This window comes from Craterilacuibacter sp. RT1T, assembly GCF_023502145.1.
Taxonomy (GTDB): domain Bacteria; phylum Pseudomonadota; class Gammaproteobacteria; order Burkholderiales; family Chromobacteriaceae; genus Craterilacuibacter.
This window is the reverse complement of the sequence record NZ_JAMFLI010000001.1, coordinates 508,382-566,052: the sequence shown is the minus strand read 5'-3', so window position 1 is coordinate 566,052 and position 57,671 is coordinate 508,382. Positions and strand designations below refer to the sequence as shown.

Below are 57,671 nucleotides of genomic sequence, written 5' to 3'. Positions count from 1 at the left end.
ACAGAGGAGCACATAATGAATAAATTACTATGTAATCATATTCACTTTAGAAAAATGCAATGTATCGCCCGTGAGCAAGGCGATAGAAGATCAAGCCGCGGCAAGCAGAACGCTCACCGCGGGTCTGGGTTCATTTACAGCGGACAATCCAGAGCGCGCGCCTGATACGCGGCCGCCAGTTTTTGCTTCAGGCAGTCCGGGCACAGGCAGTCGGCCACGCCCGGGGTGGGCGGCAGTACATTGGGCAAATCATTGCACCAGCAAGACCCATCCTTGCCGCCGTTGCCACAGCCAAAGCCTGCACCGCACGCCTCGCAGACCTTTTGCCGCACGGCCGGTTTGAGCGACAGCAGGCGCGCCCACACTGCCTTTTTGCCGGCATCACTCATGCCGCTCCAGGCACCGATTTCATCGCGCGTGCGCTGGCAGCCGGTGCAGTAATGCCCGCCCTCATCCAGCTGGCACTGGCCGATACAGGGCGACACCACGCTCATGCTTCACCCTTCCACGCCGCCAGAACGGCATCGCATTCAGCCAGCCAGCCGGCTTTTTGCTCAGCAGGTAGCCAGCTGGCTTCAAAACCGTTCTTGACCAGCTGCACCACATCAAGTGCCGACAAGTCCAGCGCCTGACGGCAAGCCAGCAAATTCTCCCCCAGATAACCACCGAAATAAGCCGGGTCATCCGAATTCACCAGAGCACACAAACCGGCATCGAGCATTTTTTTCAGCGGATGCTCGGCAAGCTTGTCTACCACCTTGAGCTTGAGATTGGACAAGGGGCAGACGGTCAAAGGCATGCGCGCCTTAACCAGACGCGCGACCAGTGCCGCGTCTTCCAGCGAACGCACGCCGTGATCGATGCGGCACACCTGCAAACCGTCCAGCGCCTGCCATACATAGTCCGGCGGCCCCTCCTCCCCGGCATGCGCCACCACCGGCTTGCCCAGTGCGCGGCAACGGGCAAACAGGCGCGCGAATTTTTCCGGCGGATGTCCAAGCTCGCTCGAGTCCAGACCGAAGCCGTCTATCTCGTCCAGAAACGGCAAAGCCTCATCCAGCGCAGCAAAACCCTCGTCTTCGCTCAGATGGCGCAAAAAAGACAGGATCAGACGCGAGCTCATACCCCACTGCTGCTGCGCTTGGGCGAGCGCACGACGCAGGCCGCGATGCACGGTGGCGTAGGCAATGCCGCGTGCGGTATGGGTTTGCGGGTCGAAGAAAATCTCGGTGTGCACGATATGGTCGGCATGCGCGCGCTCAAGATAGGCCCAGGCCAGATCGAAAAAATCATCCTCGGTCAGCAACACGCCGGCACCGGCGTAATACAGATCGAGAAAGGACTGCAGATTGGAAAAATCATAGGCGGCACGGACGGCTTCCACGCTGGCATACGGCAGGGCGACGGCGTTTTTCTGTGCCAAGGCAAACATCAGCTCCGGCTCCAGCGTGCCTTCAATATGCAGGTGCAACTCGGTTTTGGGCAGGCGGGCAATCAATTCATCAACAGAATGGGGCATGGCATCACAAAGACAGATGGGCGAGCGGCGATGATACCGTAAAGCCTGCCGCCTGCGCGCCATGCAAAAAAGTCTAAAAATGCGTCTATGCTGGCACGGTACATCATCATTCACCGGGTACTGACAGGAGGAGAACATCATGGGATGGATTATCACCCTGATTGTGGGTGGTCTGATCGGCTGGCTGGCCAGCAAAGTCATGGGCACCGATGCCCAGCAAGGCATTATCGCCAATGTCTTGGTCGGTATTGTCGGCTCGGCGCTTGGGCGTTGGATATTCGGCAGCGTACTGGGCATAGGCGCGGCAGACAATGCCGGCGCATTTTCGCTGACCGGCCTGGGCTTTGGCATACTTGGCGCCGTGATCTTGCTGTTTGTGCTAAAGCTGTTAGGTGTATTCAAGTAAGCGCCGTATCCACGAAAAGGATAGTCTATGAAATACACGACGCTTGCCGCTGGCATGCTGCTTTTGGCCTCATTTTCCAGTCATGCAGAAACGGGCAGCAATGACATTTGCTGGCCAGCCAAAGCCGGTAGTCAATGCTTTGCCCTTAAAAGCCCGGCGCTTACCGAAGGCAAACCGCTGGATACGCGTTTTGCTTTCAACGGTTGGGGCTGCACCGGCAAAAATATCTCGCCACCGCTAGTCTGGAGCAATGCACCGGCCGGCACCAAAAGCTTCGCCATTACCCTGCATGACCCGGACGCGCCGACAGGCGGTGGCTGGTGGCACTGGTTGATGACGGATATTCCGGCATCAACGACTGCTCTGGCTGAAGGTGCAGGCAACCCCAAAGGCGCCCTGCCCAAAGGCGCACAAATGCCAGGCAACGACTTTGGTACCCGTCAGTACGGCGGCCCCTGCCCGCCACAGGCGGATGGCATGCACCGCTACCAGTACACCGTATGGGCACTGGATATCGACAAGCTCCCGGTCAAGGGCGAGGTCACGCCGAATATGATAGGTTTCCTGCTGCATGCGCATAAGCTGGGAAGCGCCATGATGACGATTCCGTACACCCGCGACTGAAACCCAAAAAGATAGCGCCCGGTATGTGCCGGGCGCTATCTTTCGCATCGGGCACGCTATTAAACTTGGGCTTCAAGGCGTGGAGCCAGATCCTGTCCCGATACCATTTCCAGTTTTCTCAACTGATTCTGCAATGCCGCATGCTGCTCTTGCAACTCTTCGATACCGGCATCCACTTGCGCTTGCAAACCCAATACCCGCCATTCGCACAAACGCGCAGCTTGCGCATGGACTTGCTCGTGCAAGACCGTCGCATGGGTCAAGGCCGGCGATGCACCGTAACGCAGCAAGCCTTCGCGACCAAGCCACAAGCCCAGACGACAACGCTGTGGATCCAGTGCAGGCTGAGCCATTTGCCCGCCGCGAAGATAGCGGACCATATGATCCATCCACGCCTGATGTTCCACCTGGGCAAACAGCAGCGGTAAATGATGGCGCGCAATCACCGCCACATCTTGCCAGGCCGGGTCGGGTTGCCAGTGAGCGGCCCAGTCCGGCAAGGCAGGCCCCGGCATAGGCCGCGCAATACCATAGCCCTGCGCCAGCTCGCACCCTAATTGCAACAAAAGTTCGCCATGCGCGACGGTTTCCACGCCTTCGGCAATAAGCTGGCGCCGGAAAGTCGCAGCCAAACTGATCACGCCTTCCAGAATGGCCAAATCATCAGCATCTTCCAGCATGCCACGCACAAAACTCTGATCCACTTTAAGCAGGACAACCGGCAAGCGTTTCAGATACGTCAGCGAGGAATAACCGGTACCAAAATCATCCAGCGCAAACACCACGCCGATCTCGCCGCATGCCGCAATCAGCTGCGACACGCCGTTCAGATCCTCCATGGCACTGGTTTCCAACACCTCCAGCTCCAGATCGCCTGGCCTGACTGCCGGCTGCGCCGCCAACAATGCCTGCAAGCGCGTGGCGAAATCGGGCTGTTGCAACTGGTAGGCCCCGATATTGACGCTCACCGGTATCTCCAGCCCGGCCTCCCGCCACGCCAACATCTGGGCCAATGCTGTCGCAATCACCCACTCCCCCAGCTCAATGGCCAAGGGGTCATTCTCGATGGCAGGTAAAAATTCGCCCGGCAGCAACAAGCCTTGCTCTGGATGCTGCCAGCGTATCAGTGCCTCGGCACCCACCACCGCGCCGCTACGCATATTGACCTTGGGCTGGTAATACAGCACAAACTCGCCATCACTCAATGCCTGACGCAAACGCTTCAGGCTGGCATGGTGATGGCGGATATTGCGGTCTTCCTCTGCATCAAACAGGTGAAAGCGGTTGCGTCCGGCCAGCTTGGCCTGATACATGGCCTGATCGGCCTGACGCAAAAGCTGGTCGGCATCCACGCTCTCCTGCTGCTGCGGATAAAACGTCACTCCCACACTGGCCGAAACCTGCAAGGGCTCTCCATTCACCATCACACGCTGGGCTGCGGCAGCCAGCAAACGGGCCAGAATGGGCTTACAGATGGCAATTTCTGGCAACGCCGGCAGCACCGCGACAAACTCATCGCCGCCCAGGCGGGCCAGCGTATCGCCATCCCGCAGGGCGTTGCGCATGCCTTCGGCGAGTGCCAGCAGCAACTGATCGCCCGCAGCATGTCCATAACGGTCGTTCACTTCCTTGAAGCCATCCAGATCCAGATAGACCACAGCCAGCGCATACCCGCTTCTGGCACTCTGCCTCATGGCCTGCTGCAACCTGTCCGCCAGCAAGATGCGGTTGGGCAAATGAGTCAACGCATCATAATGCGCCATGTATTCAAGCTGGTTTTGATGCGCCTTCAACGCGGAAATATCGGAAAACAGCGCCACATACTGCCGGGTGTCGCCTGCGCTATCGCGTATGGCGCTAATGGTCGCCATCTCGGCACAAATCTCGCCACTCTTGTGCCGATTCCATAGCTCACCCGACCAATGGCCGCATGTGATCAATTTTTGCCACATCTCGCTATAAAATGCATCCGGATGCCGGCCCGACTTGAACAGACGGGGCTTTTGCCCCAACACTTCCGCGCGGGAATAGCCGCTAATCTGGCTGAATGCGGCATTGGTATCGATGATCGTGCCATCCAGACTGGTAATCATGATGCCTTCACGCGCATGGGTGAACACGCTCGCCGCCAAATGCAGCTTGTCCTCCGCCTGCTTGCGCTCAAGCGCGATGCTGACCAGATGGGCAGACTGTTCAATAATCGCGATATCGTTGACGCTAGGCTGGCGCACTTCGCGCGCATAGATGGCAAAAGTCCCCAGCACCTTGCCGGCAGGCGACACGATGGGCTGCGACCAGCAGGCCGCCAGCCCTGCACGTGCGGCCAAGGCCTTATAGGGCGCCCAATAAGCATGCTGCTGTATATCCTCGACGATCACCCGCTGCCCGGTGATCGCCGCCGTTCCGCAAGAACCTACACCGACGCCGATCTCAATGCCGTCAACAGCCGCCACATAAAACTCAGGCAGGCTCGGCGCTACGCTTTGGCCAAGATGGCGACCGTCCTCATCCAGCAACAGGACGCTGCACAACATGGCCGGGTCAACCTGCTCCACCCCCTGCACAATGGCCTGCAGCAGCACCGGCAAGGAAGCGCCCTTGACCAGCAACTCCAGCGTATGACTGCGGAACTGTTCATATTTCTCAATACGCTTACTTTCGGTCACATCGGTAGAGATGCCGCACAGGGCATAAATCTCACCGGCGGCATTGCGTAGCGGCAACTTGACGCTCCAATAGGTTGCCAGGCGCCCCTGTACCTGCAAATTGCTCTCTTCCGTGCGCAGCACCTGCCCCTGCTCCAACACCTTACGGTCATTCAGGCATAAGCGGGCGGCCGTATCCGGGTCGAAAAAGTGCTCATCCCGCTGTCCGACAACCTCCTCCAGCGAGGCACCAAACAAGGTCAGCACCGGACGGTTGGCAAAGAGATAACGTCCCTCTGTATCCTTCAGATAAATACTCGCATCCACATTGGCCAGAATTTCCGACAACATGCTCTGGCTTTCCTGCAGGGCACGTTCACGCTGGGCCAACTTGGCGAGCAGGCTGTTAAAACCGGCAATCAAACTGCCGATTTCATCATGGCGCCGGATAGGCAAAGCACACGCGGTGGGTGGCTGCTCCGCCAATTGCGTCAACATAACGGCAGCCTGTTGCAAAGGCGAGAGCTGACGCCGCAATAGCCACCAGATAAGAATGCCGGCCAGCAAAGACAACAGGCCGGCGGCCAGCAGCATGCGCTGCTGCATGGCATGGATAGGGGAAAAGGCTTCGTCTATCGGGAGCGAAGCCGTCAACACCCAGCCCGCCAGCGGGATATCTTTGCTGGAAACCAGCTCCTCACGTCCTTGCTGACTCGTGCCAATTACCGAACCTGCATTCTGGCGCAATAAACGATCGGTCAAGACATGCGTGCCAGGCACGGGGAGCGGCTGCATGATGCGCAACTTGTCGGAGGAGGTGACCACCAGGCGGTGGCGGCGATCGACAATGGCGTAATGGCCGCTTTTGCCGTAATTGCTGCCGGTAATTTGATCAAGAAAATTGGGCTTACCCAGATGGGTCACGCCGGATAAAGCCCCTACTACCCGGCCTTGTGCATCACGGATGGGCACACTCATGCCGAAGACTGGAGCACGCAGGGCTTTGCCCATGATGGGCCGGCTAAAAGTAGCACGCCCCTCGCGCAAGGCGGCGGCAATCGTGTCGATATACAAGTGGTTGGTGCCGACACGCCCGACTGAGCGCGGCGTCTCGGCGATGGAGACACCGTCGGTGCGGTAGGCAAGTACGCCGCCGTTAAACATCGCCAGCAGCAATGTTTGTTTATCAAGCAGTGCCTGCATTGCACGGTCATCGGCCAATTGTGCCGGCTGTACACTCGCCGCTAGCGCATGCAGCACCTGCATGCGCTCATCCAGCTCATGATTGACATGATTGGCCATAAAACTGACCGCAGCGAGCTGCTGCTGGCTCAACTGCTGCTGCATATCCTCACGCAGCATCCGGCTGACGTAAAACGTCAGCAAACAGATCCCGGCCATCACGACAAATAGTGCCGTAAAAGTGACCCGTGTCTTGAGCGAGCGCCACTGAAGGCGACCTAAATTCATATCGGCTTTCTACCGGCCAGCGCAAGGACGGCAACATCAAAAACATGACGATCAGGCCATGCATCAGCAAGAGCATGGCCAATTTATACATATGTTTTTTATTAAACAAGCAAATAATACCATACGCATCATCGATAGGTGCGCGACAACACAAATCCCTTGCCGGGCTTCAGATCATGGCTGACATGCCTGCATAAAATCATCCGCCCGCGATAAACCGCGCTGACTTGCTGCGCGAGAATAGCCTCAGCAACATCTTGCGCGCCTCCTCCAATAGCAGCGTACTGGAGGCCACCGCCACCGCCAGCGCCCACTGGCTGGTACTCAGATCGACCGTGTCGAACACCGCCTGTGCCGGCGCCCAGTGCACCACCAGCACCTGCAGTGCGACCACGCCGCTTAGGGCCAGCCACAGCTTGCCATTGCTGAAAAACTGGCGGTTGAATGCCGAACCGTACTCGGCGCGCGCATTGAAAATATTGAAAAACTGGAACAGCACAAAGGTGGTGAACGCCATCGTCGTTGCCGAGGCAGCAGCAGCATGCGAGTCCAGCGTCCACAGATAAACCGCCAGCGTGCCGCTCGCCATCGTCGCGCCATAGAGCACGATGCGCCATAGCCGCTGCCATGACAGGATCGCCGCGTCGGCGCGGCGCGGCGCATCCTGCATCACCCTCTCGCGTGCCGGCTCAACCCCCAGCGTCATCGCCGGCGGCCCATCCATGATGATATTGACCCACAACAACTGGATCGCGGTAAACGGCGTCGCCAGCCCCAGCAAGGGTGCGGCAAGTACCGTGAAGATGGCGCCGACATTGGTCGACAACTGGAAGCGGACAAACTTGATAATGTTGTCGTAGATGGTTCGCCCCTCTTCCACCGCACGCACGATGGTGGCGAAATTGTCATCGGTCAGCACCAGCGTCGCCGCCTCCTTGCTCACCTCGGTGCCGGTGATGCCCATCGCCACGCCGATGTCGGCGCGCTTAAGCGCCGGCGCATCGTTTACCCCGTCGCCGGTCATCGCCACCACATGGCCGCGCGCTTGCAGCGCCTTGACGATGCGCAACTTGTGCTCGGGAGCGACGCGCGCAAACACGGCACTGTTTTCAACCAGTACGCCCAAGGCCTGAGCATCCAGCCCTTCCAGCGCACGCCCCTCATGCACATCGCCCTTCAGCCCCAGCTCGCGGGCAATCGCCGCCGCCGTAACCCGGTGGTCGCCGGTAATCATTTTCACCGCTATGCCTGCTTGCTGGCAGCGCGCAATCGCCGCTTTCGCCTCAGCGCGCGGCGGGTCGATAATGCCGACCAGTGCCAGCAAGGTCAGCTCATTCACCCACTCCAGCAACGCGCCGTCAGGGTCGAATGCATCGGCCGGAATCATACGCTCGGCCAACGCCAGCACGCGCAGCGCCTGATTCGCCAGCGCATCATTTTCGCCGGCAAAACGCGTACGCTCCATCGCATCCAGCGGCAATATTCCGTCTTCGCCACGCCATGCGCGCGCACGCTCAAGCAGCACGTCCGGCGCCCCCTTGACACACAGGCGCACATGGCTGCCCTCATGGTGAAAGGTCGCCATAAACTTGACCGCAGAGTCGAACGGAATCTCGGCGATGCGCGGCCGATGTTCCCGAAGCTCGCGCCCATCCAATCCCGCCTTGGCGGCCAGCGCCAGCAGTGCACCTTCGGTCGGGTCGCCTATCAGTACGCCATCGCGGATATGCGCATCGATGCACAACACCGCCGGTAGCAACACCTCGCGCAAGGCTGCAGCAGGCAAAGGCCCGTCTATGCTGCCGCCCCCGGCATAACCCTCGCCGCTAACCGCGTGGCGTGCGCCCGCAGTGTAAAGCGCACGCGCGGTCATCTGGTTAAGCGTTAACGTACCGGTCTTATCCGAACAGATCACCGTCGTGCAGCCCAGCGTCTCGACCGCGGCAAGCCGCTTAACGATAGCCTGATGCCTGGCCATGCGGTGCATGCCCAGCGCCAGTGTCACCGTCACCACCGCCGGCAGCCCTTCGGGGATCGCCGCCACCGCCAGCGCAATCGCGACCATGGCCGTCTCGGCCAGCGGCTCGCCGCGTGCGATACCCGCGATAAACATCAGCGCGACCACCACGCAGGCGATCAGGCCCAGACGTTTGCCCAGCGCATCGAGCTGGCGTTGCAAGGGCGTTGCGCCCTCCGCCGTTTGCGCGAGCAGGCCGGCGAGCTGACCCATTTCGGTCTGCATGCCGGTCGCGGTGACCAGCGCCTCAATGCGGCCACGGGTGAGCACCGTATTCATAAACACCATATTCGTGCGCTCGGCCAAAGGCGCGGCCGCATCGACGACGCCTGCCAGTTTGGCAACCGCGTGCGACTCGCCCGTCAGCGCAGCCTCGGCCAGTTCGGCGCCATGCGCCGACAGCACGCGCGCATCAGCCCCGACCCGGTCACCCGCCTCCAATAGCAGCAAATCGCCCGGCACCAGTTCTGCCGCATCAATCTGATGAACCTCGCCGCCACGGCGCACGCGCGCGACCGGCGCGAGCATGCCTTTAAGCGCGGCAAGCGCAGCCTCGGCGCGGTGCTCCTGCATAAAGCCTAGCGTCGCATTTAAAATCACGACCAGCACGATCACCACCGCATCCTTCAGCTCTCCCACCACCCCGGCCAGCAGTGCTGCGGCAAGCAGGATCAGCACCAGCAAGCCGCGAAACTGGTCGGCAAACTTGCGCCATGGGGCACGCGCCGGCGCTTCGGCAAGGCGGTTGACACCGAATTCGCGTACGCGGTGCGCAGCCTCGTCCGGCGTCAGGCCGGCAACGGAATCACTTTTCAGCGCTGCGGCCACCGCGGCATCAGGCTCGGCATGCCATAGCGTTGGGGATTCTCGGGTTGTAGCCTCTGTTGTTTCACTCATTGCAAACTTCCCCAGACAAAACCGGCATACAAAATCAGCAACAGCACGCCGCGGCCGCGGCCGATCACGCCATCTGACCTCGGCGGCAACAACAGCAAGGCTGCTACACCACAGGCAAGCGTCAGGGCGACCTCGGCGCGCGGTAGCGCAATCGGATGAATCAGGCCGGCGACGCCGACAATCGCCAAGCCGTTAAACAGGTTGCTGCCGATCAGGGTGCCAACGCCGATATCATCATGCCCGCGCAAGCGCGCCAACAGCACGGTGACCAGTTCGGGCAAAGAGGTGCCAAACGCCAGCAACAGCACGCCAACCACATAAGCGTCGACCCCCAAGGCGGTAGCGACTCCACTGGCCCCCATCACGAACAAGCGCCCTGCCGCCAGCAGCGAAACCAGCCCGAATACCCCAAGAAAAATCAGCCGGCCAGGCGTAATAGCCGGCCGGCTGATTTCACGCGTCCCCGGCCGGGTTTTCAAGGTACGGTGCACCGTCCACACCAGCCAGATGAAAAACACCGCCAGCAATAGCGCCGCCTCGACACGCCCGATCACGCCATTAAAGACGAAAGCAAAGGTCAAAAGCGGCACAAACAACGCCAGCGCGTAATCGCGCCCCAAACCGCCCACACCGGCGCGCACCGGACCAAACAGCAGCGCAAGACCAAATATCAGCGCGATATTGGTGACGTTACTCCCCAGCGCATCCCCCAGTCCGAGCTGCGGAGTACCGGATAAGGCCGTGATCGTAGAAACGGTCAGCTCGGGGCTGGAAGTTGCAAATGCAGCCAGCGTGCTCGCCACCACCGCCTTGGGCACCCCAAGCACCCCTGCCGTGCCGACGATGGCGCGCAAAAAGGCCTCGCCGCCGGCCGCAGCCAACAAGACTGCGCCCAGCAAAGCGAGGCCATCAGCGACAGACATCGAAGCCCTCTTGCGGGTATGGCATTAGCCCTTTAACACACCAGCACATCACACGGCGCATAGTAGGCCAGAAAGCGCGGCACGCTGCCCATGATCGCTTCTTCCACGCGCGTGCCGCCATGCTTGCCCACCGCAATCAGATCGGCGCCCAGTTCGCGCACGGCCTCGGGCAAGGCCGGATTGATATCCCCGTACACGATGCGGGCGTCCGCTGTCAGCCCGGACTCGGCAAGCAGCGCAGCCATGCGCGGTTGTGCGGCCTGCGCCTCTTTTTCCACATAGTGGCGGATGTCTTCTTCGGGAAAACCCTTGTAACGCAGCGACGCCTCAAAAGGCGCCGTATACGCGTATACGGCAGTCAGTTGCGCGCGCCCGCCAAGCCTATGTGCCGCAGCGAGTACTACCGGTGAGCGCGGTCCCAGATCAACTGCAGCCAGCACATGCTGATAGTCCGCCCCGGCCAGCTCGCGCACAACCAGCACCGGGCAGGTCGACTGGGCAAGAATGCGCGCCGCCGTCCCCCCGAGGAAAAACTGCTGCAGCAAGCCCTTGCCGTGGGCACCAATCACCACAAGATCAGGATGGAAAGTCTCGAGTGCATCGGCTACGACACGATGCGCGGCGCCCTCACCGATCTCGGCACGCACATCCACAACGCCGGCCGCATCGGCCTCGGCCAATAGTGTGCCGATATGCGCCTCGGCGGCGGCACGCATCTGCTGCGCGACTTGGGCGTGATCGCCGAACACTGCCTGCAAAGTGGGAAAGCGCGGCAAGGCATGCACCAGCAGCAGCTGTGCGCCATCGCGCGCGGCAAGACGGGCGGCACGGCGCACCGCAGCATTACCCAGCGGGGAAAAATCGGTGGTCACCAGAATACGTTCGAGCGCAGGCATCATGTTCTCCGTAACGACTTTGTCATACCGGTTCGTCTACCGGCAATCAGATTAGTTCCCGATAGGATTCAGCTACTTAGAGTGTATTCACGATCTCGATAGCAAGGGCGAGACAAGGCGAAAACGGCTGAGAAAGCGAAATGTACAGGTGGTACATGCGCATTTCGAAGCTGTTTTTAACGCCGTATCGTCGATGCACAGCAGATCGTGAACAGGTTCTTAGCACCATCAACACTAGCGTACCCATGCCCTGCATGCATCCGGTGCATCCATGCGCCGGCCATGCCCTCTATTTACCGGATCTGGACTGCTACACCATCAGGTGTACACCGGATACAGCCAGGACGGGCCGGACGGAAACTGCGGGCCTGCCGCGATGACTGACTGTTTTTTTAATCAGACATGCGCAATACGACGCCAGCACGACGTCTGCAGCAAGGTGTCCACAGCCTATCCACAAGTTTGTCCGCCATAACTGTGAAAATTCGCACCACCGGCAGGTATGAAGCGCCAACGCAAGCCATAGCGCGGTATATGGGACGGTACAGAAGCAATAACACTACAGGAGAAAACCATGATCAAGCGCATTTTGCTGGACCTGAACGACTCGCCCTTTGCCTACGAGGCCCGTGCATATGCGCTCAAACTTGCCGGCGAGCACCGCGCACACCTGACGGCGCTTGCGCTGATCGATCTGGCCCGACTGACTCAAGGCGAGGCGATACCCGCCGGTGCACTTGCCTTTCAGCAACAGCGTAACCGAGTCTGGCTGAATGCATGGCGCACGCAGGCCGACATGCTGATCGATGCGTGCCGGCAGCAGGCGCTTGTCGCCGGCGTCGGCTTTACCGGCTTGTGCATAGAAGATGAAGCACCGGCTGCCGCACTCGTGCGCGAGGCGCGTCACCACGACCTGCTGGTCAGCGCGACCGATGCTCAATTAGGCTCGGCCGGCGCATCTGAAGATAGTTTGCAACTTGCGCATTATCTGGCCGATGCGCCGCGCCCACTCTTACTGCTAGCCAAGACAACCAGCAACCACAGCAGCCATCCGGACGGCCCTATCCTGATCGCCTACGACGGCAGTGCATGCGCCGCACGCATGCTGCAGCAACTGGCATTTATGCAACTATGGCCACGCTCGCCCAAGCGGCTGATCGTCATCCACCCCAGTCAGGCGGATGCCGAAACACTGGCAGCCGAAGCGGCCGGCTATCTCGCCAGCCATGGCATCAAGGTCACAGCAGTGGCCATCGGCAGCACACTGGCTGCGGCCGATATACTGCTAGCCGAATGCGCAGCCCACCATGCGCAAGCACTGGCGATGGGCGCTTTCGGCCACAACAGCTGGCGCGAACGCCTGTTCGGTTCGGCCACCCGCACTTTGCTTGCCAGGGCCAACTGCCCGCTGCTGCTCGCGCATTGACGCGCGCACGACAAACGCCCCGCAGGCCAGCCTGCGGGGCGTTTGTCGTGTCGGCCCGCCTCCCTTACAGGGTGAAACGGTCCGTCGTCTGCTTCAGTTGCTGTGCGGTGGCGCGCAATTGGCCGGCCGCGACGTTTGTATACTCGGATGTCTGCCGTGTTTCCTCGACCACCCGCACCACGCTCTCGACTTCGCCCGCCAGTTGGCTGCCCGCCTGGCTCTGCTCGGCCATCGCATGTGCGACCACCCGGAACTGGTCGACCATCTGCTCCATCTTGCCGGCAATCTCGTCGAGCATGTGCGCAGTCTTCTCGACCTGCTCGACGCCGGTATCGACCCGCGGGCCCATCCGTTCGACCACCGCAGAGACTTCGCCCGTCCCAGACAGCACATGGCCGATGATCTCGCTGATTTCATTGGTCGCGCTGGCGGTACGCTCGGCCAGCTTGCGCACTTCGTCCGCGACCACCGCAAAACCGCGCCCGGATTCGCCGGCCCGCGCCGCCTCGATCGCCGCGTTGAGCGCAAGCAGGTTGGTCTGCTCGGCGATATCGCGGATGGTGCCGGCAATCCCGCTGATATTGTTGGTCCGCTCGGACAACGAACGCATCTGCCCGTGCACGGCCTTCATGTCGACGCTCAGCGTCTGGATACCGGTCGCCGCCTCTTGCGCCAGCTGCTGGCCGGCAGAAGCCAGACCGGCGACGCTGGCGGAGACCTGCTCGGTCTGCTGCGCGCTGTCATTCACATGGTCGATGCTGACCGACAGCTGTTCGATCGCGGCGGCGGCCGAAGTCGCGGCGTCTGCCGCCTGGCATGCACTGCGGTCTAGCCCCGCCATCTTGTCCTGCATGCCGACTGCCAGCTGGTCCAGTTCCTCCGAAGAATCCCGCACCTTCCCCAACACCGTGTGCAATTCGCCCTGCATGCGGGACATGGTCGAGAGCAGGCTGCGCTCGCCGCCCTGATATTCGACAGGGCAGGTCAAGTCCCCGCCGGCGATCGCTTCGACCGCCCGGGCGGCCGCCGCAGGTTCCCCCCCCAGCGTCCCCAGGATCTGCCGCGCCAGCGTCACGGTCATGCCGACGAGCAACAGCAGCGCAAACGCACCGCCGCCCAGCAGCTTCAACGCAGCCGAGTAAAAGGTAGTTTCGATGTCGTCGACGAAGATGCCGTTGCCGACGATCCAGCCCCAGGGTTTAAAACGGTAGACCCCGTTCAGTTTGGGTATCCGCTCGCTTGTCCCCGGCCGCGCGACCTGAGTTTCCACCAGAGCGTATTCGCTGTTTGCCAGCTCGTCGCGGTAGGTCTGCGCGGTCGACCGCCCGTCAGCCAGCGCGGCGCCGGGGTCCACCTTGCCCAGACGGCCCGCATCGCGATGGATCACCCACGCATCACTTTCGTTGCGGGCAAAATAGTAGGTACCCCCGTCTTTGAAGCGGGCCAGTGCTTCGGCGGCCCGGGCCTGCGCCTCCTGGCGCGTCAGCCGCCCCGCTTGCTCCTCCCCTGCGTAATGGCCAAGCACGCCATCGGCTTGCTTGAGCAAGCTGACCACGAAAGCCCGCTTCTCGGCCAGCAAAGACGCATGCAATGTAAACAAGGCAAATCCTGCGATCAGCGCACAGGCCACCATGCTGGCCGCAAGCATCAGGTAAAGCTTGGTCTTGAGTTTCATCTAGCCCTCCCCGGGTACAAACCAGCAAACCATAACTTGTCTTGTCCGGCTTCAATATTCAACAAGCACAATCAGATAAGCATCCTATCATCAAGCAAAAGAAATGACAATGGCAAATGCCTGCATGCTACTTATAAAATACAAGGGATGGCTATAACGATTCATAGTCAACCGTCTGAAAACTAGTAAGACCTATAAAAATTAATACGCTAGCAAAATGTCCCTCCCACCCTCCTCTGCGCTGCTGCTGACGCTCGGCGCTGCTTACTGCTGCAGAGGCCGCAATCGGCCCTTTGCACACGCTTGACGCGCCCGAAGGGCAGTTGCGCACCTATGCGCTCGCCGGCCCGGCCGATGGTGGCGGCGCCTTGCCTGCGGCAAAGCTCATCGACGGCGCACGTTACGGTCTCGCCTCGCAAAGCCCGGCTGCCGGCAAGTTGGCGATCAGTGTCAACCCAGACGCGGACGGTTTCTGGCAGCTCGGCGTCGAAGGGCCGACGCCGGCCACGGGCGAGACGCTGCGCTTCGCGGTAGAACTCAGTTGGGAAGGCGGCCGCTGGGTACGCTCATACACGGTGCGTACCCGCGGCACACCCCGCGCGGGCGGCACGTGCGATCTTCCTTGCCAATCCGCACGCGTTCGCGGGTGACAGCCCGGACATGCTGCTCGCCGGGGCGACGCTCAAACTGCCGGCAGATGCTGCCGCCCAACAAACCGCCGCGAAGGCTGCCCGGCCTGCCGCCCGCCCCGTGCCAGCCCAGCCGCCGCGCGCGGCGGCAAAAACCACGCCAGCAGCGCCGCGGCCATCTAGCCCGCCCCCGGTGAAGCCCGCGCCAGTACCCGATGCACCGACGACACCCGCCCAGCTGCCCCAGGCGGCCGCGAGCGACGCCGCCGGCATTCAGGTGACGGAAAGCGGCGCACGGCCGGTTGCCGACGCCCAGGCCGCCGAACGCCGCCAGGCCATGCTCAGCGAAGCCAAGCGCCGGCTCGCCGCGCAGGAAATCGAGGTCGTGCGACTGCAGGCTGCGCCTGCCACCGCCCTCGCCCGAAACGGACGACGTCGCACTCGACTCGGCGGTGATCGACTACGTCACCACCGGCACGGGCGGACTCGCGGTGCTCTCGCTGCTCGCCTGGCAACTCGCCCGCCGCCCTGCAGCCTGAAGCCAAAAACAAAAAAGCCGCCAGGGTTGCCCCTGCCGGCTTTTTGCCATGTCGTACGCTTACTGCGCGGCAGAAGCGTCGGCCGGCTTAGCACCGCCGCCTACGGTTTCCAGTACCACCCAGTCACCGTTCTTCACCTGATAAACGGTAATGCCGCCATCTTTCAGGTCGCCCTTGTCGTCGTATGCCCAGTTGCTGGTGGTCACGCCATCGGTGTAGGCATTTTTCGCCAGCTCCGGCAGATACTTGGCAGGCTCGGTGGAGTCGGCCTTTTTCATCGCGGCAATCATGGCGCGCGCCGCGTCATAACCATATGGCGAGTAGGTGGCCACATCGCTCTGGAAACGCGCCTTGTAGCGGGTCTCGTAATCCTTGCCCTTAGGCATATCGGATAATGGCAAACCAGCCAGCGAAGCGATGGTGCCTTCGGCTTCCTTGCCGGCCAGCTTGACGAAGTTCGGCGTCTTGGTCATCTCGCCGGACACCAGCGGCGCCTTCAGACCCAGGCGCTTCATTTGCTTGGCCATCGGTGCCGATTGCGCATCGGCACCACCGAAGAACACCACATCCGGGTTCTGCCCCTTGATGCTGGTCAGAATCGCCGCAAAATCGGTGGCCTTGTCATTGGTAAACTCGCGCTTGACCACCTTGCCACCGGCAGCCTTGACCGCTTTTTCAAACTCGTCGGCCAGACCCTGACCATAGGCGGTGCGGTCATCAATAATGACGATATTCTTGGCACCCAGCTTTTCAACGACGAACTTGCCCATCACCGAACCTTGCTGGGTATCGGACGTCATCGAGCGGAAGGTGTTCTTATAGCCCTGCTGGGTAAACGTCGGCGCGGTCGCCATCGCCACCATAGGAATGCCGGCATCGGCATAAATCTTGGATGCTGGAATCGAGGTACCCGAGTTGAAGTGGCCGACCATGCCGCTCACTTTGTTATCCACGAACTTCTGTGCAAGCTGGGTGGCCGTTTTAGGGTCGGCCTGATCATCTTCCGCCACCAGTTCGAACGTAACCGGCTGCCCGCCAATCACCGGCTTTTCAGCATTTGCGTCTTCAATCGCCAGCGTCACACCATTCTTATACTCTTCGCCATAGTGTGCCTGCGGACCGGTCAAGGGCGCGGCAAAACCGATCTGAACCACGGTCGCACCCGCAGCAGCCGTCGCGGCCGAGGCGTCAGCTGCCGGCGCAGCTGCTTCGTCTTTTTTACCGCAAGCGGTCAGGGCCAGTGCGGCCGCAACGGCCAGGGTCAAGGTCGAACGTCGGGTGAAATGCATGGTGTTCCTCTTTGTCTAAATGCAGGTGTCTGTTATGCAGACTTTTATAGGGTTGCAGCGCCGATAACGCCGCCGGCATATTGCGCCGGCCGGCGGCAAAAAACAAGATGCGATTTACTCGGTCAGGCTCATCAGGCTGGCATTGCCCCCCGCCGCCGTGGTGTTAACCGACAAGGCCCGCTCAAGCAGCAGGCGGTAAAGGTTGCAAACACCCGCTTTAGCTTCGATCAGCGGGATAATCGCACCTTCGCGTGCCGCCAGTTCAAGGCGCAAACCACTTGCCCGGGCGCTGTTGCCATCATGCAACACCGCATCGATTTCCCCTTGTTGCGGTGCATCCGCTAGCCCCAGCCACGGTGCCAACACCTCGGCCAGCACCGCATTCTCGGCCTGACGCGCCACCAACACCCGGTTGCCGCAGGCAAAGGCTGCCACCAGCATGCCCAGCAGGCTCTCGCGGTCATCACTCAGACAAGCCACCACTCCACGCGGGGCAAAGCGCAGGGTATTGTGCTCGCCGGTCGGCCCGGGCAGGACACAGGTCAGGCCCAGCGGGCTATGCGTACGCGCCCAATTCAAGCGTGCGCGCAAAGCCGTCAGCGCCTCGGCCGGTGCCAGTGCCGGCAAGGCCGCTTGCAATGCGTCCAGTGCCGGCAAGGCAACAGGGGCCGCCTGCCCCAGAGCAGGGCTCCACGCGCCACGCGTCAGACGATACAGATAAAGCGGGCCGCCCGCCTTGGGCCCGCTGCCGGACTTGCCCTCGCCGCCGAAAGGCTGCACGCCGACCACGGCACCGACAATATTGCGGTTGATATAGATATTGCCGGCCTTCACGCCGTGCGCGATGCGCGCCATGGTTTCGTCGATACGGGTATGCACGCCGTGGGTCAGGCCGTAGCCGGTAGCGTTAATCGCGCTGATCACCCGATCCAGATCGGCCGCGTCATAGCGCAGCACATGCAACACCGGCCCGAACACTTCGCGCTTGAGCTCGGACAGATCGTTAATCTCCAGCAGCACCGGCGCAACAAAGCTGCCATTCGCACATGCCTGCGGCAGTGCCAGCTGATGCACATCGCGCGCCACGGAACGCATATGCTCGATATGGGCAAGCAAACCGGCACGCGCCTCTTCATCGATCACCGGGCCGATATCGGTATTGAAATGTGCCGGATTGCCGATGCAAAGCTCATTCATCGCCCCCTTGAGCATGGTGATGACTTTGTCGGCGATATCATGCTGCAAATAGAGCACGCGTAGCGCCGAGCAGCGCTGGCCGGCCGAATCGAAGGCCGAGTTCAATACATCGCTCACCACCTGCTCGGGCAAGGCCGAGCTGTCGACGATCATCGCGTTCTGGCCACCGGTTTCGGCAATCAGCGCCACTTCATCCTCGCGCCGTGCCAGCGTGCGGTTAATCAGCTGCGCCACCTCGGTCGAGCCGGTAAAGATCACACCCTGTATGCGCTTATCGCTTGTTAACGCCGCCCCGACCACTTCACCGCGCCCCGGCAGGAACTGCAGTACATCGCGCGGCACACCGGCTTCATGCAGCAGGCGCACGGCGAATGCGGCAATCAGCGGCGTCTGCTCGGCCGGTTTGGCCAGCACGGTATTGCCGGCGGCCAGAGCCGCCGCCACTTCACCGGTAAAGATCGCCAGCGGGAAGTTCCACGGACTGATGCACACCACCGGACCCAAGGCCGGCTGGGCGGCATTGTCGAAATGGGCAGTCATTTCGCTAGCGTAATAGCGGCAGAAGTCCACCGCCTCGCGCACTTCGGCGATGGCATTGGCCAGCGTCTTGCCTGCTTCGCGCACCGCGAGCGCCATCAGCGCCGGCATGTTCTCTTCCATCAGCGCCGCCATGCGCATCAGGCAAGCGGCACGTTCGGCCGGCAACTTCGCGGCCCACTCCGGCGCCGCCGCCGTCGCAAACGCCAGCGCACGGCCGACATCGGCCACGCTGGCTTCGATCACCGTCCCCACCGTATCCGAGTGATCAGCCGGATTCATCACCGCCAGGCGCGCGCCCTCGCCCACATCGCCATCGGCCAGCATCGGGCAGGCCTGCCAGCTTTGCGCTTCGGCGCTGGAGAGCGCGATCTGCAAGCTGGCCAACACCTGTTCATTGGCCAGATCCAGCCCGCGCGAGTTGGCGCGCAGCGGCGCGAACAATTCGGACGGCAACGCAATCTTGCCATGCGGCACACCGGCAAGATCGGCAGCTTGTCGCACCGGGTCGGCCACCAGCTCGGCAATCGAGACATTCTCGTCGACGATGCGGTTAACAAAAGACGAGTTGGCACCGTTTTCCAACAGGCGGCGCACCAGATATGCCAGTAGCGTCTCGTGCGAGCCGACCGGCGCATAAATGCGGCATGGCTTGTCCAGATGATGCGAACCGACCACCTGGTCGTATAAGGTTTCACCCATGCCGTGCAGGCACTGGAATTCGTAATCCTTGCCGGCGGCCAGATGGTAGACGGCGGCTAAGGTGTAGGCATTGTGCGAGGCAAATTGCGGATAAATCGCATCCTGTGCCGCCAGCAGCTTTTTGGCGCAGGCAAGATAGGACACATCGGTGTAAACCTTGCGCGTATACACCGGAAAACCGGACAGGCCGTCAACCTGCGCGCGCTTGATTTCGGCGTCCCAATAAGCGCCTTTGACCAGACGCACCATAAAGCGGTGGCCACTGCGGCGCGCCAGATCGACCAGATAGTCAATCACATAAGGGCAACGCTTCTGATAGGCCTGCACCACGATGCCGATGCCGTCAAAGCCGGCGAGGTCGGCATCATTGGCCAGCGCTTCGACCAGATCAAGCGAAATCTCCAGCCGGTCGGCTTCTTCGGCGTCGATATTGAGGCCGATATCGTACTGTTTGGCCAGTAAAAACAAGCCCTTCAGGCGCGGCAACAGTTCGGCCATCATGCGCGCATGCTGCATGCGGCTATAGCGCGGATGAATGGCGGAGAGCTTGACCGAAATCCCCGGCCCCTCGTACACGCCGCGGCCATTGGCGGCGCGGCCGATGGCGTGAATGGCGGTGACGTAGTCGGCCAGATAGCGCTGGGCATCGGCCTCGGTCAGCGCCGCCTCCCCCAACATATCGTAAGAAAAACGGTAGCCGCGCGCTTCGCGGGCACGACCGTTTTCCAGGGCCTCGTCTATGGTCTCGCCGGTGACGAACTGCTTGCCCAGCATGCGCATCGCCATATCCACGCCCTTGCGGATCAGGGGCTCGCCGCCCTTGGCGATCAGGCGCGTCAAGGCCGAACCCAGGCCCTGCTCGCTATGCGAACCCACCAGCTTGCCGGTCACCACCAGCCCCCAGGCGGCGGCGTTGACAAAGAGCGAGGCGCTATTGCCCAGATGACGCTTCCAGTCGCCCTTGGCAATCTTGTCGCGGATCAGGCGGTCGGCTGTGGCTTTATCCGGAATGCGCAGCAGCGCCTCGGCCAGACACATCAAGGCCACACCCTCTTCGGAGTCCAGCGTGAACTCGTGCATCAGCGCATCCACCCCGCTGGCCTTGCTCCGCTCGCGCCTGACCTCGCTCACCAGCCGGCCGGCCATCTCCTGTACCGACTCGACCATTTCGCTGGCCATGGCCGCTTGCGGCAACAGGCTTTGCACGCACTCACGCTCGTCGCGGCGGTAGGCGGAAGTAATGGCAGCGCGCAACACGCTCTGGCCATGGGCAAACGGCAAAAATTGCATGGTATGTCCTTATGTGTTCTGGCCTGACATCGGCTCACAATGCATATTGTATCCAAAATCAAACCAAGCACTGGTTTTTGTCATATCCAGACACGCTTAAATGCTGGCGAATGTCGTACGCAGGCAACAAGCCCTAAGGCTACAATAGCCGCAGCCCCTGCCGGGCAAGGACACTGTATGCACAGCCAGCGCTGCCCATGGTGCGGCACCGACCCCTTATATATCGCTTATCACGATAGCGAATGGGGCGTGCCCAGTCATGATGACCGTCATCTGTTCGAGATGCTGCTACTGGAAGGCGCGCAAGCGGGTCTGTCGTGGATCACCATACTCAGAAAGCGCGAAGGCTACCGCCGCGCCTTTCACGGCTTCGATCCGCAGCGCGTAGCGGCGATGAGTGACGAAGAACTGCAAGCGTTGCTGCTGGATTCATCCATCGTGCGCAACCGGCTGAAAATCGCCAGCGCCAGACGCAATGCCCGCATTTTTGTCTCCATGCAGCAAACGCACGGCAGCTTCGCCAGCTGGCTATGGGCGCATGTGGATGGTCACCCGCAAATCAACACGCCAAAGAGCATGACCGAGGTGCCGGCCAGCAGCACGCTATCGGATACGATCAGCCGCGAACTGAAACAGGCGGGCATGAATTTTGTCGGCAGCACGGTGATCTACGCTTTTTTACAGGCAACCGGTGTCATCAATGACCACCTGATGAGCTGCCCGCAACGGAACAACCGGGGTCAAGCCCATGCTCTCCCGCCCTTCTCCTATACTCAAGAGCCACCTCAGGCATAGCCGCGACTTAGGAGAAAACGGATGAATAACCATCTGGCAACGCGCATTAAACAATGGGAGCAGAGCCTTGTGAAAAATGCCGCACACTGCGACATCAGCAGCTCGTCCGTACGCATCATTAAAGTGCCACTACCCGTTGCCCTTCAGCGTGAGCTGGATGCGCTGGCCGGAGTGTTGAAATACGATGCCGGCTGTCTGGCGGGCGAGCTTTTGGCTGCGGCCTTGCAAGACACCCTGGCGCAATTACCCGGCGCGCTGGCACAGCAGCTTGAAACGGATAAAGCGGAGCAGGCACGCCGCCATGCCGAGGCTGAGGCTGAAGCGCTGCGTTTTGATCCGGGTCGTACCTGAGCCTGAAAAGAGCTTGGCAGCAGGCGGTCCATCCGCCGGGCTGCCGGCATAAACTGATATTGCATCCCGGCAAAAAATTGCCGCCAGCCATACTACAAAACCCCAGTCCCCACAGTGACTTACCACCGCATCTAGCTATTCAATACGGGTTAAACACTAAATACAGTAAAAACCCGCTTGCCCAGCACAAGGGCGATGCCGTAAATTACGCCTCCTAATCCGGTGCCCGTCCCGCAAAACAGCGGGCGCCTCCCAACTTTGCCATACCGCACACATGCGGTGCCCGGCACAATGAAAGCACACCCGAATGTTGCAAGTGATCAAGCGCGATGGCGCCATCGTGTCCTACGACAGCGAAAAAATTGCCCATGCCTGCCTGCGTGCAGCGCAAGCTGCCGGGCATCCACACGCTCAAACACTTGCCATGGCGACCGCCAGCCAGGTGGAGACGCTGTGCCGTGCCCAGCAACAGGACAAACTGGATATCCCGGCCATCCAGCAAAGGGTGGAAGATGTACTGATGCATAATGCGCCGGATGTAGCACGGGTCTATATCCAGTACCGCCACGAGCGCGACAGCATCCGGGCGCAGGGTTCGGAGCTGCACGCCAAGCTGATGGGGCTGGTGCACAAGACCGATCTGGAAGTCACCACGGAAAACGCCAACAAGGACGCCAATGTGTTTCCGGTGATGCGCGACCTGATGGCCGGCATCGTGTCCAAGCAGTTTGCCAGCACCTTTTTGCCCAAGGACATTCAGGAAGCCCACCGCGACGGCGACCTGCACTACCACGATCTGGACTACGCGCCGTTTCTGCCGTTTACCAACTGCTGTCTGGTCGACCTTAAGGGCATGCTGGAAAACGGCTTCCGTCTGGGCAATGCCAAGATAGAAAGCCCGAAATCCATCGGCGTCGCCTGTGCGGTCACCTCGCAAATCATCGCCCAGGTCGCCAGCCACCAGTATGGCGGCACCACCATTCCCAATATCGACCAGACGCTGGCGCCCTATGTCGCCAAGACCTATCGCAAAAATCTGGAACTGGCGGCGCAATACCGTATTCCCGAGCCGGAAAACTACGCGCGCGAACGCACCGAAAAAGAAGCCTATGACGGCATGCAGGCGTGCGAATACGAAATCAACACCCTGTTCAGCTCCAACGGCCAGCAGCCTTTTGTCACCTTCTCCTTTGGCATGGGCCTGAGCTGGGAAGAGCGCATCATCCAGCAAGCCATTTTGCGCATCCGCATCAAGGGGCTGGGCAAGGATGGCATTACGCCAGTCTTTCCCAAACTGGTGTTCTTTATCGATCACGGCATCAACCTCGCGCCGCAAGACCCCAACTACGACATCAAGCAGCTGGCGCTGGAGTGTGCGTCCAAACGCATGTATCCGGACATTATCTCGGCCGCGCTCAACCGCCAGATCACCGGCTCCAGCGTGCCGGTGTCGCCGATGGGCTGCCGCAGCTTTTTGTCGGCATGGAAAAATGCAGAAGGCGAGGAAGTGCTGGACGGGCGCAATAATCTGGGCGTGGTCAGCCTGAACCTGCCGCGCATCGCCCTGCAAGCAGCAGGCGACCACGCCGCCTTTATGGCACTGCTGGATACGCGGCTGGCGCTATGCCGGCGCGCGCTGATGACGCGCATCGAACGCCTGCGCGGGGTCAAGGCCAGTGTCGCCCCCATTCTTTATACCGAAGGCGCATTCGGCGTGCGCCTGCAGCCGGACGACGACATCACCGCCTTGTTCGAACACGGCCGTGCCTCGATTTCGCTGGGCTATATCGGCCTGCATGAAGTCGGCAGCCTGCTGTTTGGTCAGCATCCGCTGGACAGCCCAGCCTGCCAGCAGTTTTTGCAGCAAATCGTGGCACATATGAGCGCCGCGACCAAGGCCTGGAGCAAGGCGTCCGGTTACGCCTTCTCGCTGTATTCCACGCCGAGCGAGTCGCTCTGCCACCGCTTCTGCAAACTGGACCAGGCGCGTTTTGGCGACATCGCCGGCATAACCGACAAAGGCTATTACACCAATTCTTTTCATCTGGACGTGTACCGCAAGGCCAATCCGTTCGAGAAGCTGGACTTCGAGGCCGGCTATGCCCGCCATGCCAGCGGTGGCCATATCAGCTATGTCGAGCTGCCCAATATGCAGCACAACCTCAAGGCACTGGAAAGCATCTGGGACTATGCGCTGGCGCGCGTACCCTACTTCGGCACCAACACGCCGGTGGACTCCTGTGGTGCCTGCGGCTTTATGGGTGAGGCGCTGGCAACCGAAACCGGCTTTTGCTGCCCGGCCTGTGCCAACACCGATAGTGCTTCGCTCTCGGTCACGCGCCGTGTCTGCGGCTATCTGGGCAGCCCCAATGCGCGCCCGTTCAATGCCGGCAAGCAAAAGGAAGTGATGCGCCGGATCAAGCACCACGCAAACTGAGCGCAAACATGCATTACGCCCGCTTTTACGGCTGCGATCTTGTCAACGGCGAAGGCATACGTGTCACCCTGTTTGTCAGCGGTTGTCTGCATGCCTGCGCCGGCTGCTACAACCGCAGCACCTGGGACCGCAAATCCGGGCAACCCTTCACCGCGGCAGTCGAGGCCGAGCTGCTGGATTTATGCGCCAGTCACGACGGGCTCAGCCTGAGCGGGGGCGACCCGCTGCATCCGCACAACCGCGCCGCTATCGAGTCGCTGTGCCGCGCCTTCAAGACGCGCTACCCGCACAAGGATATCTGGCTGTGGACCGGCTACCGCTATGAAGACATCAGCACGCTGACGCTGCTGCGCTATATCGATGTGCTGATCGACGGCAAGTATGAACAAGACCTGCCGACAAGCAAGCCGTGGCGCGGCTCGGACAACCAGCGTCTGTTCCGCCTGACAAAACAGCCAGAACCGGCCTGCGCCTGAAATCGCGCGGGTTCTATCCGGCCATGGCGGCAAGGCTTTTCGGCTGCAGCGCCATCAAGCGCCCCGCTTACCAAACTCAAACATCGGCTCGCCCATTACCCTGCCCCATACGGCCCATGGGCTACGCGCTTGCGCGCACGCTCGCCGGCAAGTAGCAAAGCGTCAATCAGCACAAATGAGCTCTAAACAGGGAGAAAACAGGCGCAATATCGGGGCGAGCATCCTAAAGATGTGCACCATGGGATACGCAAAGACAGAACAAAGGAAGTATCGCGAGAAAGGCAGGCAAAAAAAATGCCCCGGGAAAAACCCGAGGCACACAATGCAAACAACAAAGGAGAAACCATATGAAGCAAGTTAATATTAGCAAATGACTATATTTGATACAATAGCCATAACCCAATATCGACATTCAATGTCGCAAAAGGCCAAGTCATTCTCAGCAGCAAGCGACCCGCCACACCGGCAGTGCAGCGCGGGAAAACACACAAGTCGCGCCATCTGCGGCAATCACGTGTAAAATGGCGCTTTCCCTATCGCTGGCGCTGCTGGCGACAGGCGTATTTTCTAGCAAAAGGCAACAAGCATCACCATGGCTCAAACCAAAGAAACTGCACTGGGTGAAGCCCTGAAGGCTGCCGTGCAATCCATTAGCAAGAAGAAGCAAACCGAGATGATTGCCGGCCACCTCTATACCAGCTACCCGGTTTTCAAGCAGTTCAAGCCGCTGGCAATCGGTATCCATGAGGCACTGGGCGCGGCACTGCCCCAGTACGAAGCCCAGCTGATCGGCCGCGTGCTGTCCAATCACTGCCGCAAACCACGCTACCTGAAATCGGTTGCCCGTGGCGGCAAGCGCTTTGCGCTGGATGGCAAACCCGCAGGCGTGGTCAGCGACGAAGAAAAAGCCGCCGCCCACAAGCAGTGCGAAGACTTAGAAGCGCGCGCCCAACTGGCCGCCCAGACGGCCAAACCGCTGGCAAGCAAGCCGGCCGAAGAAAGCACGACAGAGGCCGCACCACCAGCGGCGGAATAAAGCGCTTTATTCTGCTCTTTAAGCAGCACACACCACGCCGCCCGCGTTTTTTCGCCGGCGGCGTTGGTTTTTTGCGACACTCCAAAATCCGGCGCCCAGCCTTGTCGCGCCTGCTTCTCCCGTTTCCCTGTTGCCCTATTTAACCTGCCCCAACATACCTACTTGTCACCTCTTGATTTTTGGTGCAATATTCAAGATATGGAAAACAACGACACCCCCCCCCCTCCCCCGCCGCATGGCGGTGCTCGCATAGGGGCTGGACGCAAAAAAGGCAGTGGCCGCTTTAGTACCGATGAGCCCTTGGTGCAGATACGCGTACCCGCCTGCGACAAACCGGCAGTCATCAATTTTGTCGAGCGCCGTCTGGCCGCCCGCTTGGCGCAGATGCTGTCGCCGGCCGAGTTGGCCATGCGCTATCCGGGCGTAATTTTCCTGCCGGATCCGCAGGCGCAAGCGGCCGAAGTGCCGGTATTCGCCAGCCGGGTGCGCGCGGGTCTGCCCTCGCCGGCCGATGACCAGATTGAAGATATGGTCGATCTGAATCGCCTGCTGCTGGACGATGCACGCGAGCGTTTTATGGTACGGGTCAAGGGTGACTCGATGATAGAAGCCGGCATTGCCGAGGGGGATTTGCTGGTGGTGGATCGCAAGCGCGAAGCCCGCCACGGCGATATCGTACTGGCGGCGATTGATGCCGAGCCGACCGTCAAGCGCCTGTTCCGGCGCGACGGCCGTCTGGCGCTGCTACCCGAAAACAGCAGTTATGCCCCTATCGAGCTGAACGACGGTCAGGAGTTACTGATCTGGGGTGTGGTGACCAGCTGCGTCAAACAATTCTGAAGCCTAGCCGGACGAAAGGAAATGCGATGTCCTACAGCCTGTCTTATTCTGCCCGCCTTGCCCGCCGCCAGGCGCGCGATGACCTGCCGCAACGCCGCCGCACCCTGCTTGGGCTGGCCATCGTTGCCGCCAGCCTCCTGCTCAGCGCCAGTCTGTTACTGGCTGCCGGCCTGCCCAAGGCCGGCCAGCAGCATGTGACGGCAATAGAATACGGCAGTGAATGGCCGCTGACCCTATCCGAAGGCGATCTGGCCTGCCACGACAATGGCGCCATCACGCTCAAAAGCACAGAAGGCACCGAGTATGCACTGAACGACAAAGCCTTGGGGCAAGGCTATCCGGCACCGCTGGCCGTATGGAAATACGACGAAAACATGGCCAGCGGCGTTAATCTGCCACTGACGCCACTGATCCAACACGGTGCCCAGCTGTGCCGACCCAAGCCGGCCTGATCAGCGCCACTCGATTAAGGAGATTCCCAGTCCGATGCCCTGATTGTGGAAGTTGTAGTTTTGCAGCGAATCGCCCCAGCCGTTAAAGGCTTGCACATAACCATGCAGATTGCCGGAAATCGGGAATGCCCACTCGAGCTGGAAGAAGGAACGGTTAGGCGTCCCGCTGCCAAACTTAAGATTATTGCGCCAGGTCAGCGAAAACACATTACCCCGCCAGGGATAGACGGCAACCGTTTCCATGCGCCCGACAAAATCGCTGACATCCGGATTATTGTCGCCTGTTGCACTCTCCGGAATGCGCCACCATGGCTTGACCACCACAGACAAGTCTCCCGAACTCAGACCGAAGCTGGTATACAGCCGGTTCCATGAGCGCGACAGCGGATTGGTTTCGCCATTTGACTGATGCACGGCGCCCACATTGATCATTTTAAGCTTGAGCCAATCCGGCCCGGCATTCAGCGGGAAAGTAGCCCAGAGCTCGGGCTGGTAATCGGTCTCCCTGAACGGTGACGAATTACGGCTATCGTAGGACTGCCAGAAGCTTTGCTGGGTATAGGCCCCCCACAAATCCACATCCGAACCCAGGACGTCCTGCCAGAGCTTGGTTTTGAATGAAAGCTGGATTTTGGTTTCCAGACGGTCGTAATCCTGACTGCCACGACGCGAACAATTGAGCGGATTAGGAGAGCACGGATCATTGTTGATGTTTTTACGCCATGACAAAGGCAGGATATACATCGGCTGATAAGGCTTGATGCGGAAGGTGCCGTCCTGATATTGCGGCTCCAGCTCCCACCGCTGTGCCAGCGTCTGTGCCCCCAGCCCGCTGGTATCCCCCCAGCCATCCTCATGTAGTGCCGGAGACGGGGCCGCCATCGCGAGCGGCAAAGCCTGCGCCGCCATGGTTGATGCAGGCACAGACACCTTGGAAACCGGCTGAACCACACCGTTTAGCCGGTCATAGCAGGCGAGCCGCCCCTGATCATCGGCAATAGCCCGACACTCGGCCATGTCGCCTGCCCATGCCACCCCATGCCCAGCCAAAGCCAGCAAAACCCACCACGGCTGAATATTCATGCACCACCTTTAAATAAACGATAACTTGTCGATTATTCAGGATAGCAATTGAAATACAAAAACCATGCTGGGTGGCACACAAAAAACATAAAACTAGATATCTTCGGACATAAAATCGACACGCCCCAAGCGGGCTGCCTCACGCAAAGCAGCAAAGTCGCGTTCATTCTGAGCGGCATAATCAAGCGCAAACTCAGCAATCGCATCGGCTAGCACAGCACTTTTACCGATATAACCGGCGATCACCGCCGCATCACCCGAACGGGCATGGGCGCGTGCCAGCGCCCAGCCGGTATTGCGTGCAAAACCCAGCATATTGCCCGGGCTAAAGATTTCCACCATCGGCTTGACCTTAACATCGCGCAATTGGCGGATATACATCTGCCGGCCTTGCACCCCCACCAGATGACCGAGAAAGACATCGGATGCGGCTTGCATCAGGCGCTGACCAAACACCACCCGCTCGCCATTGCTGGCAAAAGGTTCAACATCGACATACGGTGCCAGCACCGATGAACGCGCCTCCTTCACCTGCAAAAAAAGCGCATCCTCCTCGGCGGCAAAAAACAGGGCAATCGCGCATAGCGTCCCTACACTACCGACCCCAACCACCTTGATCGCAATATCGGCCAGCTCGTAACGGTCAAACAGCATCCGTCGCTCCGGCGGCAAAGACTCGCGATAGCGCCGCAGGTTTTCACGCACGGCCTCGTCCATCGCCGCTTCGCGCATGGTATCGAGGTGGTAAATCAAAGGCGGCATATCCTTGATGCGCGGCTGGCCTTTGTCCATATGCGCAAGTTTGACGAACTCGGTCGCCGAATCCCGCGCCAGCGCCTTTTCCAACAGTTTTTTACGCCGCCGACGAAGTGCAGCATCTTCCGTTTGGGCGATCAGTTCCTCGTAATCGAGATAGGCATACCAGGCGTTTAATGTCGACATCTGCGCCAGTTCGCGCAATTTGTCACGATAGCAATCGACCACATGGGCCGCAGCGGCACGGCCATCCGACGACTTGTGCCCATTGTGGTGACTGGCAATGGCAAAGCTTGCGGCTAAACGCTTGAGATCCCACTCCCAGGGAGCCGGATATGTTTCATCAAAATCATTGATGTCAAAAACAATGCGCCGCTCCGGCGTTGCAAAGGCACCGAAATTCATCAGGTGACAATCCCCGCATGCCTGTACCGCCAGCCCCGTCGCTGGCGTCAGCGACAGATCCGATGCCATGATGGACGCCGCACCGCGATAAAAAGCAAAGGGCGAAGCCAGCATGCGCCCATAGCGGATAGGCAATAAAGTAGGATCCCGCCCCTCGCTGGAGGCGATCAAGATATCGACCGAGTCAGGACGATCGGCCGACGGCGTAAAGCCGGCATGCGACTCGCGCGGACAACTCACCCGCAATGCACGCCCTGCCTCGTATCGCTCTTCACGCGTACGCAAATGTGCCGGCTTTCTCAAGTAGGCAGCATCAATCGGGGTACGGTAAGGTCCGTGATGGCTTCCTGCCGTATCGTGCCGGCTGGACTGGCCTTGTTGCCTTGGCTTGTGATGTGCGGTCATGACGGGGCTTTCTGTCAAAGAGGTAAGCGGCAAATTGCCTGGGTTCAACCCATTCACTGTAGGCAATCACCGGTACAAAATTAACTCCCTGTCCGCGCATCACCACCAGGCATGAAAATGATGCACCGGGCCTATGCCCCGTCCCAGCTGCAACTGTTCGGCAGCAGCCAGCGCCCCATCCAGCCAGGCTTTGGCATCGACAATACTCTGCGACCAGCCATCGCGCTGCGGGCGTAGCGCACACAAGGCGGCCGACAGGCTACAACCGGTGCCATGGGTATGGCGCGTCGCCACACGTGCCGAGCAAAAGCGCAACGCGCCCGCCTGCGTCACAAGCCAGTCCGGACTCTCCTGCGTATCCGCCAGATGGCCCCCCTTCATCAATACCGCCTGTGCACCCTGTTGCAGCAACTGTTCACCCTGACGCAACATTCCCTCTTCATCGCGAGCGACGGCGCAACCCAGCAAGGCCGCCGCCTCGGGCAGATTGGGCGTCACCAAGGACGCCAGCGGCAATAAACGCTCGCGCAGCGCACCGACCGCCTCGGGTGCGAGCAAGGCATGGCCGCCCTTGGCAATCATGACCGTGTCCAGCACAAAATGGCGCGGCTGCCACTGCGCCACCACCTCGGCAACCGCATGGATAATGCCGGCATTGGCCAGCATGCCGCACTTCATGGCGTCGACCCGGATATCGTCAAATACGGCGTCACACTGCGCACGCACGAAATCGGGCGCCACGGCACTCACCGCATGTACCCCCTGGGTATTTTGTGCGGTCAGCGCGGTAATCACGCTCATGCCGTAAGCGCCCAGCGCGGAAAAGGTTTTCAGATCGGCCTGTATGCCGGCGCCGCCGCTACAGTCCGAGCCGGCAATCGTTAAAACACGGGGAATCATGCATTCACTCCAAACAGGGAAACAAGCTTGCGGGTCGCATCCTCGGGATGCGCTGCCGCGCAAATGGCGCTGATCACGGCCAGACCATCGACACCACAGGCGACGACATCAGCGGCGTTATCCAGTCCGATGCCCCCTATGGCCACCAAGGGCACACCGGAGCCCGGCATGAGCTGCGCCAAGGCGGGCAAACCCAGCGCTGGCGCGGCATCGGGTTTGCTGGTGGTCGCAAACACCGGCCCCACCCCCAGATAATCGATAGCCGTGTCCTCAAGCGCAGCCAGCTCGCTTGCATTGCTGACCGACAAACCAACGATCGCATCCGGCCCCATTAACTGGCGCACCCACGCCGGCGGCAGATCCTGCTGCCCCACATGCACACCATCGGCCCCCACTGCCAGCGCAACGTCCACATGGTCATTGATAATCAGCGGCACATTCGCCGCGCGGCATAGCGGCAGCAAGGCCAGGCCGGCTTCGACCCATTGGCGTTTTTTCCACTGCGGCGCACGCAGCTGCACCACACCGACCCCTCCGGCCAGCGCCGCCTGCGTCACGCTTAACATGCCGGCCAGACCGCCGCACAGATCGGGGTCCAGCACCAGATACACCCGGTAATCGACAGGCTTCATGCCGGCCACCGTGCGCGCAGCATCGCGCCGTCTATCGCCGACAAGCCATCCAGCAAGGCTACGGAAAAGCTGCCCGGCCCCCGACTGTGCTGCGCCGCCTGTTCGCCGCCCAGCTTCATCAGCGCACAGACGGCAGCGGCGGCATCAAGGCGGCTCTCTTTAAGGGAACAGGCGGCGGCCACCAGTGCCGACAAGGCACAGCCGGTACCGGTCACCTGCTGCAAGCGCACATCGCCGCCATGAATGGCCCGCACCTGCCCACCCTGGCACAAGTAATCCGTCGCACCGGTCACAATCACCAGCGTGTCGTACTGCTGCGCCAGCTGGCAGGCACACGCCAATGCCTGCTCGCTGGCATCCAGACTATCCACCCCGCGCCCCTGTCCGGCTTCCCCGGCGAGCGCGCGAATTTCGGCGGCATTGCCACGAATGGCCGCCGGGCTCTGCGCCAAAAGCGCATGGCAAAAATCGCGACGGAACGACAAGGCCCCGACCGCGACCGGGTCCAGCACCCAGGGTGTACCCGCGCGGCGCGCGGCAGACACTGCCAAACGCATGGCCTCAGCCTGCGTGCAGTCCAGCGTGCCTACATTGACCAGCAAAGCCGAGGCCAGCGCGGCAAATTCGGCAACTTCTTCGCGGGCCACCACCATGGCGGGGGCTGCACCGCTGGCCAGCAAAACATTGGCGGTAAAATTGGCAACGACCTGATTGGTCAGGCAATGCACCAGCGGCGTAGCTTCACGCAGGGCATTCAGTGCGATGGCCGCTGCGCGGCTATCAAAAGGCAGGCTATTCACAGACTACTCCCCGGCCATGCCGCAAGAGCAGACGACAGGCAGGCGAGCGCCGGCCTGATCGTGACCTCCCTACGCTGGCATAACCCAGATCAGGTACTGCGGGTTTCTCTCAGCCACGCCAGGCGCGGCACCCCGAGTCACATTCAAAAGAAAGACGGATTATGCTAAGCATGGTCCGTACCCGTCAATGCGATACGACAACAGCCTTGCATCAGCGAAGCCATCCGCACGCTCAGCCAGCGCCCCCCCGGCTCCCGATCCCCGATCCCGAATCCCGAGTCCCGAGTCCCGAGTCCCGAATCCCAGTATTGAGCACACCAGCCATTCGGGCGATCGGCAGCAAAATGCCCCCCATCGTATATGATTTAAACCATGGTGCTGCACAATGCACGCAACACATCCTTATTGCATAAACCGGACTCACCATGGCGCAAACCTCTCCCGAAAAAATAAGCTGGGTCACTCTGGCACTGATGATCGTCGCTGCCGTAGCCAGTATTCGTGCGCTACCCGGGATGGCGATCTACGGTTTAGGCTCCATCCTGCTTTATCTGCTGCCGGCGCTACTGTTTTTCCTGCCGGCGGCACTGGTCACCACCGAGCTTGGCACCACTTGGCGCGGCGGCATCTATGGCTGGGTGCGCCAGGCTTACGGCGACCGTGCCGCCTTTTTCTCGGCCTGGTATTTATGGTTGCAAGTCGCCATGCTGCTGCCGGTGGTACTGGCGTTTGGCGCCGATACGCTGGCCTATCTGATCGACCCGCGCCTGGCGGGCAATGGCATTTTCACCGCCTGCGTCATCACGCTCCTGGTCTGGAGCATCACCCTGATGGCGCTACGCGGCGTCGGCGCGCTGGCCCGACTGTCATCGCTATTCATGTTGCTGGGCACCTTGCTGCCGGCACTCTTGCTGATGGTACTGGGCGCATGGTGGCTGCTGCGTGGCCAGCCTTCGGCCAGCCCGCTTGACTGGCATGCGCTGCTTCCCCATGTCTTTAGCCATGATTCAAGCGTACTGGCCGGCCATGGCAAAACCCACACCGGCATCTGGCAACGCTTCGATGGCGAGCTGTCGGGTCTGGTGCTGATTGTCAGCAATTTTCTGGCCTATGCCGGCATCGAAATCAATGCCGTTTACGCCCGCAACCTGCCCAACCCCCAGCGCGACATGCCGCGCTCGCTGATCTTGTCGGTGATACTGATCCTGCTGATTTTTATCCCGCCCACGCTGGCCATTGCCCTGGTCGTTCCCTCGGACAAAATCAGCCTGACCGTCGGCGTGATGCAGGCCTATAGCGATTTTTTCAATGCGCTGGGCGTGGGTTATCTGACCCCGGTGATGGCACTGTTTCTCATCATCGGCGTGTTAGGCGGGGTGCTGACCTGGATTGCCGGTGCCTGCAAGGAAATCCAGTATGTCGGCAAGGCCGGGCTGCTGCCGCCCTGGTGGCAACAAACCAACCGCCACGATATGCCCGCCAATGTAATGCTGCTGCTGGCGGCGCTGGTTTCGCTGTTATCGCTCATCTATGTACTGGTGCCGGACGTGTCCGCCGCCTTCTGGATGCTCAGCGCACTGGCCGCGCAAATGTATCTGGTGATTTATCTGCTGATGTTCATGGCCGCCATTCGCCTGCGCCAGAGCCAGCCGGCCACCCCGCGCGGCTACACGCTGGCACGCCTGCCCCTGGTTGCCGGCATCGGCATGCTGTCATCGCTGCTGGCCCTGCTGCTGGGTTTATTGCCGCCAAGCGGCGAAACCTTCCCGCTGTCCAGCGGGCACTATATGCTGCTGCTGGCCAGCGGGCTGGTGCTGGCCGCGCTGCCCCCCTTTGTTTTCAGCGCCTTGCGCAAGGCACACTGGCAGCAGGTCAGCGACGAGGAAGCCGCCTCGTATAGCGCGCCACTGACGATATCTCCTGCCGGCGCACACGGCCCAAGCCGGCATGATGAATAAAGACGGGCCCTGCCGATTGCCTTTGCCGGCCATGCACGCTAGCCTAACGCGCATGGCCACCTTCCCCCGCCGCCACACAAGCGGCCATCTCTTGTGAACGACCTTTTTGCCCGCGAACCGGAAAAGCCGCTCGCCGAAACGCTGCGCCCAACCACGCTGGCCGATGTCATCGGCCAGCAACACCTGATCGGCCCCAACAAGCCACTCAAGCTGGCCATCGATGCCCAAACCCCGCACTCGATGATCTTGTGGGGCCCGCCCGGCGTCGGCAAGACCACGCTGGCGCGCATTCTGGCGGCCAGCTTCGACGCCGAATTCATCCCGATCTCGGCGGTATTTGCCGGCATCAAGGATATACGCGAAGCCGTCGAGCGCGCCCATGCGGTGCTATCGGGCTCGGGCCGGCGCACCATCTTGTTTGTCGACGAGGTGCACCGCTTCAACAAGAGCCAGCAGGATGCCTTCCTGCCTTTTGTCGAGTCGGGGCTGCTGACCTTTATCGGTGCCACCACGGAAAACCCTTCATTCGAGGTCAACCGGGCACTGTTGTCGCGCGCCCAGGTCTATGTGCTCGAGTCGCTGTCCACGGCAGAGCTGCACGCCCTGTTCCAGCGCGCCAAGGCACAGGGCGCACTGGACGGGCTGGTTTTCGACGAAGCGGCCATCACCATGCTCTCGGGCTACGCCGACGGGGATGCGCGCCGCTTTCTTAATCTTTTGGAGCAAAGCCGCACCGCCGCACGCGCACGCGCGCTCACCCGGATAGGCAGCGACTTTCTGGCCGAGGTGCTGACGCTGAATGCACGGCGCTTTGACAAGGGCGGCGACGCCTTTTACGACCAGATTTCGGCCCTGCACAAATCGGTGCGCGGCTCCAATCCGGATGCGGCGCTGTACTGGCTGACGCGCATGCTGGACGGCGGCGCTGACCCAAAGTATCTGGCGCGCCGCCTGATCCGCATGGCGTGGGAGGATATCGGTCTGGCCGACCCGCGCGCCATGCAGATCGCCAACGATGCCGCCACCACCTATGAAAGGCTGGGCAGCCCGGAAGGGGAACTTGCGCTAGCGCAAGCAACCCTGTACTTGGCCATCGCCGCCAAGAGCAATGCCGGCTACAAGGCGTATAATGCCGCCCTAGCCTTTGTAAAACAGGACGCGTCACGCGCCGTACCGGTACACTTGCGCAATGCGCCGACGCGCCTGATGCAGGACTTGGGCTATGGGCATGCCTATCGCTATGCCCATGACGAGCCCGACGCCTACGCCGCAGGAGAACACTACCTGCCCGATGGCATGGCAGAGCCGCACTGGTACCAGCCGGTGCCGCGCGGCCTGGAAACAAAAATCGGTGAAAAGCTCGCGTTCTTGCGCGAGCTGGACAATCAAGCAAAAAAACAGGACTGACACATGCTGGACATCCAACTTCTGCGCAGCAATATCGACGACGTCGCCGCCCGTCTGGCGGCGCGCGGTTATCAATTCGACGTGCAGGCTTTCAATGCCCTGGAAGCCGAACGCAAGGCACTGCAAACCCGCATGCAGGAACTGCAGGCCAAGCGCAATGCCTCCTCCAAGCAAATCGGCATTGCCAAGCGGAACGGCGAAGACGTCAGCGCCATCATGGCCGAAGTCGCCAGCCTGGGCGATGAGCTGAAAAATGCCGAAACCGGCTTTGATGCGGTACAAAAGCAGCAGGATAACTGGCTGCTGTCCATTCCCAACCTGCCGCACGAGTCGGTGCCGGCCGGCAAGGATGAAAGCGACAACGTAGAAGTACGCCGTGTCGGCACGCCGCGCAGCTTCGACTTCGAGATCAAGGATCACGTCGATGTTGGCGCCCCGCTGGGTCTGGACTTCGACACCGGCACCAAGCTCTCCGGCGCGCGCTTTACCGTACTCAAGGGCGACATCGCCCGATTGCACCGCGCACTGGCGCAATTCATGCTCAACACCCATACCGGCGAGCATGGCTATCTCGAGCACTACACCCCGTATATCGTCAACGACAGCGCCCTGTTGGGCACCGGCCAGCTGCCGAAGTTTGCCGAAGACATGTTCAAGGTTACCAAGGGCGGCGAAGAAGGCACGGTCGACCAGTACCTGATCTCGACCTCGGAAATCACCCTGACCAATACCGTCAGCGGCGAAATCCTCAAGGCGGAAGAGCTGCCGCTGAAATTCACCGCGCACTCGCCTTGCTTCCGTTCCGAAGCCGGCTCCTACGGTCGCGACACCCGTGGCCTGATCCGCCAGCACCAGTTCGACAAGGTCGAAATGGTCCGCATCGAAAAGCCGGAAGACTCGTACGCTGCACTGGAGGAAATGGTCGGCCACGCCGAGAACATCCTCAAGGCACTGGGCCTGCCCTACCGCGTAATCACGCTGTGTACCGGCGATATGGGCTTTGGCGCGGCCAAGACCTACGACCTCGAAGTGTGGCTGCCGGCACAGGACACTTACCGCGAAATTTCCAGCTGCTCCAACTGCGAAGCCTTCCAGTCGCGCCGCATGATGACCCGCTTCAAGGATGAAAACGGCAAGAACCAGCTGGTACACACCCTGAATGGCTCCGGTCTCGCCGTGGGCCGCACCCTGGTTGCCGTGCTGGAAAACTACCAGAACGCCGACGGCTCGGTCACCATCCCCGAAGTCCTGCGCCCGTATATGGGTGGCAAGGACAAAATCGGCGGCTGATGCCTCTGGATTGCGACACCCTCGATGCCCGGCACTGCCGGGCATTTTTGCGTCCGCTGTCCGCCAGCGCCCCTCTATCTCCGATTTAATTGCCCGTCGCACACGCCTCACCACGCCCCAAGCCACTGTCACGCTCAGACCGGTCAACGCCATGCCAATGGCCAAGCGTTCACGCTGACCATTGGCAAATGCAGCCTTACTCCAAATTAAAAAGCCTTTGATCTCTATCAAAACAGAATCTCTACGCCTATGAAGTAATAAAAAGGCACTGAAAATGCATTCTATATAAGCGGCGGTTAATATTTATAAACAAGCCGCACTACAAAGGACTACTCCCATGCACTGCCTAAGCAACGCCTTCGAGCGACGATGGACCGCCATTATTCTGGCTCTGTACGGGCTGATCATGTTGCCCTTACCGTGGTATTACAACGAAAGCTACCTGCCCGGTCCGCTGGGCGTACCGATGTTTCTGTGGGGCTGGATCGGTCATGGCTTCATCGTGCTGATCACCATCGTGATTTTTGCCCGCCAGTGTCTGGCTCGCCCCGAATACCAGAGCCTTGACGCCAGCACGGGAGACGAACAATGAGCGCCCCCGTTTCCGCACTGATTCAGCCAACGCCGCTGCCGTTCTTCATGACATTGCTGGTCTACTTCGCCATTATCGGCGGCATCGGCTGGTATGCGGCCAAGAGCACCAAATCACTCAAAGACTTCTTCGTAATGGGCGGCAAGGCCGGCGCCGTGGTCAGCGGTATCGCCTACTTTGCCACCCAGTACTCGATGAGCACCTTTATGGGCGTGCCGGCGGTGGCCTACGCCAACGGCTATGCCGGCCTGACCATTTCGGTGCCGGGCCTGGCCTTCTCCATGATCATTCCGGCGCTCCTGGTCGGACGCAAGCTGATGCAGCTGTCGCACCAGCATGGTCTTTTGACCATGACCGACTATCTGGCCAGCCGTTATGACTCGCGCAAGCTGGGTATCCTGCACGCCAGCATGATGGTGGTGTTTCTGATCGGCATGATAGGCGCACAGACGGTTGGCGCCGGCGTGATTGTGCATACCTTTACCGGCTTGCCCGAGTGGGTGGGCGTGGTCGGCATGGGCATCATGGTGATTCTGTACTGCATGACCGGCGGGATGAAGGGCGCGATGTTGACCGACGTGCTGCAAGGCGGCCTGATGGTGGTGACCGCCATCGTGACCTTTGTCGTGTCGGTACAGGCCGGCGGCGGACTGGAAAACATTAACGCGGCGCTGTTGGCCAAGGGCGAGCAGTATCTGGCTCACCCCGGTGCTGCCGGAAAATACCCGTGGACGGCCTACTTCTCGATGATTGTGATGTGGAGTTTCTTCACCATCGGCCAGCCGACGCTGTTCACCAAGTTTTACGCCATGCGCGACTACCGCACCATGTATAAGGCAGTGATTCTGGGCACGCTGGGCATGCTGGTTTCCGCCACGCTGATCGAATGGTCGGGCGTGATGGGCATCGTCAGCCTGCCGGGGCTCTCCGGCAAGGAGACCGACTTTATCGTGCCGATGCTGCTGCAACAGAACCTCAACCCTTACCTGGCCGCCATCCTGATCGCCGGCATCGTCTCGGCCGGCATGTCGACGATTGACGCGCTCTTGGTGGTCGCCACCGGCGGCATTACCCGCGACATCTACCAGCACGGCATCAACCCCAAGGCGAGCGACGAGCAGATTTTCCGCCTGTCGCGCTACGTGACAGTCATCATCGGCGTCGCCGGCATCATCGTCGGCATCACCAAGCCTGCCTCCATCTTCGAGCTGATCCGCTTCTCCTTCGGCGGTCTCGGCATCTGGGTGGCACCGGTCATTCTGGGCATGTACTGGAAACGGGCGACGCTCGCTGCGGCCTTTAGTGCAGCCATCATAGGTCAGGTGATCTATGTGTCGCTGGCGCTATGGGGTCAGGGACTGACCATGGGCTTTGATCCGCTGATCATCAGCTGGATGGCCACCATGGTGCTGATGGTTGCGGTCAGCCTCGCGACCCAGCCGGTCAAGCGTGAAGTCCTGAACCGCCATTTCGCCTTTGCCTGACCAACTGACAACAGGCCAGCCCGCCGGCGCGATCAGCCCTGGCGGGCTTTTGACTCCAGACAAAACATTAGGAAGCGCTATGCAACGCCCAGAATTCGCGCTCGCCATCCATGGCGGCGCAGGCACCCTCACCCGCAGCACCATGACGCCCGAACAGGAAACTCAATACCGCACAACACTGCATCTGGCCATGGTCGCAGGCCAAGCCTGCCTGGCCAGTGGCCAGCATGCGCTGGATGCGGTCTGCGCCGCCGTGGCGGTCATGGAAGACAGTCCCTTATTCAATGCCGGACGAGGCGCCGTCTTTACCCATGAAGGGCATAACGAGATGGACGCGGCGGTGATGGTCGGCCAGGGGCGCGATGCCGGTGCCGTCTGCCAGCTCACCGGCATCAAAAACCCGGTACTGGCGGCTCGTGCCGTCATGGAAAAATCCAACCATGTCATGCTTGCCGGTGCCGGTGCCCGTGCTTTTGCCGAAAATGCAGGGCTGGAAACCGCACCCGCCGAATACTTCCACACCGAAGCGCGCTACCAGCAATTGCTGGCCGTGCGCGACAGCAACGCCGCCGTGCTCGACCACGACGGCGCACACAAACTGGCCTTTGCCGACAAGAAGTTCGGCACCGTCGGCGCCGTCGCACTGGATCGCTTCGGACAGCTGGCCGCAGCCACCTCGACCGGCGGGCTGACCAACAAACGCTGGGGCCGGGTCGGTGACAGCCCGGTCATTGGCGCCGGCACCTGGGCGGATGACAAGGTGGCCATTTCCGCCACCGGCACCGGCGAAGTCTTTCTGCGCGCCAGCGCCGCACACGAAATTAGCGCGCGCATGCGTTACCTGAACGAGGATGCCGCCACCGCTGCTGCTGCCGTGATGGCGGAACTGGGCGGGATGGGTGGCCAGGGTGGCCTGATCGTGGTGGACGCGGAAGGCCGGATCAGCCTGCCTTTCAACACAGAAGGCATGTACCGCGGCCAGGTGGTCGCCGGCGGCGAGATCGAAGTCGCCATCTACCGCGACTGAGGACAGAAGATGAAGATTGCCGACATGAACTGGATGCAGGTAGAAAGCTATCTGCAAAACGACGACCGTTGCATCTTGCCCTTGGGCAGTATCGAGCAGCACGCCTATCTGAGCCTGGCCACCGATGCGCTCCTGGCCGAACAGGTGGCGCTGGATGCGGCCGAGCCGCTGGGCATCCCGGTGTTTCCGGTGGTGAATTACGGCATTGCCCCCTATTTTTCCGCCTTTCCCGGCACGGTCACGCTGAAGCTCGCCACCTACCTCGCGCTGGTGCGCGACCTGCTGGACAGCCTGGCCCAGCAGGGCTTTCGCCGTATCGTGATCGTCAACGGCCACGGCGGCAATTCGCCGGCAGCGGGCCTGGCGACCGAATGGATGGCGGCCAACCCCGAGGTGCAGGTGAAATTCCACAACTGGTGGAACGCCCCCAGGACGCTGGCCTGTGTCAGGGAAACCGATCCGCAAAGCTCGCATGCCTCATGGATGGAAAACCTGCCGTTTACCCGTGTCGCCGGCGCGAACCCGCCCGCCGGCGTCAAGCCGCTGATCGATTTCGCGCACTACGCGGTGCTGAACCCTGCACTTGCGCGCGAATACATCGGTGACGGCAACTTCGGCGGGGCCTATCAGCGCCCGGATGAAGAGGTGCTGAAGATGTGGGCGATTGCGGTCGAGGAGACGCGCGCGATCATCGAAGGGCCATGGCGATGAAGCAAGACACCCCCATTCTGATCTGGGGTGCCGGCGCCATGGGCGCGACGCTGGGGGCCTATTTGCTGCATGCCGGCCATGCCGTGCGCTTTGTCGACGCCAACCCGACCCATGTCGCCGCCTTGCGCGACGCGGGTTTGCATATCAGCGGCCCCATCCTGCAGCAGCGCTTCGATGTCGATGTCTGCCTGCCCGGGGAAGTCAGCGGCCGCTACCCGCTGGTACTGCTGGCAACCAAGGCGGTGCATACCCGCGCGGCCTGCCGCCAGATCCAGCCACATCTGGCCGAAGACGGCGTGGTGGTCAGCGTACAAAACGGGTTGAATGAACGGGTGATCGCCGAGGTGCTCGGCGATGAGCGCACCTTCGGCTGCTTCGTCAATTTCGGGGCCGATCTGATGGTGCCGGGCGAAGTGATGTTCGGCGGCTGGGGCGCGACGGTCGTCGGTGAAATCGACGGTCATCTGACCGCCCGTGCCCGCGCCATCCATGCGCTGTTCAGCCAGTTCAATCCAGCGGCCGTGCTGACCGGCAACATCCACGGCTATCTGTGGGGCAAGCTGGTTTACGGCGCCATTTTGTTTGCCAGCGCCACCACCAACGAGGGCATCTACCCCTTGCTGGAAAACCCGCGCTACCGTCCGCTTCTGGTCGAACTGGCACGCGAAGTATGCCGCGTGGCCCGCGCCCACGGAGTCCGGCTGGAGGGCTTTGACGGCTTTGATCCGGCAGCCTTCGCGCCCGAAGCCACGCAAGCCGAAGGTCTGGCCTCGCTGGATGCGCAAGCCGCACACAACCGCAAGTCGGTCAAACTGCACGCCGGCATCTGGCGCGATCTGACCGTGCACAAGCGCAAGACCGAGGTCGACGAAATTATCGCGCCCATTGCCACCATCGGTGCGCGCCATGGCGTGCCTACGCCGCTGACGCTGGCGCTGGTCGATGCCATTCATGCCGCAGAAAACGGCACGCCGCTGGGACTGGCCTTGCTCGAGCGCGTCGCTGCCGCCCTGCCACAAGGAGAAAGCGCATGATGCAGTATGATTTTACTGGCCAGACCGTGCTGGTGACCGGCGCCGCCCAAGGCATAGGGCGCGAAATCGCCTGCCAGTTCGCTGCCCTGGGCGCGCGGGTTGTCGCCTGCGACATCGACGCTCAGACACTGCAAGAAACCGTTGCCGCCTGTGGCGGGCGCTGCGAGGCACAGGTGCTCGACATCACCCGCCGCACCGCCGTGCAGGCCATGCTCGAAAGCATCGGCACGGTCGATATACTGGTCCATAGTGCAGGCGGCGTGTGTGGCCAGGCGGGCCGGCCACTGGAAGAGATCAGTGAAGAGGACTGGCGCAGCATCTATGCGGTCAATACCGACGGGGCGTTCTGGTGTGCACAAGCCGTGGCACCGGGCATGAAAGCCAAGGGCCGCGGCCGCATCATCCTGATTTCCAGCGGGGCCGGCCTTGGGATCAGCCTGACCGGTATCCAGGCCTATGCCTCGGCCAAAGCGGCCGAAATCGGCCTTGCCCGCCAGCTCGGGCATGAGCTGGGCCCTTTCGGCATCACCGTCAACAGCATCGCGCCCGGCTTTATCCGCTCCAACCCGGCCACCGAACGCCAGTGGCAGGCGATGGGCGAAGCGGGACAGCAGCGGCTAATGGACAATATCGCCATGCGCCGCCCCGGCCGGCCGGACGATATTGCCCACGCCGTGCTGTTCTTTGCCTCGGATTACGCCAGCTGGATCAACGGTCAGGTGCTGTCGGTCGACGGTGGCAAATAACAGCGAAAGGATACGTCCATGGAGCAGCTAGCCCCCTTGCTTTCTGCCACGCTGAGCGCGCGTGAACTGGAGATCGCCCGCCATGCCCGGCATGAGCCGGCGCTGCTAAGCGGCGCGCACGAAACCGGGCATTGGGATGCTCGATTCGAAGCCTGGCTGGGGCGCGGTACGGCGCGTGCCTTTATCGGCGGGCGCGCCGCACTCCTGGCGGTGACGCGGGCACTGGGTTTGGGGGCGGGCGACGGCGTGATTATTCCGGCCTTTACCTGCCAGTGCGTGGTCAATGCCCTGCGCTTTGCCGGTACGCAGCCGCAATACGCCGATATCGAAACCGTCGGTTTCGGGCTGGATGTGGCGGCGGTTGAACGCGCCATCACCACGCAGACGCGGGCGATCATGATCCAGCACAGCTTCGGTCTGGTCGGACGCGATTTCGAGGCCTTGCTGGCGCTCGCGCGATCGCGCGGCTTGCTGATTATCGAAGATTGCGCCCATGCGCTGGGCGCGCGCTATCAGGGGCAGAAGCTGGGCACCTTTGGCGACGCTGCCGTATTCAGCTTTGAGCGCAGCAAAATCATCACCACCATCCATGGCGGCATGGCGGTGGCGCATGGTGCAACGGCTGGCGCGCGCTTGCAGGCGCTGGCCGCGCAAGCACCGCTGCCGGCAAGCGAACACACCTTGTCGCAACTGGACAGCGTCGAGCATGACTACTGGGTGCGCGTGGCCAACGATCCGGCCAAGGCGGCATGGGCACGCGAGCATTTTGCCGCCACCTTGATGCCGCAGATGTGGCCGGAAGAGTTTCGCGGCATCCATTTTTCCCGCTACGAAGAGCGGATGCCATCGGCCATCGCCAGACTGGCGCATAGCCAGTTTGACCGGCTGGACACCATTCTGGCCGCGCGGCGCCAGCAGGCTGCACGCTGGCAGGCATGGGCACAGCGCGCAGCGTATGCCACGGCCGCTGTCGTGCCCGGTTCGGAGCCGGTCTGGCTGCGTTTTCCAGTCTGGCGCGATGCTGCACTCAAAGCGCAGCCACATGCGCTGGCGCGCGAGTTGGGCGTCGAGGTCGGCGTATGGTTTACCACGCCGGCCCATCCGCAGCCCTCGGTTCAGGCGCATTGCCCGCAGGGCATGGATGCCTGCGCGCGCGTATTGAACCTTCCCACCCTGCTGCCGGCCGGTCACCGCTACGCCGGCGCGTAAACACTGCGATGCGCCATGGCAGGCGATAGCGCTGCAACAGGATGCCACTTGCCGGACCGGGCATCCTGTTACCCGGCTTTAACGCATGCTAAAAGCCTCGTGATGAAAGACCGGTGCCTGCTCGCGCGCAGATAATTGCTGCGCCAGTGCCGTACCGAGACTGGCCGGACCGCAGAACCAGACATCATCGACCTCGGGCAGCATGGACGCATCCAGCCGCATCCCTTGCTCGCTTTCAATCAGGTGTAAGCGCACCCCGGAAGCGGCACAGGCCGCGCGAATCTCCGCCAGCCCGGCCGCTTCGGCCGCATTGCGCACGCAGTAGTAAAAATCGACGGTGCCGGCCCCGCCTTGCAAAGCACGCGCCTCCAGCCAGGCCAGAAAAGGAGTGACGCCGATACCGCCGGCAACCCAAGCCTCGTGCGCATTCGCGCCGTGATGGAAGCCGCCATACGGCCCCTCGACCTCAACCGGCGCGCCAGGCTTGAGCGTATCCGCCAGTGTGGCGGTGTAGTCGCCCAGCGCCTTGATGATAAAGCGCAGCTCGCCCCCTTTGCGTGCGGCGCTGGCAATGGTGAAGGGATGCGCGCCTTCCTTGCGCGCAAAACTCAGTAGCGCAAACTGGCCGGCCTGATGACCGGGCCAGTCACGCACCGTGCACAGCACTTCCAGTTGCCGGCCGGGCAAAGGCCGGATGGCAGTGACCTGACCGGAGTAACGGCGCGAATGGCCAATACGGCCAAACAACGACCATAAGGCGCTGAGCGTGCAAAGCAGCAACACTGCACCAAGCAGCAGCCCGGCCGGCGTCAGCCATAACGCCTTGTCCGCCAGCATCAGGCCGTGAAAAACACCGGCCAGGGTCAGCACCCCGAACAATTTGTGCGAAGGACGCCAGATGCGGTAAGGCAAAGCGCGCAACAGCGCAAACAGCACCATGGCCAGCATCGCCCATCCCGCCCACTCGCCCATATCCTTGGCCAGGCTGACCAGCGGATCACGGGCGCCGCCCCCGCCCGCACGGCGCAGCTTGGGCTCGACCCACTGCATCGCAACAAACAGACGCGGCGACAACTCGATCAGCCAGTGCGCCCCCAGCAGCACACCGGCGGCAATGCCGAAACGCTTATGCTGCGCATACAGCTTGTCCAGACCGCCCAACGCACGCTCCAGCCATAGCGGACGCATCGCCAGCAACATGGCACCGGCCATCACCGCCATCAGCACTATGCCGCTAAGCAAGCGCAACTGGCTGCGCCAGGCCCAGTAATTGTCAGGCCAGCCATGAATCCAAACGCTGCATACGCCATAAATCAGGGTTGAGGCCAGCAGAATCAGGCCTAAGGGACTTTTTTTCATCATCGCACTCCGTGTATTGCGGGATGCGTCCATTACAACACGGCACCAAGACCAATCGGCCTTGTGCCGCCATCCGCTTTGTTACCGCTTGTTGCGCTTATGCCATGCGGAAACAATTCTTAACAGGATGCCAGCCACGATGCCCCCGGCCCTTGACTGGCGGCTGCTGACGCTTCAAATCAGGCATTCGGTGTAACAGTGTGCGAAACCGCGCAATGAAGGTTGCGACAGCCCCCATTGGCAATGCCATCATGGGGGCTCACAGGCTAGCCTTGATCGAAGCCGGAAAACTTTGCTGTCGCCAGGGCAGACAAATGGCTCTGCGGTTGGCTCAAGTGTTGTAGGCTCGGGGCTTGATGCAGACCCGGCAACCATGTGCAGCGGGAAGTCACGCCTACCGCGTGCACCGGGATAACCTGCCGCGGCTATGCGTTGATAAGCGAGAGGAAAAGTAAGTGGCGGAATTCGCGTTGATCAACCCCTTGTGGCTGCGCTCTTTGCTGGCCGTGGTGGCAAGCGGCAGCTTCACGCGCGCGGCCGAAGCGCTGGATATTACGCAGGCGGCGGTCAGCCAGCATATCCGCCATCTGGAAGACGACTACGGCCGGGTACTGCTGCGCGAGCGCCGCCAGATCGAGCTGACGCCACAGGGGCGGCTGCTGTTCGAATATGCCGAGGAGGTGGCAGCGGCGACCGCCCGCCTGCACGCGCGCCTCGCCGACGATGACCCGACGCGCGGCGCGGTATCGCTGGCAACGCCCGGCAGCATCGGGCTCGCGCTCTACCCTTGCCTGCTCGACTTGCAGGCGCGCCACCTTGATCTGCAAATCAGTCACCGCTTCGCCCCCAGCGCACAGATTGCCGCCCTGCTGCTGGACGGGAAAATCGAATTCGGCCTCTCCACACGCCCGCCGGAGGATGAGCGGCTACAGGCGAGCGAATTCGTTGACGAGGCGCTGCGCCTGGTATTGCCGGCCGGTCACCCCCAGCCCGACTGGGATGCGCTGATGCATCTGGGCATGATCGGCCACCCGGACGGCGCCGACATGGCCGCGCGGCTGTTGGGGCGCTGCTACCCGGGGCAGCGGGTGTCGACGCTCCCCGAGCGCGGCTTCGTCAACCAGATCGGCCTGATCCTCGAGCCGGTCGCCCGCGGCCTCGGCTTTACCGTGCTGCCGCAGTTCGCCCTCAGCGCCTTTAGCCGCCCGTCCGAGCTTTATGTGGCCGAACAAGACCCGCCGGTGGTCGACACGCTATGGCTGGTCACGCGGCGCGAGTGGCCGCTTAGCGCGGCCGCGGCGCACGCGCTGGAGGCGATGCGCGCGCATCTGGCGGCCATGCAAGCGGGCGTGAAGTAGGCAGGTGCTATGACAGCTTCAATGCAGGCTGTCTAAGGCCAGCACCTGCTTGCCGCGTACCCTCCCGGCCAGTTGCCGATGCAAGGCGGCGCTCAGTTGCGCGGCGTTCGACGGGATGACTTCGATTGGCAGCGGAGCAATTCTACCCTGCCGCAACATCGCCAGCACCTCGTCGCCCATCCGCGCGAGGTCCTGCTGGGCGGCAAGGTCGCCGCTGCTCCACGCACCGCCCAGTGCGATCATGTGGATGCCTGGCGCACACGCAAAGAGATCAATGCCAGCCGTATCGGGCAAGCCCAGCAGGCTGGCAAACTGCCCGCCGAATTTCATCAGCTGTAGGTCGCGATGCGCGGTCTCGCCACCGATACCGTCCAGTACCGCGTCAACGCCAGCGCCTTGCGTCAGTTCGCGCACCCGCGCGGCCACGTCTTCGTTTTGATAGTCGATCACTGCGTCGGCGCCGAGTGAGGCGACGTAATCTGCGTTGCGGAACGACGCGGTGGCGATCACGCGCGCGCCCAGTGCCTTGACCATCTGTACGGCAAAGCCACCGACGCCGCCGGCAGCCGCCTCGATCAGAAAGGTCTGCCCTGCCTGCAGGCGCAGTCGGCGCGACAGCGCCTGCCACGCGGTCAGTGCCGCGCAGGGCAGACTGGCCGCGGTGACAAGGTCGATTTCGTCAGGTACCACGCTCACGGCATGTGCCGGCGTCACCACCCACTGGGCAAAGGTGCCGGGGCGGGCGAGCGCGGTGTGCGCGATGACTCGCCGGCCCAGCCAGATGGCGTCCACCCCGTCGCCGACCGCGTCGATCACGCCGGCGGCGTCGACGCCGGGCACATGCGGCCAACGCCAGGCCGGGTGGCCACCCACGCACAGCTTGGCGTCGACCGGGTTGAGCGCTGCGGCGGCGACGCGCAGCCGTATTTCACCCGCAGCGGGCGTTGGGCGCGGTAGCGTGGCGGCCTGCAGCGCGAAGTTCTCTTCAGCGCGGGGCAGCACGAAGGCCTGCATGGTGGGGTCCGTCATGGCGGGCATCCTTTCAGTCATCCCACGCGGAAGAAATCTCGGGCGGGGTGGCCAGCCTTGCCTGACGGTTGAGGCGGGCGATGGCGGCCATGTCCGAGTCGTCCAGTACCAGCTCGCAGGCGGCCAGGTTGCTTTGCAGGTTGGCTGCGCGGGTGGATGAGGGGATCACCGAGAAGCCCTGCTGCATGGCCCAGGCCAGGGAGACCTGCGCGACGTTGGCACCGTGCTTGGCGGCGACGCCTTGCAACACCGCATCCTGCATCACCTGCCCGTAGGCGAGGGTCATGTAGGAGGTGATATGCACGCCCTGGCTTTGCAAGAAGCGCACCAGACGCGGGCTCTGTACATACGGGCTCAGCTCAATCTGGTTAGTGGCGAGGCCTGCTGGGCCGACCACCGACAACGCGCGCGTGGTGTCGGCGATATTGAAGTTGGACACACCGATCAGCCGGGTCAGCCCCTGCGCCTGCGCGTCAGCCAGCGCTTCCACGCTGTCTTCCAGCCTGGCCGGGTTGTTCGGCGCCGGCCAGTGGATCAGCGCGAGGTCCAGCCGGTCGACGCCCAGCTTGTCCGCGCTCTCGCGCAAGCTCGCCTGCAACTGGCCCGGCGCCATGCTCTCGACCCAGACCTTGCTGGTGATGAACAGCGCGTCGGGCGAGAGCCCGGATGCCTTGATCGCCTGCCCGATGTCCGCCTCGTTGCCGTAGATTTGCGCGGTGTCGATCGCGCGGTAACCCAGAGACAACGCCTGCGTCACCGAATCGATGACTGTTTGCCCCTTGAGGCGGAAGGTGCCGACTCCGATCGCTGGAATGCTCATCTGAAACCCTTGTTGAGTTGCGTGGCAAAGGACGCCGGCCAGCGGCCTGTGGCTTGTCGCCGAGGCGGCTGGCGGGTCGGTTATATCTTGTTTTAGCCCTGATAGGCGCCGGCCGAGTAGGTCAGCTCGTAGCTGTGGCTGTAGATCTCGACGATGTTGCCGAACGGGTCTTCCATATAGACCATGCGGTACGGCTTCTCGCCCGGGAAATACTCGCGCACCGGCATGCGCTGCTTGCCGCCGGCGGCGACGATCCTGGCGGCCAGGCCTTCGACGTCCGGGTCCTGCACGCTGAAGTGGAACACGCCGGTCTTCCAGAATTCGAAGTTGTCCTCGCGGCGCTCGCTGTTGGGGAACTCAAACAGTTCGACACCGATCTTGTCGCCAGTCGACAGGTGGGCGATACGGAACGAGCCCCAGCCCGGGCCGAACACGTCGTTGCACATTACGCCGATGGCCGAGTCGTCCTCGGTGATGGTGGTCGGCGGCATGATCAGGTACCAGCCCATCACTTCGGTGTAGAACTTGACGGCGGCGTCCAGATCAGTGACGGTAATGCCGATATGGCTGAAGTTGCGCGGGTAGCTCATGCTGTTTCCTGCCAGGTATATTTGGAAGCGGCCATTCTAGCGAGCCAGCAACATAAGCTAAACAGACTTTAGCTTATGGCTTCAATAAAATATTCTAATGCAAATAAGGCATGGGAAACGAAACCCGGCAAGCCCCCACTTCGATGGCCAACAGTTCGAGAACCCGAAGGCACCGATGCCGGAGAGGGTCTGGGATTTCGTCAAATGGCGGCTCACTACCAAGCCCGGCACTTGCCCCGAGTCGGTTAAGGTAACGGCTACGATACCCCCGCAACGGATGACGGGCAGCGCATTCAGGCCTTGCTCGCTGCCATGCAGACAGAAAACATAGCGCCGGAGCACTTCAGGCAGCCCAAGGTCGGTGGCGTGTTGATGACGCCGCCACTTGGCCAGCACCATGACAAGCCAGAGGCGAGTGCGGCAAACTGATCGCCAGAACCGACAACGGCTATCACGGGAGACACGGATGGGCTTCACTTCGCTACGCATGTACTTGCCGGCAGCGTGCGTTCTGGCGCTAAGCGCATGCTCGACACTGCCGCCACCGGGCATCACAGCGGTGACTGGATTCGAGCCGGCACGCTACAGCGGAAAATGGTATGAGATCGCTCGGCTTGACCATCGCTTCGAGCGCGGGTTAACCGACGTGAGTGCGGTGTATACACGCGAACCGGACGGCTCGCTGCGTGTACTGAATCGTGGCTACGACCCGAGTGCCGCACGCTGGAAAAAGGCCATCGGGCGGGCACTCTTTAACGGTGCGCCAAGCACCGCTTCGCTCAAGGTCTCTTTTTTCGGCCCGTTCTACGCCGGCTATCACGTGGTGGCGCTGGATGCTCACTACCAGTGGGCGCTGGTGGCCGGCAATAACCGCGACTATCTGTGGATCCTGTCGCGCGACAAGACGCTGCCACCCCAAGTAAAAGCCGCGCTGCTATCAAAAGCGGCCGCGCTGGGATTTGCGACCGACCAGCTGATCTGGGTGGCGCAGACGCGACCGGATGCTTGAGTGACCGCCTAGAAAAGGTCTAAACGCAAAAAAGCCCCAGCTGTATAACAGCTGAGGCTTTAATGTGTGGCTCCCCGAGCAGGGCTCGAACCTGCGACCTGCGGATTAGCAGGGCATTCAGAATTTACCCAACTAATTGACTAAAAAGGTTGTCTTGCAAATGAAAAACTTATACGCGCAACAGCCCGCAAGCAATACGAGCCTAACGCAAGCATCAGACTAGCGCGAGGAGCAAATTGGGGCAAGCTTGCTGTCGGAATCATCGTGTCGATGCTTGAAGTCTAAGCTCATGAGCACCGTCTCCTGTTCGGCCATAGCTGTCAATCGTCGTATGGCTATTGTGCGGCTGGTTTACACTGAGTTCCGGACATGCCATTTATGATTTAACTCCCCTATTTCGAATTGTATTCCTCACTTGCGACCTACGCCGACGTGGAGCATGCGGGCTACTTACGACCGGCGTTCTCTTGTCCAAATCCAGCGTCATTTCTCTAGCCTGAGGCATGTTGTACTCGAGCATGCGCTCGAAAAGAACTGATCCGGCCACACGCTCGTCCGGCCCCATGTCTTGCAGTTGCAGCGCTATGTCCAGCAACCATTCGGTGCTCAAGTACCAGGATGTCGCGATGTTGCCCATCTGATCGCCAGCCGCGTCGAGTAGTGCATGGACCACTTGGCAGACACGAGCCGGTTCGGACGCTACCAGCTTGACCAGCATTTCAGGCAGGAGCTCAACTCGCCTGTTCTTCAACACGCTGGGGTAGGCCACTAAGGCATCCAACAACTCTCTGGTCTCGGCATCCGCAGCGAACCCATCATTCATGAATGATCGCAGACAACGCGGTTAGCACTCGCTCGTCGTTGCTACGTAGGAGCAGAAGCAAAATGGGATGAACCACTGGCCGAGTCATCGGCTCATGCCACAAGTAGGCCACGGCGTGCGCCACGCCTAGCGCCCTTGCCTAGTTCAAGCAGCACTTCTTGTACTTGCGTCCGCTGCCACAGTGGCACGGCTCGTTCCTCCCGAGTTTTATGCGGCTGACTCCTTGTGTGTTTTGAGTAAGGACATCGAGAACCTGAGCGGCCGGCTTCATGTTTTCGGTTAGCCGCTCCATCTCCTCCGAGGGCTCCCACGGAAAGTCTAACGTGACACCGAACTGGACTTGCCCATCTGGGTTCACGGAGACCCCAAACCACTGCCTCGCACGTTGCAGGTACTTGCGTTTGACGCAGTGGGCTTCCAGCACGTCAATCGCTTCGGAAGACATCGTTGGATTGCAATGGAAGCTCACCCCGCCCGGTTGTGTGCTCGTCGCGAGCGTCACGTCGTGTCGCTTCCCGTCGCGCTGTGTTTTCCGCGTGATGGTCTCGAGTACGCGATGGACGTTATTGCACGAATCTTCGTTCATCGAAAGCAGGTGGAACCCGAGTTCAAGAGTTGCTGGGTCGGACCTCGCCTCTATCTCTTTGATGAGGCTCTCGTAGCGAGTTCCGCGCATTTTCGTGAGGATGCCCACCGGCGTATCGTCGCCAGGCTGGTTGTCCCTACGGACCATCATTGCCGCGTCCAGGTCTTGCGCGATGGAGTCCTCGAGCATGACTCTATCGTACTTCTCATCCAGCCAGAGGTTCTGCCTCAGGTGGTATCCGAGCACGGTCAGCTCGTGTCCGCTCATAAGTTTGTCCGCGACGGCTACACGCAATTTCACGTAGCTCAGAAGCCGCAGAGGCGTCGTCAACATCTCGGTCAGCGTGTCGAGAAGGAAAACGTCCATCACGAACGGGGGCCGTATGACATCGGTGGTCTGAAATCTCAGCGACTGGCTCGCCTGAAAGGCAAGTGCAGGATAGTGTTCCGATACGAGGCTGAACAAGAAGACCTCTTTGATACTCGGTGGAAGCTTGACTTCGTTCCCATCGTCGTCCACCAGCCGGCATCCGCGGGCGAGCATCTCGTTGGCGCACATCCAGCCCTGGTCGTAGGAGTCTTGGATAGCGGCAGCGAAGTCCTCCTTCAACTTGTTGTCGTTCCCCTTGCGTGCGGCTATGGTCAGCTTCTTAGCCTTCGCCTGCACGATGATGAGTCTGTCCCCGTAGATGACCAGAACATCGGCCTCACCCACGACTTCCTTGCCACGATGCAAGTTCACATTCGTATGGACGTGCTCGCGTCCGAAGACTCCGGCCAGTCGGCGCGCAGCGAACTGCTCGGTGAAGGCACCGCGATGCTTGGCTGCCGTCGGCCGGTAAGGCTTTTCGTCCCACATCCAGAAAAACGGAGATTCGTACAGAGCTTCGTAAATGGCGTAGTGTGAAAAGAGCAGAACTGTCCCACGGTCGGTCGGAAGCAGAGGCCAAGCGGCGACCTCGTTGAAGTCCCCCACCTCTTTGAATGATGCGTTGTCACCCACAAAGAGGAACGCGCGGAAGAACGCTTCAACCACGTCCTGCGCAACACCGCTGCGAAGCGCCACCTCATCCAGCGAGAACTCGAATGCGGGCAGAAAAGTTGCAGGTGGAGCCTTCGCCGCTCGGGCATTCGCTAAGAGTCGCGTCCCCTTTTCGTCCATCAAAGCGCACATCGTCTTTGCGATGGACCTCGCCTGGCCTGAGGTGAAGCCTTTAGTCTTGAGCATCCAGTCATCATCGGCCCCGTACTTCTCGGGTACGAGGTCCCTGTATTGGAAGGCGTAGGCCGACTCGGTGCCATAGAAGATGGGCTCTCGCATCCCCGGGCCGCACCACGGGTCCGGCGGCTCTGCGCCCGTTATCACCGCCTCGAACATGGCCGCGAACATGGGGTAAGACATCGCGTCGTGCAGTTCCCGCAGAAGGGCATCTGTACACTTTACGTAGTCCTCGACCACATCAGTCGGCTGCAGAGAAAGGTCCAATGGCTTCTTCGCCATCAGGCCAATCAGCGTCGTCAATTCCGTCCGAATGAGGCGTTCGCTGCTGAACAAACGGCCCATGTCGGACGGCTTCAGCTTGCCCTTGATGTGGATGACGTTGTCGCGATGGCAAATGTGTGCAACCGCATGAGCGTATCCGGGCGACGCGGCTAGAGTGGCTAGGTCCTCCAGAATCTGGGATTCCTCCCGCGGCTTATCCATAGTCCCTCCTTTCAAGTTTGCAATCGGCTGTGCGTTTGTCTCGCTAGCCGCCTCCAGTAAAGTTGGCGGATTCAGCGAGTAAGTGCAGCAGGAATGGTGTTGGGCGAAGGGCGGTGAGATGAGGTAATTTCCCCGACTTTTGGCCGGCCAGCCTGGAGTACGGAGAATGTCTTACCACCACCTCACCGAAGGTGAACGATACCAGATTCAACTGTTGGCGAGTGAAGGATACGGGCCGACCGCCATCGGGCAGCGTGTCGGCCGCTGCAAGAGCGTCATCAGCCGCGAACTGCGGCGTAATCGCTCAGCCTCCGGCCGCTACAGGGCATCAGAAGCGCAGCGCACCTACCGCAAGCGCCTTCGCGCCAAAGGTCGGTCACGGCAACCGTGGCACCGTCTGTTCGACGAGTTCGGCGTGCCTTTGCTGCAGGAAGGCTGGAGCCCGGCGCAGATTAGCGGCGTCTGCAGCCAGGATCCCGCACTGGCAGTCAGCCATGAATGGCTGTACCAGCGCATCCTGCGTGCCAAGGCGGCCGGCGGCACGCTTTACCGCTTCTTGCGTTGCCAGAAGGTGCGCAAGAAGCGCTACGGCCGGCCCGATCGCCGTGGTCAGTTGTCTGGGCGGCGCTCTATCCACGACCGCCCGAGCGAGGTTGCTGATCGTCGTCGAATCGGCGACTGGGAGGCCGACACCATCATCGGCACCGGGCATCGTGGTGCAGTGGTCAGTCTGGTCGAACGGGCCAGTGGGTTCTCCAAGCTGGTCAGGGTGCCGACGCGGGAGGCCAAGACCGTCACGGCGGCGATCGTGGAAGCGCTACGTCCGTACCGGAACCGTGTGCTGACGATCACCTTCGACAACGGCAAGGAGTTTGCCGGTCATCAGGAGGTGGCTCGCCAACTGCAGGCAGACTGCTTCTTCGCCGACCCGTACAGTTTCTGGCAGCGGGGCTGCAACGAGCATTTGAACGGGCTGGTGCGGCAATACTTCCCGAAAGGGAAGACCGATTTTACGAAAGTGACGCAAGCGGAGCTGGACGAGGTCGAGCGGAAGTTGAATCATCGACCGAGAAAGAGGCTTGGCTGGCATTCGCCAGCCAAGGTCTTCAACGGGGGCAAGCCCTTGAATTGACTGGCTTGCAGGGCGTTGCACTTACTTTTTGAATCCGCCTTGTTTTCGGGAAATCTGGCGTAAATGCCAATCACGGTTAGAGTGCCAATCTCAGCTAATTGCTGAATGCCACACCTTTACGCAACGTGGGAAATGATGCGTATTGCTAGAAAACCTTGTCAGTCAATGCTTATTAGGCATACGCAACACAGTGTTGTTGGGAGAACTCGTGCCGCGTGTCGTGAAAGCGCAAATCTTCAATACCGAGGCGGTCGCAAGCACGGCGGAAAGCACGCGTGATCGAGTCCGGCTCGACATCGAAAATAAGCTCACCACTACGCGGTAAGGCTTCGAGCAATTCAACTGCACGCGGCGACAACGGTACAACGCGCGAGCTGCCGTTCTTCGACATCTGGATCTTGAGTGCCGGAATCGCCGGCTTGTAATCCAACCAGTGCAAGGTACACAGCTCACCACGGAGCATGCCGGTTTCTATCGCCAGTTGCAGGATGGCCTGCAACATTTCGGAGTCGGTTTCATCGAGGATACGTTGCAGCTCATCCCCTTCGAAGCGACGCTCACGGGGAGCGCCCTGCTTGGGCTTACTGATATCGTCGCAGGGGTTGCTGAGACGCTCGTAGCCCCACTCCTTGCGTGCCACGTTATACATGTGACTGAGCAAAGCAAGGTGCAGCCGTACAGTATTAGCGGCGAGCCCATCCTGCAGTAGGCGGTCGCGGAATCGAGCAAGGTCGAATCCCCGAAGTTCAATGATATCAAGCGTGGAAAACGGCTCTGCTTGCAGTCGCTTGATCCGGCTGATCTCCTGGCGAGCGCCTTTTTTCTTGCTGCAGACTTCTTCCGCATAGCGCGTCAGCGCCTGATGTACGGAGAGTACAGGTCGGGATAGTGAGGCATAGGGCCCACGCTCCATCTCGGCTTCAACCTGCTGCGCCCAGCGGACTGCCTGATCCTTGCGGGGAAAGTGTTTGGAAATGTGGGGGTGGCCTTTGCGGCGGACACGCGCCTCCCAGCCTGCTCCGTGTTTGCGAATAGTTGCCATGTCCGACTCCATAATTGTGTTGGAGTCATGAGTAGGAACCGGTTTTATACCGCCTGCTCGGAAGGCCGTTTGCCCACGCATTGGGGCAAAATTGGGGCAAAACGCAAAAAGGACCTAGCCAAAAATGGCTAGGTCCTTTTGAATATTGGCTCCCCGAGCAGGGCTCGAACCTGCGACCTGCGGATTAACAGTCCGTCGCTCTACCAACTGAGCTATCAGGGAACAAACTTTTAGATAATCGCGATGCGCTTATCAGTAAACTGGCGGAGAGAGGGGGATTCGAACCCCCGTCAGGATATTATCCTGAACACGCTTTCCAGGCGTGCGACTTCAACCACTCATCCACCTCTCCAGTTCTCTGCTAGTGATTCGCGTTGCGTTTCGTTAGCAGAGGCTGCGCATTGTATAGACGGTGATTGGTTTGCGCAAGCCGTTTTTTAGAAAAATTTCAAAATAAATGCACAACAGCGTTAAGCGGCCGTCAGCAAACGCAACAGCGGCGCGCTATCGGGTAAAATCGCCCTTTCCACAGACTACGCTGCCCACTTCGTCATGCGCATAGCCCTTGCCCAGTTCAACCCGGTTGTCGGCGACATTGCCGGCAATACCCAAAAAATTCTGGACTTCGCCCGACAGGCCATCGCCGCCGGTGCCGATGTACTGGTCACGCCCGAGTTGGCGCTGACCGGCTATAGCCCGGAAGACTTGCTGTTGCGCGACCATTTTTACCGCGCCTGCGCTCAGGGCATGGACGAACTGCTGGAGCTGGACGGCATTACACTGGTGATCGGCCACCCGGTCAGGCTGGGCAACGAGACATTCAATGCCGCCACCGTGCTGCGCGACGGCAATCGTCTCGGCCAGTATCACAAGATGCTGTTGCCTAATGATGAAGTCTTTGATGAGTGCCGCTACTTCACCCCCGGCGCGGCGCCCCTGGTATTCGAGCAAAACGGCGTCAAGCTGGGCGTATTGATTTGCGAGGATGTATGGTCGGTCGAACCGGCCGCCGAAGCACAGGATGCCGGCGCCGAGGCCCTGCTGGTACTCAATGCCTCGCCTTTTCACCGCAACAAGGTGGCGGCGCGCCAGGAGATGGCGCGCTACCGCGTGCAGGAAACCGGCCTGCCGCTGGCTTATGTCAACCTGAACGGCGGGCAGGATGAGCTGGTATTTGATGGCGCTTCGTTTGCGCTGGATCGCGACGGCGAAGTCTGCGCACAAGCCGCCGCCTATTGCGACGAATTGCTGCTGATCGACTATCTCGACGGCGACTTTGTCAGCAGCCGCCATGCCGCGCTGCCGGATGCGACCGCCAGCGTCTATCAGGCGCTGGTAACCGGCGTACGCGACTACATCGGCAAGAACGGCTTCCCTGGCGCCCTGCTTGGCCTGTCCGGCGGGGTGGATTCGGCCTTGACGCTGGCCATCGCGGTGGACGCACTGGGGGCGGACAAGGTACATGCAGTGATGATGCCTAGCCGCTATACGGCGGACATTTCGCTGACCGACTCGCGCGATATGGTGGCGCGTCTGGGCGTGAAGTATGACGAGATCGCCATCTGGCCGATGTACGAGCGTTTTAGCGAGGCGCTGGCGCCCTCTTTCGCCGGCCTGGCGCTGGATGCCACCGAAGAAAACCTGCAGGCACGCATACGCGGCACGCTCTTGATGGCGTTGTCCAATAAGGGCGGCAAGCTGGTGCTGACCACCGGCAACAAGTCGGAAATGACTACCGGCTACTGCACGCTCTATGGCGATATGGCCGGCGGCTTTGCCGTGCTGAAGGATGTGGCCAAAACGCTGGTTTACCAGTTGTGCCAGTGGCGCAACCTGCAAGGCGCGGTCATTCCCGAGCGCATCATCACCCGGGCACCGTCGGCCGAACTGCGTCCCGACCAGACCGACCAGGACAGCCTGCCGCCTTACGATGTGCTGGACGCGATTATGCAGCGCTATGTGGAGGGCAATCTGTCGGCGGCCGAGATTATCGCCGACGGCTACGCCGAAGCCGATGTGCTGCGCGTGGTACGCTTGCTGAAAATCAATGAATACAAACGCCGCCAGGCGCCGGTAGGGCCACGCATTACGCGCCGCGCTTTCGGCAAGGACTGGCGCTACCCGATCACCAACCGGTTCAGCTAATGAAAATCCTGTTTATTCCGCTTCTGGCCAGTCTGGCGCTGCCGGTTCATGCTGCCGCCATCGCCCAGCTCAAGGCCTTTGTCGCCGGCACGCAAACGGTGTCGGCCCAATTCGAGCAGACCGTGACTAACCAAAGCCACCGCGAACAGGCTCACGGCACGCTGGAAATCTCGCGCCCGGGCAAGTTTCGCTGGAGCTACGCCAAACCGTTCGAGCAGGTGATTGTCGGCGATGGCAAGCGGCTGTGGATTTACGACAAGGAATTGGCGCAGGTGACCAGCAAGCCGCTGGACAGCGCGCTAGGCTCCAGCCCGGCGGCACTCTTGGCCGGCAGCAATGCCATCGAGCGCAACTACACGCTGAAAGAAGCGGGCAAGGAAGGCGGCCTGGAATGGCTGAGCGCCACCCCGCGCCAAGCCGACAATACCTTCCAGTCGCTGAAAATGGGCTTCTCCGGCAATACCCTGCAAGAGATGCGCCTAAGCGACAGCTTCGGCAATACCACGCTGATCCGCTTTGTCGCGGTCAAAAAAAATCCGGCCATTCCAGCCGGAAACTTCAACTTCA

47 protein-coding genes, 2 tRNA genes and 1 riboswitch (1 of these 50 cut by a window edge) are annotated in these 57,671 nt (G+C 61.0%); of the genes, 26 read left to right on the top strand and 23 right to left on the bottom strand.

The window, feature by feature from the left end; all coding sequences use genetic code 11:
* Positions 1-134 precede the first annotated feature (134 nt).
* Both M3P88_RS02955 and M3P88_RS02950 read right to left on the bottom strand, forming a co-directional pair.
* Positions 135-494: a DUF1289 domain-containing protein gene (locus tag M3P88_RS02955; protein ID WP_249614560.1), complete on the bottom strand. Its 360-nt coding sequence runs from the start codon at positions 492-494 to the stop codon at positions 135-137.
* Positions 491-1,519 (bottom strand): adenosine deaminase, encoded by a 1,029-nt coding sequence (locus M3P88_RS02950; RefSeq protein WP_249614559.1) that lies wholly within the window; start codon positions 1,517-1,519, stop codon positions 491-493. Before M3P88_RS02950 ends, M3P88_RS02955 begins: the two co-directional genes overlap by 4 nt.
* Before the next feature lie 139 nt (positions 1,520-1,658).
* Between M3P88_RS02950 and M3P88_RS02945 the strand changes: the two genes are divergently transcribed.
* Together M3P88_RS02945 and M3P88_RS02940 are read left to right on the top strand one after the other, a co-directional pair.
* A complete protein-coding gene (locus M3P88_RS02945) occupies positions 1,659-1,925 on the top strand; it encodes a GlsB/YeaQ/YmgE family stress response membrane protein (protein WP_249614558.1) in 267 nt (88 codons plus the stop codon).
* Between the two features lie 27 nt (positions 1,926-1,952).
* On the top strand, positions 1,953-2,549 hold the full coding sequence (locus M3P88_RS02940) for a YbhB/YbcL family Raf kinase inhibitor-like protein (protein WP_249614557.1): 597 nt from the start codon (positions 1,953-1,955) through the stop codon (positions 2,547-2,549).
* A 59-nt stretch (positions 2,550-2,608) separates the two neighbouring features.
* Here the strand turns inward: M3P88_RS02940 and M3P88_RS02935 are convergent, their stop codons facing one another.
* From M3P88_RS02935 to M3P88_RS02920, 4 genes are all read right to left on the bottom strand, one after another.
* Positions 2,609-6,664 (bottom strand): EAL domain-containing protein, encoded by a 4,056-nt coding sequence (locus M3P88_RS02935; protein WP_249614556.1) that lies wholly within the window; start codon positions 6,662-6,664, stop codon positions 2,609-2,611.
* A gap of 199 nt (positions 6,665-6,863) precedes the next feature.
* Entirely contained in the window at positions 6,864-9,578 is a 2,715-nt protein-coding gene (locus M3P88_RS02930) for a cation-translocating P-type ATPase (RefSeq protein ID WP_249614555.1), read from the bottom strand.
* Positions 9,575-10,501, bottom strand: a complete 927-nt coding sequence (locus M3P88_RS02925; RefSeq protein ID WP_249614554.1) for a sodium:calcium antiporter — start codon at positions 10,499-10,501, stop codon at positions 9,575-9,577. Before M3P88_RS02925 ends, M3P88_RS02930 begins: the two co-directional genes overlap by 4 nt.
* A 32-nt stretch (positions 10,502-10,533) precedes the next feature.
* A complete protein-coding gene (locus M3P88_RS02920) occupies positions 10,534-11,397 on the bottom strand; it encodes a universal stress protein (RefSeq protein ID WP_249614553.1) in 864 nt (287 codons plus the stop codon).
* Between the two features lie 574 nt (positions 11,398-11,971).
* Here M3P88_RS02920 and M3P88_RS02915 point away from each other — a divergent pair.
* The gene (locus tag M3P88_RS02915) at positions 11,972-12,823 is read left to right on the top strand and encodes a universal stress protein (RefSeq protein WP_249614552.1); all 852 of its coding nucleotides are present in this window, start codon (positions 11,972-11,974) and stop codon (positions 12,821-12,823) included.
* A gap of 64 nt (positions 12,824-12,887) precedes the next feature.
* Here the strand turns inward: M3P88_RS02915 and M3P88_RS02910 are convergent, their stop codons facing one another.
* Positions 12,888-14,498: a methyl-accepting chemotaxis protein gene (locus M3P88_RS02910; protein ID WP_249614551.1), complete on the bottom strand. Its 1,611-nt coding sequence runs from the start codon at positions 14,496-14,498 to the stop codon at positions 12,888-12,890.
* Between the two features lie 293 nt (positions 14,499-14,791).
* Here M3P88_RS02910 and M3P88_RS02905 point away from each other — a divergent pair, with 293 nt between their 5' ends.
* Positions 14,792-15,148: a hypothetical protein gene (locus M3P88_RS02905; RefSeq protein WP_249614550.1), complete on the top strand. Its 357-nt coding sequence runs from the start codon at positions 14,792-14,794 to the stop codon at positions 15,146-15,148.
* Positions 15,149-15,725: 577 nt separating this feature from the next.
* Here M3P88_RS02905 and M3P88_RS02900 read toward each other — a convergent pair.
* Positions 15,726-16,955 carry a branched-chain amino acid ABC transporter substrate-binding protein gene (locus M3P88_RS02900; RefSeq protein WP_249614549.1) on the bottom strand — a complete coding sequence of 410 codons (1,230 nt, stop codon included), beginning with the start codon at positions 16,953-16,955 and terminating at the stop codon, positions 15,726-15,728.
* A 114-nt stretch (positions 16,956-17,069) separates the two neighbouring features.
* Entirely contained in the window at positions 17,070-20,681 is a 3,612-nt protein-coding gene (gene putA, locus M3P88_RS02895) for a trifunctional transcriptional regulator/proline dehydrogenase/L-glutamate gamma-semialdehyde dehydrogenase (RefSeq protein ID WP_249614548.1), read from the bottom strand.
* A gap of 177 nt (positions 20,682-20,858) precedes the next feature.
* Here putA and M3P88_RS02890 point away from each other — a divergent pair, with 177 nt between their 5' ends.
* The 7 genes from M3P88_RS02890 to M3P88_RS02860 all read left to right on the top strand — a co-directional run bounded on the left by M3P88_RS02890 (position 20,859) and on the right by M3P88_RS02860 (position 27,068).
* Entirely contained in the window at positions 20,859-21,476 is a 618-nt protein-coding gene (locus tag M3P88_RS02890; protein WP_249614547.1) for a DNA-3-methyladenine glycosylase I, read from the top strand.
* Positions 21,477-21,497: 21 nt separating this feature from the next.
* Complete coding sequence (locus M3P88_RS02885; protein WP_249614546.1) at positions 21,498-21,827, top strand: hypothetical protein; 330 nt, start codon at positions 21,498-21,500, stop codon at positions 21,825-21,827.
* A gap of 307 nt (positions 21,828-22,134) precedes the next feature.
* A complete protein-coding gene (gene nrdD, locus M3P88_RS02880; RefSeq protein ID WP_249614545.1) occupies positions 22,135-24,264 on the top strand; it encodes an anaerobic ribonucleoside-triphosphate reductase in 2,130 nt (709 codons plus the stop codon).
* 8 nt (positions 24,265-24,272) lie between these two features.
* A complete protein-coding gene (gene nrdG / locus M3P88_RS02875) occupies positions 24,273-24,740 on the top strand; it encodes an anaerobic ribonucleoside-triphosphate reductase activating protein (protein ID WP_249614544.1) in 468 nt (155 codons plus the stop codon).
* 592 nt (positions 24,741-25,332) lie between these two features.
* Positions 25,333-25,776, top strand: a complete 444-nt coding sequence (locus M3P88_RS02870) for a ProQ/FINO family protein (RefSeq protein WP_249614543.1) — start codon at positions 25,333-25,335, stop codon at positions 25,774-25,776.
* 198 nt (positions 25,777-25,974) lie between these two features.
* Positions 25,975-26,616, top strand: coding sequence for a LexA family protein (locus M3P88_RS02865; protein WP_249614542.1), 642 nt, complete (start codon positions 25,975-25,977; stop codon positions 26,614-26,616).
* Positions 26,617-26,642: 26 nt separating this feature from the next.
* Positions 26,643-27,068 (top strand): DUF2511 domain-containing protein, encoded by a 426-nt coding sequence (locus tag M3P88_RS02860; RefSeq protein ID WP_249614541.1) that lies wholly within the window; start codon positions 26,643-26,645, stop codon positions 27,066-27,068.
* Here the strand turns inward: M3P88_RS02860 and M3P88_RS02855 are convergent, their stop codons facing one another.
* The 5 genes from M3P88_RS02855 to thiM form a co-directional block, all read right to left on the bottom strand.
* Positions 27,069-28,151, bottom strand: coding sequence for a phospholipase A (locus M3P88_RS02855; protein WP_249614540.1), 1,083 nt, complete (start codon positions 28,149-28,151; stop codon positions 27,069-27,071).
* A 93-nt stretch (positions 28,152-28,244) separates the two neighbouring features.
* A complete protein-coding gene (locus tag M3P88_RS02850; RefSeq protein ID WP_249614539.1) occupies positions 28,245-29,717 on the bottom strand; it encodes a DUF2252 domain-containing protein in 1,473 nt (490 codons plus the stop codon).
* A gap of 99 nt (positions 29,718-29,816) precedes the next feature.
* Complete coding sequence (gene thiD, locus M3P88_RS02845; RefSeq protein WP_283773071.1) at positions 29,817-30,617, bottom strand: bifunctional hydroxymethylpyrimidine kinase/phosphomethylpyrimidine kinase; 801 nt, start codon at positions 30,615-30,617, stop codon at positions 29,817-29,819.
* On the bottom strand, positions 30,614-31,249 hold the full coding sequence (gene thiE / locus M3P88_RS02840) for a thiamine phosphate synthase (RefSeq protein WP_249614538.1): 636 nt from the start codon (positions 31,247-31,249) through the stop codon (positions 30,614-30,616). The genes thiD and thiE overlap by 4 nt, the downstream gene beginning before the upstream one ends.
* On the bottom strand, positions 31,246-32,049 hold the full coding sequence (gene thiM, locus M3P88_RS02835; protein WP_249614537.1) for a hydroxyethylthiazole kinase: 804 nt from the start codon (positions 32,047-32,049) through the stop codon (positions 31,246-31,248). Before thiM ends, thiE begins: the two co-directional genes overlap by 4 nt.
* Before the next feature lie 49 nt (positions 32,050-32,098).
* Positions 32,099-32,194, bottom strand: a riboswitch (TPP riboswitch).
* Between the two features lie 280 nt (positions 32,195-32,474).
* On the opposite strand from thiM, the gene M3P88_RS02830 reads away from it, so the two are divergent.
* The 10 genes from M3P88_RS02830 to M3P88_RS02785 all read left to right on the top strand — a co-directional run bounded on the left by M3P88_RS02830 (position 32,475) and on the right by M3P88_RS02785 (position 43,507).
* Positions 32,475-34,007 (top strand): amino acid permease, encoded by a 1,533-nt coding sequence (locus M3P88_RS02830; RefSeq protein WP_249614536.1) that lies wholly within the window; start codon positions 32,475-32,477, stop codon positions 34,005-34,007.
* Between the two features lie 93 nt (positions 34,008-34,100).
* A complete protein-coding gene (locus M3P88_RS02825) occupies positions 34,101-35,414 on the top strand; it encodes a replication-associated recombination protein A (protein WP_249614535.1) in 1,314 nt (437 codons plus the stop codon).
* Positions 35,415-35,417: 3 nt separating this feature from the next.
* A complete protein-coding gene (gene serS, locus M3P88_RS02820) occupies positions 35,418-36,704 on the top strand; it encodes a serine--tRNA ligase (protein WP_249614534.1) in 1,287 nt (428 codons plus the stop codon).
* A 337-nt stretch (positions 36,705-37,041) separates the two neighbouring features.
* Positions 37,042-37,296, top strand: a complete 255-nt coding sequence (locus M3P88_RS02815) for a hypothetical protein (protein ID WP_249614533.1) — start codon at positions 37,042-37,044, stop codon at positions 37,294-37,296.
* Positions 37,293-38,780: a sodium:solute symporter family protein gene (locus M3P88_RS02810; protein ID WP_249614532.1), complete on the top strand. Its 1,488-nt coding sequence runs from the start codon at positions 37,293-37,295 to the stop codon at positions 38,778-38,780. Before M3P88_RS02815 ends, M3P88_RS02810 begins: the two co-directional genes overlap by 4 nt.
* Positions 38,781-38,859: 79 nt before the next feature.
* Positions 38,860-39,807 carry an isoaspartyl peptidase/L-asparaginase family protein gene (locus tag M3P88_RS02805; protein WP_249614531.1) on the top strand — a complete coding sequence of 316 codons (948 nt, stop codon included), beginning with the start codon at positions 38,860-38,862 and terminating at the stop codon, positions 39,805-39,807.
* Positions 39,808-39,816: 9 nt separating this feature from the next.
* Positions 39,817-40,518: a creatininase family protein gene (locus M3P88_RS02800; RefSeq protein ID WP_249614530.1), complete on the top strand. Its 702-nt coding sequence runs from the start codon at positions 39,817-39,819 to the stop codon at positions 40,516-40,518.
* Entirely contained in the window at positions 40,509-41,552 is a 1,044-nt protein-coding gene (locus M3P88_RS02795) for a ketopantoate reductase family protein (RefSeq protein WP_249614529.1), read from the top strand. The genes M3P88_RS02800 and M3P88_RS02795 overlap by 10 nt, the downstream gene beginning before the upstream one ends.
* Complete coding sequence (locus M3P88_RS02790; RefSeq protein ID WP_249614528.1) at positions 41,549-42,298, top strand: SDR family NAD(P)-dependent oxidoreductase; 750 nt, start codon at positions 41,549-41,551, stop codon at positions 42,296-42,298. The genes M3P88_RS02795 and M3P88_RS02790 overlap by 4 nt, the downstream gene beginning before the upstream one ends.
* Positions 42,299-42,316: 18 nt before the next feature.
* Positions 42,317-43,507, top strand: coding sequence for a DegT/DnrJ/EryC1/StrS family aminotransferase (locus M3P88_RS02785; protein ID WP_249614527.1), 1,191 nt, complete (start codon positions 42,317-42,319; stop codon positions 43,505-43,507).
* Positions 43,508-43,585: 78 nt separating this feature from the next.
* On the opposite strand, the gene M3P88_RS02780 is transcribed toward M3P88_RS02785, so the two are convergent.
* Positions 43,586-44,866, bottom strand: a complete 1,281-nt coding sequence (locus tag M3P88_RS02780; protein WP_249614526.1) for a ferredoxin reductase family protein — start codon at positions 44,864-44,866, stop codon at positions 43,586-43,588.
* A 455-nt stretch (positions 44,867-45,321) separates the two neighbouring features.
* On the opposite strand from M3P88_RS02780, the gene M3P88_RS02775 reads away from it, so the two are divergent.
* Positions 45,322-46,224 carry a LysR family transcriptional regulator gene (locus tag M3P88_RS02775; protein WP_249614525.1) on the top strand — a complete coding sequence of 301 codons (903 nt, stop codon included), beginning with the start codon at positions 45,322-45,324 and terminating at the stop codon, positions 46,222-46,224.
* Between the two features lie 18 nt (positions 46,225-46,242).
* On the opposite strand, the gene M3P88_RS02770 is transcribed toward M3P88_RS02775, so the two are convergent.
* From M3P88_RS02770 to M3P88_RS02760, 3 genes are all read right to left on the bottom strand, one after another.
* A complete protein-coding gene (locus tag M3P88_RS02770) occupies positions 46,243-47,253 on the bottom strand; it encodes a zinc-binding dehydrogenase (RefSeq protein ID WP_249614524.1) in 1,011 nt (336 codons plus the stop codon).
* Positions 47,254-47,266: 13 nt separating this feature from the next.
* Positions 47,267-48,073, bottom strand: a complete 807-nt coding sequence (dkgB, locus tag M3P88_RS02765) for a 2,5-didehydrogluconate reductase DkgB (RefSeq protein ID WP_249614523.1) — start codon at positions 48,071-48,073, stop codon at positions 47,267-47,269.
* A gap of 92 nt (positions 48,074-48,165) precedes the next feature.
* Positions 48,166-48,663 carry a lactoylglutathione lyase family protein gene (locus M3P88_RS02760; RefSeq protein WP_249614522.1) on the bottom strand — a complete coding sequence of 166 codons (498 nt, stop codon included), beginning with the start codon at positions 48,661-48,663 and terminating at the stop codon, positions 48,166-48,168.
* 466 nt (positions 48,664-49,129) lie between these two features.
* Between M3P88_RS02760 and M3P88_RS02755 the strand changes: the two genes are divergently transcribed.
* Positions 49,130-49,672 carry a lipocalin family protein gene (locus M3P88_RS02755; RefSeq protein WP_249614521.1) on the top strand — a complete coding sequence of 181 codons (543 nt, stop codon included), beginning with the start codon at positions 49,130-49,132 and terminating at the stop codon, positions 49,670-49,672.
* A 376-nt stretch (positions 49,673-50,048) separates the two neighbouring features.
* On the opposite strand, the gene M3P88_RS02750 is transcribed toward M3P88_RS02755, so the two are convergent.
* Both M3P88_RS02750 and M3P88_RS02745 read right to left on the bottom strand, forming a co-directional pair.
* On the bottom strand, positions 50,049-50,495 hold the full coding sequence (locus M3P88_RS02750) for a hypothetical protein (protein WP_249614520.1): 447 nt from the start codon (positions 50,493-50,495) through the stop codon (positions 50,049-50,051).
* Between the two features lie 139 nt (positions 50,496-50,634).
* On the bottom strand, positions 50,635-52,785 hold the full coding sequence (locus M3P88_RS02745) for an SEC-C metal-binding domain-containing protein (RefSeq protein WP_249614519.1): 2,151 nt from the start codon (positions 52,783-52,785) through the stop codon (positions 50,635-50,637).
* A gap of 166 nt (positions 52,786-52,951) precedes the next feature.
* Between M3P88_RS02745 and M3P88_RS02740 the strand changes: the two genes are divergently transcribed.
* Positions 52,952-53,917: an IS30 family transposase gene (locus M3P88_RS02740; protein ID WP_249614518.1), complete on the top strand. Its 966-nt coding sequence runs from the start codon at positions 52,952-52,954 to the stop codon at positions 53,915-53,917.
* A 172-nt stretch (positions 53,918-54,089) separates the two neighbouring features.
* Here the strand turns inward: M3P88_RS02740 and M3P88_RS02735 are convergent, their stop codons facing one another.
* The 3 genes from M3P88_RS02735 to M3P88_RS02725 form a co-directional block, all read right to left on the bottom strand.
* A complete protein-coding gene (locus tag M3P88_RS02735) occupies positions 54,090-54,959 on the bottom strand; it encodes a tyrosine-type recombinase/integrase (RefSeq protein WP_249614517.1) in 870 nt (289 codons plus the stop codon).
* A 146-nt stretch (positions 54,960-55,105) separates the two neighbouring features.
* Positions 55,106-55,181, bottom strand: a tRNA-Asn gene (locus tag M3P88_RS02730).
* Between the two features lie 39 nt (positions 55,182-55,220).
* Positions 55,221-55,311: transfer RNA gene (locus M3P88_RS02725), tRNA-Ser, on the bottom strand.
* Positions 55,312-55,511: 200 nt separating this feature from the next.
* On the opposite strand from M3P88_RS02725, the gene M3P88_RS02720 reads away from it, so the two are divergent.
* Positions 55,512-57,104 carry an NAD+ synthase gene (locus M3P88_RS02720; protein WP_249614516.1) on the top strand — a complete coding sequence of 531 codons (1,593 nt, stop codon included), beginning with the start codon at positions 55,512-55,514 and terminating at the stop codon, positions 57,102-57,104.
* On the top strand, positions 57,104-57,671 hold the 5' portion of the coding sequence (lolA, locus tag M3P88_RS02715; protein ID WP_249614515.1) for an outer membrane lipoprotein periplasmic chaperone LolA. It continues 35 nt past the right edge of the window; 568 of the gene's 603 nt are visible here — the first part of the coding sequence; it begins with the start codon at positions 57,104-57,106; its stop codon lies off the right edge, out of view. The genes M3P88_RS02720 and lolA overlap by 1 nt, the downstream gene beginning before the upstream one ends.

What these genes read in the sequence shown, in the direction of transcription:
- M3P88_RS02955 (WP_249614560.1), bottom strand. Translation starts at nt 494, where the DNA reads ATGAGCGTGGTGTCGCCCTGTATCGGCCAGTGCCAGCTGGATGAGGGC.
- M3P88_RS02950 (WP_249614559.1), bottom strand. Translation starts at nt 1,519, where the DNA reads ATGCCCCATTCTGTTGATGAATTGATTGCCCGCCTGCCCAAAACCGAG.
- M3P88_RS02945 (WP_249614558.1), top strand. Translation starts at nt 1,659, where the DNA reads ATGGGATGGATTATCACCCTGATTGTGGGTGGTCTGATCGGCTGGCTG.
- M3P88_RS02940 (WP_249614557.1), top strand. Translation starts at nt 1,953, where the DNA reads ATGAAATACACGACGCTTGCCGCTGGCATGCTGCTTTTGGCCTCATTT.
- M3P88_RS02935 (WP_249614556.1), bottom strand. Translation starts at nt 6,664, where the DNA reads ATGAATTTAGGTCGCCTTCAGTGGCGCTCGCTCAAGACACGGGTCACT.
- M3P88_RS02930 (WP_249614555.1), bottom strand. Translation starts at nt 9,578, where the DNA reads ATGAGTGAAACAACAGAGGCTACAACCCGAGAATCCCCAACGCTATGG.
- M3P88_RS02925 (WP_249614554.1), bottom strand. Translation starts at nt 10,501, where the DNA reads ATGTCTGTCGCTGATGGCCTCGCTTTGCTGGGCGCAGTCTTGTTGGCT.
- M3P88_RS02920 (WP_249614553.1), bottom strand. Translation starts at nt 11,397, where the DNA reads ATGCCTGCGCTCGAACGTATTCTGGTGACCACCGATTTTTCCCCGCTG.
- M3P88_RS02915 (WP_249614552.1), top strand. Translation starts at nt 11,972, where the DNA reads ATGATCAAGCGCATTTTGCTGGACCTGAACGACTCGCCCTTTGCCTAC.
- M3P88_RS02910 (WP_249614551.1), bottom strand. Translation starts at nt 14,498, where the DNA reads ATGAAACTCAAGACCAAGCTTTACCTGATGCTTGCGGCCAGCATGGTG.
- M3P88_RS02900 (WP_249614549.1), bottom strand. Translation starts at nt 16,955, where the DNA reads ATGCATTTCACCCGACGTTCGACCTTGACCCTGGCCGTTGCGGCCGCA.
- putA (WP_249614548.1), bottom strand. Translation starts at nt 20,681, where the DNA reads ATGCAATTTTTGCCGTTTGCCCATGGCCAGAGCGTGTTGCGCGCTGCC.
- M3P88_RS02890 (WP_249614547.1), top strand. Translation starts at nt 20,859, where the DNA reads ATGCACAGCCAGCGCTGCCCATGGTGCGGCACCGACCCCTTATATATC.
- M3P88_RS02885 (WP_249614546.1), top strand. Translation starts at nt 21,498, where the DNA reads ATGAATAACCATCTGGCAACGCGCATTAAACAATGGGAGCAGAGCCTT.
- nrdD (WP_249614545.1), top strand. Translation starts at nt 22,135, where the DNA reads ATGTTGCAAGTGATCAAGCGCGATGGCGCCATCGTGTCCTACGACAGC.
- nrdG (WP_249614544.1), top strand. Translation starts at nt 24,273, where the DNA reads ATGCATTACGCCCGCTTTTACGGCTGCGATCTTGTCAACGGCGAAGGC.
- M3P88_RS02870 (WP_249614543.1), top strand. Translation starts at nt 25,333, where the DNA reads ATGGCTCAAACCAAAGAAACTGCACTGGGTGAAGCCCTGAAGGCTGCC.
- M3P88_RS02865 (WP_249614542.1), top strand. Translation starts at nt 25,975, where the DNA reads ATGGAAAACAACGACACCCCCCCCCCTCCCCCGCCGCATGGCGGTGCT.
- M3P88_RS02860 (WP_249614541.1), top strand. Translation starts at nt 26,643, where the DNA reads ATGTCCTACAGCCTGTCTTATTCTGCCCGCCTTGCCCGCCGCCAGGCG.
- M3P88_RS02855 (WP_249614540.1), bottom strand. Translation starts at nt 28,151, where the DNA reads ATGAATATTCAGCCGTGGTGGGTTTTGCTGGCTTTGGCTGGGCATGGG.
- M3P88_RS02850 (WP_249614539.1), bottom strand. Translation starts at nt 29,717, where the DNA reads ATGACCGCACATCACAAGCCAAGGCAACAAGGCCAGTCCAGCCGGCAC.
- thiD (WP_283773071.1), bottom strand. Translation starts at nt 30,617, where the DNA reads ATGATTCCCCGTGTTTTAACGATTGCCGGCTCGGACTGTAGCGGCGGC.
- thiE (WP_249614538.1), bottom strand. Translation starts at nt 31,249, where the DNA reads ATGAAGCCTGTCGATTACCGGGTGTATCTGGTGCTGGACCCCGATCTG.
- M3P88_RS02830 (WP_249614536.1), top strand. Translation starts at nt 32,475, where the DNA reads ATGGCGCAAACCTCTCCCGAAAAAATAAGCTGGGTCACTCTGGCACTG.
- serS (WP_249614534.1), top strand. Translation starts at nt 35,418, where the DNA reads ATGCTGGACATCCAACTTCTGCGCAGCAATATCGACGACGTCGCCGCC.
- M3P88_RS02815 (WP_249614533.1), top strand. Translation starts at nt 37,042, where the DNA reads ATGCACTGCCTAAGCAACGCCTTCGAGCGACGATGGACCGCCATTATT.
- M3P88_RS02810 (WP_249614532.1), top strand. Translation starts at nt 37,293, where the DNA reads ATGAGCGCCCCCGTTTCCGCACTGATTCAGCCAACGCCGCTGCCGTTC.
- M3P88_RS02805 (WP_249614531.1), top strand. Translation starts at nt 38,860, where the DNA reads ATGCAACGCCCAGAATTCGCGCTCGCCATCCATGGCGGCGCAGGCACC.
- M3P88_RS02800 (WP_249614530.1), top strand. Translation starts at nt 39,817, where the DNA reads ATGAAGATTGCCGACATGAACTGGATGCAGGTAGAAAGCTATCTGCAA.
- M3P88_RS02795 (WP_249614529.1), top strand. Translation starts at nt 40,509, where the DNA reads ATGGCGATGAAGCAAGACACCCCCATTCTGATCTGGGGTGCCGGCGCC.
- M3P88_RS02790 (WP_249614528.1), top strand. Translation starts at nt 41,549, where the DNA reads ATGATGCAGTATGATTTTACTGGCCAGACCGTGCTGGTGACCGGCGCC.
- M3P88_RS02785 (WP_249614527.1), top strand. Translation starts at nt 42,317, where the DNA reads ATGGAGCAGCTAGCCCCCTTGCTTTCTGCCACGCTGAGCGCGCGTGAA.
- M3P88_RS02780 (WP_249614526.1), bottom strand. Translation starts at nt 44,866, where the DNA reads ATGAAAAAAAGTCCCTTAGGCCTGATTCTGCTGGCCTCAACCCTGATT.
- M3P88_RS02770 (WP_249614524.1), bottom strand. Translation starts at nt 47,253, where the DNA reads ATGACGGACCCCACCATGCAGGCCTTCGTGCTGCCCCGCGCTGAAGAG.
- dkgB (WP_249614523.1), bottom strand. Translation starts at nt 48,073, where the DNA reads ATGAGCATTCCAGCGATCGGAGTCGGCACCTTCCGCCTCAAGGGGCAA.
- M3P88_RS02760 (WP_249614522.1), bottom strand. Translation starts at nt 48,663, where the DNA reads ATGAGCTACCCGCGCAACTTCAGCCATATCGGCATTACCGTCACTGAT.
- M3P88_RS02755 (WP_249614521.1), top strand. Translation starts at nt 49,130, where the DNA reads ATGGGCTTCACTTCGCTACGCATGTACTTGCCGGCAGCGTGCGTTCTG.
- M3P88_RS02750 (WP_249614520.1), bottom strand. Translation starts at nt 50,495, where the DNA reads ATGAATGATGGGTTCGCTGCGGATGCCGAGACCAGAGAGTTGTTGGAT.
- M3P88_RS02745 (WP_249614519.1), bottom strand. Translation starts at nt 52,785, where the DNA reads ATGGATAAGCCGCGGGAGGAATCCCAGATTCTGGAGGACCTAGCCACT.
- M3P88_RS02740 (WP_249614518.1), top strand. Translation starts at nt 52,952, where the DNA reads ATGTCTTACCACCACCTCACCGAAGGTGAACGATACCAGATTCAACTG.
- M3P88_RS02735 (WP_249614517.1), bottom strand. Translation starts at nt 54,959, where the DNA reads ATGGCAACTATTCGCAAACACGGAGCAGGCTGGGAGGCGCGTGTCCGC.
- M3P88_RS02720 (WP_249614516.1), top strand. Translation starts at nt 55,512, where the DNA reads ATGCGCATAGCCCTTGCCCAGTTCAACCCGGTTGTCGGCGACATTGCC.